Source organism: Ruegeria sp. CF4 (assembly GCF_056537345.1).
Genome location: NZ_JBQFRJ010000018.1, coordinates 1 through 52682, shown reverse-complemented (window position 1 = coordinate 52682; position 52682 = coordinate 1). Strand labels below are relative to the sequence as shown.

The following is a 52682-nucleotide window of genomic DNA, read 5'->3' as shown; positions in this document are numbered from 1 at the left end:
GGTCAGTTCACGCCCGGACTCCGTCCGTTTCGTCAATTCGCAGAACTGGCTGCCTAACTTTGGTATAATCGCCAAGACAATTTGGCGCGTTCAGAACTTTGCAACAGAGCCCCAATCAGGGCTGTCGCAATTGCGATCCAGATCAAAACAGCTGGGTCGAACAGAGTATAGGGCTCGAAAGTTGCGACCTGAGGGCTATTGGGATCAACAAACCATCGGACATGCGCTTGTGCCGCCATCGGGGCCATCAGCAGGCCAATAACCCAACAAAGCCAAATGTTGGGAAATTTGGTTTCTTCCGGTCAGGACAGGTCGGACACTGGTGGGCGGGCCGCTGGATCGTGGCAAAAAGACGATGTTGAACACTTGGCATTTCGCGATCCTTTCGTTTCCCAGGAAAGCAGTTGATTTCGATTGGCTTAACTCGGCGCGGCAGGCCGAATGTCCCGTCTCATATACCCGAACCATCGGGTGAAGTCCGACTGGAGGATGACTGTAGCTGCGATCGCCATCAATATACCAGGCCAGGTTGCCAGGGGTGGCAGGGTATTTCCCGCAAACAATCCGATCACAAGCACCAAAGTCGGATTGAGGAATGTGTAGGACATCACACGGGTTGGGCCGATTTGCGTTGTGCTCCACTGAAATAGGAAAAAAGTTACAATAGTGGTAAAGACGGACAAATAGGTGATACCTGCCAGTGTGCCGATCGGTATCTCTGCCCAGGACACACTGCCAAGACTGGGCAATGACACTAACAAAAGCCAGATCGATCCAGTGGCCAATATCCAGAAGGTCATCCGGGCCATAGGCTCGCCATTGTGCAGGACTTTGACTAGTGTGGTATATCCAGCGAGCGCAATTGTGCCTGCAAGAAACAGGAGATCTCCCGCTCCGGTTTCAAGTGCCATAAATGCGGAGAGATCACCCCGGAAAATCACCCAAATTGCGCCAATCGCGCCGAGGGGAAGCGCAATTCGTGCGCTTCGTGTTATCCGTTCTCGCAACAGGATCGTTGTGATGCCTGCGGTAATGACGGGACTTATCGAAAAGATTGCCGCCGTGTTCAGCGGTGTAGTCATTTTCAGAGATGCAAACATGCACCAAAAGAACGTGACCAGCAGAAGGCTGAGCAGACTGTAGCGCAATAGGTCGCGCAGGCTGGGACGGACGATGCCGAAGCGCCACGCCACCAGCGGAGCGAATAGCAGTGTCGCAAGGGCGAACCGCACAAAGGTCAGCACAACACTATCCAGACTGTCTGTGATGGCGGAAACTACCGGAAACGACGTGGCCACCAAGAACGTCGCTACCAGCATCAAGCCGTGGACATGCAGATCAGCTCTGACTACCGTTGGTTTAACTAATGCGTTTGGGTCGAATGACATAGCAACCTCCTATTCTGCTGCGAATGCGGTAAAGCTGGCGGGGTAGGGGCCAGGGTAGGAGATCTGCTCAAGCGGGTACCGGTTGCTCGGCACCTCGCGCACACGCAGATCGTGCGGAAGGCGACTGGTCTCGGCGGCACGGCCGATAGTGATCCCGACCTCAAGTCGAAACCGGTCTGGCAAACCCAAAACTGTGGTCGCGTGTTCAAAATCGAGGCCCGCCATGGCATGGGCGGCATATCCGAGAGCAGTTGCCTGAAGCGCGATTTGCATCCAGGCGGACCCAGCATCGAAGCTGTGGTATTTCGAGATCATCTCGGGCCGATTTTCTTCGGCGGGCATCACCTTGTCCGAGATCAGAAAGATCAGTGCCGACGCAGATCCGGCCCATTGCCGGTTTTCTGCGTCCAGCACCGACAGGAAATCCGTCCAATGTTTGTCGGTGCGATGGGCATACAGAAATCGCCAGGGCTGGACGTTGAATGCCGAGGGTGCCCAACGGCCTGCTTCAAGGATGGTCAGAAGATCGGCATTGGGCATGGGTTTTGCTTCATATGCGCGTGGGGACCAGCGATCCAGGAAGAGCGGTTCGATTGGATGGTGGGCGGTTCTGAATGTTTGCATTTCGGGACTCCTAGTCATCTACTCGGACGTTCTGTCCTGCCGTGGATGCGTGGCCAAAATCGCCTACGCAGCTTGATGCCCTATGAAATACAGTGATGCATGAAAGTAGAGAATACGGCTATCGATGAACTCTTACTTCACTTACAGTAAATAATCATGGACCGTATGACCGCCCTTACCGTGTTTCGAACCGTGGTCGAGCTTGGCAGTTTCGCAGCTGCGGCGCGCAAGCTGAACTTGTCCCCTGCTTCGATCAGTAAGAATGTCGTTGAGTTGGAGGGGCATCTTTCGGCGCGTCTGATCAATCGCACGACCCGACGCATGAGTCTGACCGAGGCCGGCACGCTGTATTTCGAGCGTGTCGTGCAAGTCCTGGATGATTTGAATGAGGCCGACGCAACACTTCAGGCCATTCAGGATACGCCATCGGGCGTTTTGCGTGTGAGCGCACCAGTTACGGTGACGCTGATCGGCCTGTCGGAAAAAATCCCGAAGTTTCTCAACCGATATCCCGAACTGACGCTGGACCTGAGGTTGGATGACCGGCGGGTCAACCTGGTTGAAGAAGGGTTTGATATTGCCCTGCGCGGGAGTGACGATCTTGAAGATTCGGGACTGATTGCGCGAAAGCTGATGATCATGGATCACGTCGTCTGCGCGGCACCATCTTACTTCGAACAGCACGGTCGTCTAACCCGGCCCGAGGATCTGGCGCTGCACAATTGCGTCCAGTTCACCTTGTCGGACCATGCCGTTCAATGGACTTTCATACAGGGCAGGCGAACTGTCAAAGTCCCCGTTCGGGGCCGCTACAAGGTGTCCTCCAGCCTTGCGGTCCGGGATGCTTTGCGTGCCGGGTTCGGTCTGAGTCTTGTTCCACGTATGTATGTCGCTGAAGATCTGGCCGCAGGAAGGCTGTGCACGGCTCTGGAAGACTGGACGCCGAACGAGACGGGCCTTTACGCTGTCTACCCGTCCCGACGCTACGTGATGTCGAAGGTTCGGGTGTTTCTCGATTTTCTTGTTGAAGAACTTTAGGGATAGATGCGCCCGCATCTGGACGGCCTTCTTTTGGTCGTATCCCAATGGTCTTCGTGATTGCAGCGAATGGCCGCAAAGCGGGCTACAGGCGTTATAGTTGGCGACAGATCGCACCTATCAGTTTTCTAACCGCGTCTCTAATAACCCATAGACTTATGGCTACTTCGACGCTGATGCGAGCGCCGCTCCTATTCCGACAAACGCGCCACCGGTGATCCTGTTGAACCACCGTCCGCTTCGGGCAAGCCAGGGCGCAATGCGCTGCGCAAATCCTGCCAGTAGAAGCTCATAGACAACCTCAACGAGTACGAACGTTCCGCCAAATACAGCGAGCTGTAGCAGGAAGGGCGATCCCGCGACCATGAACTGTGGAAGGAACGCAGCAAAGAACAAGAGGCCCTTTGGGTTAGAAACGGCGACGAGGAATCCCTGCTGGAACATCCTGTAGGTTCCAAGATCATTCGTTCTTGTCAAACTGGTCGCTGCACCAAAATCGGGGGGTGCGGAGCGCCAAACCCGAATACCAAGATAGACGAGATATGCGGCACCGATCCATTTTGCGACGAGAAAAGCGCGCTCCGATGCAGCGAGCAAGGTGCCAAAGCCAGCCAGAGAAATTGCGATCAGAAGGAAGAACCCAAGCGCTCCGCCCAAAACGGTGGAAACAGTCGGGCGGAAGCCATAGCAGGCCCCATGTGTCAGCGACAACAACCCATTTGGACCAGGGGTCAGGGACAATCCAACCGCAGCAGCCAAATAAACCAGCCATAGTTCGTACGTCATTTCATGCCTCCAAATCCGCCAAAGTGTCCTTGTTCTAACCAATCGACTCGCGCAACCGGTGTCCTTGGCGTTTGATTCACCAATACACGCTGGAATGTGCCTGAGTTCATTTTTCGTCCTCTCGCTTGAGCAAGCCCCGCAAAAAAATTCTTGCATGGTCTTGCTTGAATTTTTCCACATTCATGGGATCAATTTCGCTGAAAATCAGGCTCCAGATACCTGCAAATATTGCTGGCGCAATAATGGTTCGCGGATCCAAACCTGAAGCCTGTTGGCTGAGCACGCCACTCTCCACCCCGGCGCTGATCAGGCGGCGCAAGGTCGCTTCACCTTTTGAAAAAATCTCACGATGGTAGAAGGCAACAATGTCTGAGTGATTGTGACCTTCGGCCACCATGACCTTAAAAATGTAGCGCGCGTCACCCGCGACAAGCTGATCGTATAACCGGTCGATGACCTTCTCAAAGAGTTCCTCATAGGGCCCTTCAAACTCGACGATAGCCTGAGCCGCTTCGTCAAGTGCGCGTTCCATGGTGTCGCGCGCCACTGACTCAAAGATGTCCATCTTGGAATTGAAGTATAGATATACCGTTGTCCGGGAAATCCCGGCACGACGCGCAATTCCCTGAAAAGTGCTCCCCGCAAGACCCTTTTCACGAAGTTCTTCCAGTGCAGCCTGGCATATCTCACCGGGTCGGTGCTCTTTCCGACGACGGTGCTTGGTTTTTGCTGTGTGTTCCGAAATCTCAATTACCTCCTATTGCCAACTACAAGTTACTGACGTAAGTGTCATTAAAAATCTGAACAGCGTGTATTGTCGTCAATTTGGGCTAGCTGGAACTTCCAGGATGCCCGGAGTTGCAGCACGCAATCAGTGCAGCAGGGCATGGTGAGGTCTTTGGCTTTGTCATCCCTCTAGGTAGGAAACGAATTATGTCGGTTCTCAACATTCAACGCATGCTTGCGGGTGTTTTTCTGGGACTGGGTGGTTGGGCACTGATCTTCCCCGGTACTGTCGAGCAGCTTGTTTTCAAACCAAATTACTTTGTGGGTAACGAAACGAGCCGACTATTGTTGGCGTGCTTTGGTGCACAAGCTGTTCTGGCAGGCACCATCATGGCCCTTGCGCGGTTTACGCCTACCACCTTCCTGGTATTTGGATTGGTGGGCTCGATCCCGTTCTTCATCTTCAACTATTATTTTGTCTTTGTAGTTGAGATGTTCACCCATTGGATGCTGCTCGACTTTGTTGGCAACGTGTCGACTTTTGCCTTGTGTATGTATGGATACTGGAAGTCGCTACAGGAGGTGCGCCGGTCCCACTCACACTGATCTGACCTAATGGTATCGGGGATTTCGACGAGCCACTTAGGAGACCAAATACCTATCGAGATGTGCTGAAAGCATGAGTGCAATCGAGTGCAGCATGACGATGAGCCTGGAATACTGGTAGTCTGGAGCAGGCGCGCCTGACCGGCCTAAGTACAAATGATCGGAAGAAACATGCCCAGATTGCACAGTAAGACAGCCATTGTGACAGGTGGTGCGCGCGGCATTGGAGCCGCAATTGCTCGTGCTTTTTGTGACGAGGGAGCGAAGGTCATCCTGACCGACAAGGACGTCGATCTTGGTCAAAAGACGGCCGAAGAAATAGGCGCGGAGTTCGCAAAACTGGACGTGTCTTCCGAGATGGACTGGGAGGCTATCGAAGCACAAATTCCAGTTCTGGATGTGCTTGTGAACAACGCGGGTATCACCGGATTTGAAGGATCCTTAGACGGACAACCTCCTGCACATGATCCCGAGAACGCAACACTTTCAGACTGGCGAGCGGTTCATGCGACCAACAGTGACGGGACGTTTCTAGGATGCCGTTACGCTATTCGCGCCATGCGCCCAGCGAAAACCGGATCTATCATCAATATCTCTTCACGCTCTGGCATCATCGGTGTGCCTATGGCGGCAGCATATGCCGCTTCAAAGGCTGCTATCCGAAATCACACGAAATCGGTCGCACTGTATTGTGCAAGTCAGGGCCTTGCCATCCGCTGCAATTCTATCCATCCGGCGGCAATCAAGACGCCAATGTGGGAGCCACTGTTAGGCGAAGGTGCAGACCGCGCAAAACGAGAAGCAGCAATCGTTGCTGATACTCCGATGCGGCGATTTGGAGAAGCGTCAGAAGTAGCTGCACTGGCTGTTATGCTTGCATCCGACGAAGCCCCTTACATGACCGGAGCTGAGCTTAACATTGATGGAGGTATCCTTGCAGGGTCTGTGGCCATTCCTGACGAGTGAAGGCAGGAAGGAGTTAGCGCAATCGAGCGGTAATCTGGACTTTTTTAGCACGGAGGCGCAGGTGGGCTTTGGTATTGCTGCGACGGATAGGCATGCTGGCAGCTAGACCAGTGTCCGGTTCGGATCACCAACAAGCGCTGACCAGCGAAGCAGAGAATGACACCTCTGAACCCATGCTAATCTCTAGACAAGGCAAAGCAACTGACTTCTGTTCCAAAGATTCGTTTACCGATCAACACGGGCCAAAGCGAGACCGATACCCGACCCAACAAAAAGAACACCAGTTAGCCTGTGACGCCATCGTCCGAGCTTAACTATTGCAGGTCGCGCCATCTGCGCAGAAGCGGCCCACACAAGATCACCGAGCATGATGATGGCTACATAGATCACGGCGGTAAAAAGCAAAGCAGAAGAACCTGATCCGATAGCCACAAACTGAGGCAGGAATGCCGCGTTGAATATTAAGGTCTTTGGATTGATCGTGGCGAGTAGGAGACCCTGCCAGAAGAGTGCTGTCAGCGGCTCACGGCTGGCACTTTGTTTATCCAGGTCCGCGACGCCCTGACACCATACGGTCACGCCGAGATAGACCAGATAAGCCACTCCGATCCATTTCAGCCAAAGAAATGCGAAAGCAGCAAACTCAAGGAGCGCGGCCAGTCCAAGGACGACGATTAAAAGCTGCAAAGCCACGCCAATAGTTGTGCCAAACACTGTCATTGCGCCGAAGCGAAATCCGTAAGCCAGTGTGTTTGCAACAATCAATGCTACGTTCGGCCCAGGAATAGCGACCAGGAGAGCGGTAGCTCCAACCAGTGCGAATATCAGACTCGGCTCCATCGAACATTCCTTGTTTGAGAGCAGCTTTAGCGGTCATTATCCAATGGCCAACTTCAACCCGAAAAGCTGGAACTGCAAAGCACGGAATATTAGGCTTGGATCGGGTCGCGAGCAACAAAGAACACAAAAAGCGGCGAAGGGCTGTTGAAGGTTAATCCCACAGAAAGCCAGGCCGCAGTGAATGGGGGCTTTCCATTAGTAGCATGGGTTTCAGAAACACGCGATCACGGCTGTTGACTTGGGTCAAATCGACCGCAGGCCAGTACTGTATTATTTGCGGGGATCATAGGAGCTCACCGCCATGACATGTAACCAGGTCGGCCGATTCGTTTGGCATGATCTCTTCACGGGCGACCGATCACGCTCAATGGACTTCTATCGAGACCTTGCCTCCTGGAGCTTTTTGACCGAGCACGCGATGGATTTTGCCTGGGGCGGCGGAGAGAAGGACTTTGTGCTCGCCTTAGCACAAGAAGAGGTTGGCGCAGGCATTGCCGAGACACCGCAACACTACGACGACGGGTGGATCGCCTATGTAGAGGTCGAAGATGTAGATCAATCCGCGTCGTCAGTTGAGAAACTCGGTGGAACCGTTGAGAGACCGCCATTCGAAGTGCCGGGCGTTGGTCGCAACTGTCTTTTGAGGGACCCTTTAGGAGCCTTGGTTGGTATCTGCCAGTCCCGACACTCCTATCCGGTGCAGGAGCGGCAATTTGGAATAGACGGGTATCTATCGAGTTCCGCAGATTTCCCTGGTGAATTCTATTCGGAGTTGTTCGGATGGGTTTCCGGGTACGACAGCGAACTACAACGAACAACCACCATTTCGCTACTGTCCGGCGATGAAATTGCCGAGCAGTTGCGCGGGTTGCCTCAGGAACAAGAAGATGCCTACTGGATTCCGAGCATCAAAGTTGAAGATGTCACCGCCGCCTGTCGTGACGTGGAACGATTGGGTGGAAAACTGGCCAAGATCGACACGAATGATCCGGATCACACACGCTGTCGGGTCTTTTACGATCCGAATGGTGCGCTATTCTTTCTTGTTAACGCATCACTCCGGACACGGAACGATCATTAAGAGCAAGGGCTGAAAGCTACCCTTGCTTGATCGATTCCTTAAAAAGGGAACCTATGGTGCGAAGGAGGCGGGTGTTCAGCCTCCGGTGGAAGGCCGACGTCCTTCCTCAGGTGAGCCGGCAGCTCGGCTTTTCTGAATAGAACAGGCTGTTCTGCGCTTGGTCGCCGGGCGAAGATAGCCGCTAGCCTTAGTAGGAGGCCACGCGACCGGTTGATTGGAATGTAAAGTGATAAGCTTGGCATTGTTCTCTCCATGAAATGTTGGAAAGCCGCCACATGAGGAAAACACAAAAAAAGGCCGCTCACGAGGCGGCCTTCAGATCGGAAACCTGTCAGACCGCTTTAACGGGCTACTGCGCCTGCCGCGCGAAGCATTGAGGTCTGACAATTCAGCATATCTGATCTCTCCTGTATCAGGGTTTCCGGTTCGTCCAGTTACCAGAGGAGCGGTCTTAATTCAACAACCCATACATGTATTGGTCGAATTCCGCCTGGTTGGGAGAACGTACTTTCGTTCGGAGTAAACCACGCATTGCTCTGTTTGCATCCAGTGGCGACGGCGGCGACATTTGTCATTTTTCAAATTCTGCGTTCGCAGCGAATGGCATGTGTTGATTGCAAGCGCCGCAGTTTGACTAAAAGTAATGGGTTGGTTTGCGCCGACGGACGACATTGGCACTAATTAGGAACGGCCCTCATGGGCCGGCTCTACAGCAACTCGTAACGATCTCTCTATTCGCGGGTGCGCAGTTTCTGTGGATCGTAGATAGGGCTTGCTGCGATGGTTGCTTTTGTGTTCAGGCCGTCGCCTGAGACTGCCAGTGTTGTTCCAACGGCCAGTCCTGGAACAACATGCGCAAGTGCAAGGGATTTTCCCATTCGGTGTGAATAGCAGGGGCTGTTGATCACGCCGACAGGTTCACCATCCAGTGACAGCGTTTCACCACCGGCCACAATGTCGGGGTGATTTATATCCAGGCACACATTGTTTACTTTTTCGGCCCCTTTTGCCGCCACGACGGCCGCTTTTCCGCGATAATCGGCCTTGGTTGTGCTGACGGTGAAGCCGAGGCCGACCTCCCATGGGGTATTCTCTGCGGTCATGTCATAGCCGTAAAACAACAGCCCGGCTTCGATACGTACTTTGTCCAGAGCAGTAAAGGAACATGGCATGACGCCCTCCTGCACGAGCTTGTCCCAGATACCCGTTATCACTGTCCCTTCCGCGAAAATCTCGTAGCCGCGTTCGCCGGAATAGCCCGTGCGTGAGATACGACAGGAATGGCCGAACAGAACCGCAGGCGCGTGTTCGAAATAAGCCAGTTCGGCCAGGTCGATATCCGTGTGGGCGCTCAGAATCTCCAGAGAGGCAGGGCCCTGCACCGACAGGTCATGCAGTTCGTCGGTAAAATCGATCTGAACGTCACGCCCTGCCGCCGAGGCTTCCAGCAGCGCCATGCTGTCGCCAGAGCCATGCACGATCATCCATTCGTTGCCACCATTGTTCGACACGATCGCATCGTCGGCGATCCCGCCGTCATCGGTCAGAACGCAGAGGTAGGCAGCCTTGCCCGGTCCTACTTTGGTCAGATCGCGCGTGGTCAGATGGTCCAGCACTGCCTGAGCTTCGGGGCCTCGCACGAGCACTTTCTTCAGGGGAGACATGTCGAACATACCGGCCCGTTCACGGACCGCATCGTGCTCATCATTGGGATCCGAGTTATAGGTCCAGGCCGTACCCATGCCGTTCCAGTCCTCCAACCCAGAGCCAAGCGCGGTATGGCGCGATGCAAGGGCGGATATGCGGCTAAGTGCTTCGGTCATGGATTTTCCTTTCTAGTACCATTCGTCCGGCATCCGGGATTTGCGTTCAGACACGAAGTCTTCAAGCGTTGCTTTTGTGCTGGGGTTCATGTCGGGCTGTTGATAGTCGTCCAGCATTTGCTGCCACCGCGTCGCAGCGCGTTGGTCTGACGTGAGCGCGCCGTTCTCTGTCCAGGTCTCGAAAGGACCGGCATCCGGGATTTGCGGTTCAAAATTCGCCGATCTGTAGTGGCGCAGCGTGTGGCTGGTGGAGAGGAAATTCTCACCCGGGCCGGTTTCGAGATAGGCATCTCGACCGAAAGCCTCGTCGTCGACGTCAAAACCCTGCAAAAGTTTCAGCATCGCGCCGCAGTGATCTACGTCCATGATGAACTTCTCGTAGGACATGACCAATCCACCTTCGAGCCAGCCCGCCGCATGCCAGACTTGATGCGCGCCGGACAGAAGGGTGGACCACATGGCCCCCGTACTGTCCTGCATCGCTTGCCCGTCCGGAGCGTTGGACGCGGTGATTTGCCCGCCGCCCGAGCGCACCGGAACGCCAAGTCTATGCCCCAGTTGCGACAGCGCCATGGTGACCATGTTGGCTTCCGCCGACCCAAAGGTCAGCGCGCCCGTGCGCAGGTTCATGCTGGAATGAAACGACCCCATGACCACCGGGCACCCGGGCCGGACAAGCTGTGCCAGGGCGATGCCGACCATGGCTTCGGCGAGCGTTTGGGCTGCCACTGCCGCAGGAGAGAGCGGCCCCATGGCCCCAGCGAAAATCGCTGGAGAGACGCACGCGCATTGGTTTGCTTTGGCATAGATGCGGAGCGCGGAGGACATGGTGTCATCGAACACCAGCGGAGAGTTGACGTTGATATTGGCCTGCATCACGGCGTTGCGTTCCATAAAGTCGCGTCCAAAGACCAACCGCGCCATGTCGATGCTGTCTTGTGCGCGTTCTGGCGCAGTGACGGACCCCATAAAAGGTTTGGTCGTCAGGGTGAGGTGCGCCAGCAACATGTCCAAATGCCGCTTATTCACGGGCACATCCGTTGGTTCGACCACCGTGCCGCCGGAATGATGCAGGGCAGGGGAACTGTATGTGAGTTTTACAAAGTTGTGGAAGTCTTCGAGCGTCGCGTATCGCCTTCCATTGCTCAGATCGCTAACAAAGGGAGACCCGTAACCCGGCATCAGAACAATATTGTCGCCACCAAGGGTCACGGTTCTGGCCGGATCCCGGCTGTGCAATTTGAACTCCAACGGGGCCGTTGAGCAAAGTGCGCGCGCATGTCCGGGCTCAAACCTGACTCGCTCACCATCGACTTGGGCACCGGACGCGGCAAACAATTCGAGCGCCACATGATCGCCCCGGAATTCGACGCCTATCTTTGTAAGAATCCAATCCGCCTGGTCTTCGATCCTTGCCAAGGCCGCGTCATTTAGCAATTCGTATGCAGGTATCTTTCGCGTCGAGAACGGAGCGCCTGGAGAAATCGTGTCACCACATGAGGGTCGATCACGACGGAAGCGGCTGCGGCGCACTGCCGGTTTCGAGATGTCCGTGGTGGTGTTCAAAGCACCCAAACGCGAAACTCCGTTTCATTTGTTCCCTGAAATGATTGGCGTTTTTTGCCCAGTTGGAAATCGAAATTTTCTGGCCATCGCGTTCAAAAATTTTGTACTAGTTTGGTATGCGCCGACACTTTCGCCATCATGACCTGCTTAGGTTGTTCGCCGAGATTGCCCGGCATTCCAGTTTCTCAGACGCTGCCGCAGCGCTGAACATGACCAAGGGTGCGATTAGCTATCAGATCAAGACGCTTGAAGCTGATCTGGGGATGGCCCTGTTCCGCCGCACTACACGCGGCGTTACTTTGACGGATGAAGGGGTGAAGCTTCTGGCGGCTTGCCAGACCCGTTATCAGGAAATCGAAGCTGATATTCTGGAGATTAAGGGGCGCGTATCGCGATCCCTGATTGTTGGAGTGTCGACCTATTTCGCGGCGCGGTGGCTGTCCCCACGTCTGATGACCTTTATGCAACGCCACCCGGATGTGCAGCTGCGCATTCAGCCGATGATCGAATTCTCTGATCACGAGATGCCGGATGTTGATCTGGCGATCAGATGGGGAAACGGCGAGTTCAGTCACGGCAGTGTGACGCCCTTCATGCCGATGCCGCCCTATCCCGTAGGAAACGCCTCCACAGCCCAAATGGTTGAGGAATTGGGAATGGACGAGGCCATATCAAGACTCACCTTGCTCAGAGATCGCGATGACAGCAACGCCTGGTCCGATTGGCTGACCGCCGCACATCTGCCCCAGCAATCGCGGCAGGATGTGTTGATCGTTCCTGACCCCAATGTCCGGGTGCAAGCCGTCATCGACGGGCAGGGGATTGCCTTGATGGATGACCTTGTGTCGGCTGATTTGGAGGCCCAACGGCTATTCCGGTTGTCCGAAATTGAGCTGCCCAACTACGGGTACTTTCTGGTTAAGCCGAACGGTACCGTTGCAACGGAGGCCGTGGCTGCATTCTCGGCCTGGCTGAGAGTCCAATCCTGACCACATTCGACTTGAACGTCACTGACTCTATATTTGTACACCAGATAAATTAAGTCTCGCGGAGAAACCGATATGACAACCGGACACATCATGATGGCCATGAGCCTCGACGGTTTCGTTGCAAGAAAAGACCATTCGCTCGATTGGCTGAACAAGCAGCGCGCTGAAAACGAAGACCACGGGTTCATCAAGTTTATGAACAGCGTGGATACTCTTGTTATGGGGACCGGATCACTGCGAACTGTCCTTGGATTTGATGAATGGCCATATGAGAAACCTGTCGTGGTACTCAGCCGGTCCATGACGAAACAGGACATACCTGAGCATCTACACGACAAAATTGAGTTCTCCACTGCTAGCCCCGAAGAGTTATGGGGGATATTTCACCAGCGCGGTTACAAACGCGTATATGTCGATGGCGGTGCGATCATTCGGTCGTTCCTTCAGGCCGGATTTGTACAAGACATGAAGATAACTGTGGTTCCTATACTACTGGGCGATGGCATTCGCACTTTCGGTTAAATGAACGGCGATGTTGATCTTGAACTGATCTCTGCCACTACCTTTCCATCGGGTATGGTCGATCTGGTTTACGAAGTGAAAAGTGCATGACCAAAACACCGACTGTCGGGTGACCAAAAGTCAGAGGAACGTCTGTCGAAACAGCTTATCCTGCAAACTGCCCTGCCCATTGTTCAAAAGCAGGGAGCCGATGCGCTTTCGTTTCGGCTATTGGCGGGTAAGCTAAAGGTCACGCCGATGGCGGTAGCTTACCATTCTTGCAGCAAGCGTAAGCTGCTGGCCGACCTGGTTGAATTAGCCTTTGCGAACACGCTTCAGGGCATCGTTGACGAAGGAGCAAGCGCGAAAGCGCGGAGCATATTAAGTGCCTACTATCTTCGGGCCATGTAGAAAGCGAACCTGCTGGGCGCAGTTCTGGATGATATCACTCTCATCAGCAAAGACCTGATGGACGCCACAGTTAAACTGCGGGCGTGCACGCAGGAAATCGACGATGGTGACGAGAACGATGTACTTTATTTGTGGTTTACAAAACCCATTCCAACTAAAGTTTGGTTTTGCTGGCTCTTGTCCTTCTTCGACACGCGGTATGTGCCCCGCTCTGTGATCAGTTCCCGAAAGTTGTAGCTGTCGGGGTGGTTCGCAGGGTCGGAAACTGAAGGGCTACTACCTTCGCGACAACTTATGACTTCAAGCCAAGCGTCGCGAAAAAATAGGTCAGCGCTATCGTTTCGATACGAAAATGACCAAAAGCATGAAATGCCCCTGGTGCCAACCAAGCCCACAAAGGTTTCACAGATTGCGCCTTCGGGAGCGGCAGCAGTGGTTTCGTAGCTTTCCAGCATAGTAATCCGATCACATTCGTCCGCCAAACCGGGTCTTGAACACAACGCCAGTAAAGCGACCATGGTGATTTGAAAGAACGGCAATCTGAAAATGCCCGTTTTGGACAGAATCTCAAAGTCGAATGACGAGTACTTTCTCAAGGCTGGCAAAGATCGGACATGATGAACTCGAATGTCGTCACCGTACTTAGCTGCTATTCTGCAGCGTCCGGAACCGTCGCCTCTGCGTATATACCTTTCACACGTTCCTTTGTCGGATCAAAATGCGGGAATGGAACGATCTTGGCTTTCAACCGTTTTTGCTGCCCGTCCAACTGCCCAATTTCAATGTCTGACCCAATGGTGGCATGGGTAACCGAAACCCGGCCCAATGCGATTACTTTGCCAAGAACGGGTGATTTCATTGCGCTGGTAATCTCGCCAACCTGCGCTTTTCCAACGCGCACGCAATCGCCCGGCGAGGGAACAGTGCCGCCTTCGATCTCGAAACCAACCAGTTTGCGGTGCGGGTGTGTCTTGCGTTCCTCGATCGCAGCCCGTCCAATGAAATCGTCGGTTTTTGACTTCAGCGGTACAGTAAAGCCAATGCCTGCCTCAAACGGGTCCGTCTGATCGTCGAATTCCGACCCAGCAAAGATCAATCCACCTTCGATCCGCAACATGTCGAGTGCCGCAAGCCCGAGCGGTGCGATGCCATATTTCTCACCGACGTCCCAAACGCGATCAAAGATTTCCGACGCGTCTTTGGGGTGGCAGAAGATTTCGTATCCAAGTTCACCGGAATAACCGGTCCGGGATATAACCACTGACGTCCCCTGCACATCGCCCACACGTGCGACAGTAAACCGGAACCATAGCAGTTCTTCGATCGTTGGTTGCTGAGGTGGCGTCCAGAAGATCTTGGAAAGAATGTCGCGGCCGTGACGCCCCTGCACCGCGATGTTGTGCAACTGGTCCGTCGAGTTACGCACCCAGACATTCATATTGCGTTTGAGCGCCTGTTCCTGCAGCCACAATCCGCTGGTGTCATTCCCGCCAATCCAGCGAAAGTTTGTTTCACCCAAACGATAGACGGTGCCATCGTCAATCATCCCGCCGTGTTCATAGCACATGGCCGTATAGACGACCTGACCAACACTCAGCTTTTTCATGTTGCGAGTCACACAAAGTTGCATCAGCTCTTCTGCGTCAGGCCCGACAACCTCGTATTTCCGCAGGGGGCTTAGGTCCATGACCGCGACCTTGTCCCGACAGGCCCAGTATTCAGCAATGGCACCATGATTGGTCATCGTGTTGGGCAGCCAATAGCCATTGTATTCTATGAAATCACGGGAGTGCCGTGCAAAGCAGTCGTGAAATGCTGTTTTCTTGGTTTCTTCCACATCCGCCTCCGCAGATTTTCTGTAGCCATAGGATCGCTTGAAATCCTCGGTCGCCTTGTAGGTTCGCACCTGAATATCTGTTGGATTCCAACCATTTGCCGGATCAATGTCGCAGGGGCAGCCGGTGCTGACGCAGACCAGATCCGTCAGTGCGCGCAGCAGCACGAAATCACCGGGCCGCGACCACGGGTCATCCATGCCTATTGCGTTGGTCTCGTCCAGCATTGTGTTGAAGAAGAAGTTGATCGCCGGCCAACCTCCGCGCGGCTTGATACCATACTGATCCAGATCCTTGTTGATATTGTCCGAACAATTCACGTGACCGGGATAGCCAAGGTCTTCGTAATACCGCGCGGTACAGGCAAGGCCGAACGTGTCGTGCCGTCCGCATGTATCCTGCACGATCTCAACCAGCGGTTCCTGATCCACTGACCAGTATTTCGAGAATATACCTGGTTGCGGATACAAGCTGCCCATCAGGCTGCGCGTTGTGGTGGGATCAATCTCGCGTTCGATCCCCTGATCTAATGCACGACGGCTGAACGCCTGAAAGTCTGAGCATTCGCGGCCCCTGATATCCACGATCTGGATGAACTCTCCGGCTTTGACCTCATAAGATTTGGCATTGCCAGGCTGAATGTTGATGTCTCTGAGAGGGTCGGCCAACGGATCGGGCGGGCCCACGTCCGGTTTTTCCAAGCCGGGAGCGGCACGCTGAATGTACAGGATAATGTCGGTCGGTGGGTTGTTGTCTTCCGGTCGCATCGCTTCACCGGGGGCAGAGACGATCAGAAGACCGTCGCATTCCGCCACGAAGTGCGCCATGTCACCGGGGCGTGATCCATCCGAGAAAGCCCTGATCGCATCCCCGCGTCCGATGTCGAAACCTGCAACCTCTAAGGCGCGCAACACTTTCTTGCCCGAAGCCGAGCCATTCGCCAGAGTTGCAATCAGCCCTTCTGGTCGACCGTGCCCCTGCACGCCAAGCATGGCAGCGTCCGAGCTTCGATCGGGGGCAAAGAATACCATCTCGGACGGTTGCATCCCATCGCGATCCAGCAAAGTGATCTTGTCGCCCTTCGACACCGGAACCGCACGCGACCCGGCTCCAGGGACGGGATGGCGTTCCGTTCCATGAGGCAGGATCGGAAGGCCGGGGGCCAGAACCCCGCTGCGTTCATACGGTACCTCAAAAACCGGCTTCACATTCATATTACACCTTCCTGAATGGATTCGGTTGCACCGCGGTGCGTCACCACCAAAAGGCATCCCGATTTGGTGTGTGAAAAATGGCTGGAACCTGCGGCAAGACTTACGAAGTCACCGCTGCGATAGCTGAATCCATCGTGATCGGTCAGGTCACCCTCAAGGACAAAGAACTCTTCCGGGCCATGATGGACATGCGGGTTCGAGCGCGTGCCTGGCTCCATTTTCATCAGATAGCTGCCTTGCCCGGTATCCTGGTCAAAGCTGACATTCTTCCACCAAACTTGTTCGTCGGGCAGGTCTGTCATCTGCATCCTGACAAAGCCGTTGTCGTCGAAACGGGCAACACTGCGTCTGTTTTTTAGCTGTGCCATCTCAGTCGAGCCCCAGTCGCTTTTTACGTTTTTCCGCCCAGCTGCTGATGGCCATGTCAAAGGTCAGCGCCATCAGCGACACGTTCAGGCCAAGGACAAAGTTTTTGCCCAACTCGGTACCTGCCAGCGTGCGTTGCAATTCCTGTCCCAGGTCCTGTGTGCCGATGAAGGCCGCGATGATGACCATGAAAAAGGCAAACATGATCGCCTGATTAAATCCGACGGCCATTGTTGGCAGCGCCAGCGGAAATTGAACCGACATCAGCTTTTGGCGCCGCGTGGACCCGGACATGTCCGCCGCTTCTGTCATTTCCGGGGGCACGCTGCTGAGGCCAATAATGGTGTACCGGATCAATGGCACAGCGGCGAAGATCAGGATCGAGAACACGACGGCCACATCATTGACGCCGAACAGCATGATTGCTGGGATCAGATAGATGAAACTGGGGAAAGTCTGAGCGGTGTCGCAGGCTAAAAGGATGCTCTTGGACCAGCGGGTGGATCGGGCCGCGACAACTCCCAGGGGGATACCGATCAGTGTCGCCAGCGCGACCGCCGAAATCACCGTGTAGAGCGTGATAACGGAGCGATCCCACCAGCCCGAGAAAGCCACGATCGTAAAGAAGACTGCAGCATAGATGCCGGGGCGGCGTCCGCCGATCCAATAGGCAAAGGCAACGACCAGCAGGATGAAGGCGGGGGTAGGGATCGCCAGCAACGTGTCTCGGAACGGGATCAGAACCTTGACGTTCAGGAACCAGCGCAACCATTCGGTCGTTCCCTTGATGGCATCAATCGCCAGAATCGACTTTATTACCACGTCAATTTCCTTGCCTTGGCTCAGGTGCTGCTTGCGGCCAACTTCGGCAAGGATCGGGAAGACCTGCGAGAGCAGGATAAACCCGACAAACAGACCCAGCGCGACCAGCGAGATCTGGTGCCGCTTCCACCATGGGGTGCCGCGTTCGAAATGAACGGGCTGTTTGACGACCCAAGCCTTTGACATCCGATCGAGCATGACCGCCAGAAGAACGATGGTCACACCAATCTCAAAAGAACGCCCGAGTTTGAAACTGCCCATCATCGCTAACAGCTTGGCGCCAAGGCCGGGCATGCCGATGAATGCGGTCAGCACCACCATGGCCAGACACAACATGATCACTTGGTTAACTCCAACCAAAATCTCGGTGCGCGCGGCGGGAACATAGACATGTCGCAGCATCTGCCAGCGGGTGCAGCCCGACATCTGACCCGCTTCGATCACTTCGGGACTGACCTTTTTAAGGCCCAGTGTTGTCATCAGGATCATCGGCGGGATGGCGAAGGTAATCGTTGCCACGGCACCGGCTGTTGGCCCGACTTTGAAGAAGATCACCGCAGGCAGCAGGTAAGTAAAGAAGGGCAAGGTTTGCAACACGGACAAGATGGGCTTCAGTATCCGCTCGAACCAGCCGTATTTCCACGCGGCGATACCCAGAACCAGACCCAGCAGGAACGCCAAGGGTGCCGCGACAACAATCACGGACATGGTTTGCATGGCGATTTTCCACTGTCCGATTGCGGCTGTCCAGATGAAGGTGCCCGCACCAAGGGCTGCCAACTTCCATCCCCCGACGGCATAACCGACAACAGCTGCAACAGCTGCAATCGCAGACCATGGGATTGGTCCCAGATTAGGCCAGCGGCGCTTGCCTTCCAAAAGGTTGGCCGATGTGTCCAACAAAAACTCCAGCGGGCCTTCGGCGATGAAGCGAGTCACATAGATCAGGCCAAGGTCGTTCTGGATGAAGTTGAAGATCGCATCCAGAAGCTGTGCTGTGGGTGGGATGGCCGCTTCGGGAATGCGGTTCAGCCATTCGGGCAAAACACCGACGACCTTGACAAGGATCAGTGCAAAGGCCACGGCCAGCAATGCCGTAAGCACGCGGGTACGCCCCCATGGCTTGTGCGAGGCCTCGTGCAGATCAGTGGATAGCGTCGCCATCATTCGGCTCCGAGCAAGACATTCAAAGCGGCGTCGCGTTCCAGAACACCGGTGACAATGCCCTTGTCATCGGCAACCGGCAGAAGGATGCGGTTGTCATTAACGAGAACCCGCGCCAATTCGTGGATGGTCGAGCCGCCATTGACGGGCGCTCCTTCAAGAGCATGTCCATTGATCGGTTTCGCCAGCCCTTTTGCGTGTACGACACGGGCTTTGTCGATGTCTTCGGTAAATTTTGCCACGTATTCGGTGGCCGGGTTCATGACGATCTGATCAGGTGTATCGCATTGTTCAACCGCACCGTTGCGCATGATTGCGATGCGATCTGCGAGGCGTAGCGCTTCGTCGAAATCGTGAGTAATAAAGACGATGGTCTTACCCAGCATCTCTTGCAGCCGCAGGAATTCATCCTGCATTTCGCGGCGGATCAATGGATCAAGGGCCGAGAACGGCTCGTCCAGAAACCAGATATCCGGCTCAATCGCCAAGGACCGGGCGATGCCGACCCGCTGCTGTTGCCCACCGCTAAGCTCGCGTGGGAAGTATTCTTCGCGGCCCTCAAGCCCGACCAGCTTGATGACTTCCAGTGCACGTTCACGGCGGTCATGGCGATCCTGACCGCGCATTTCCAGCGGGAAGGCCACGTTATCCAGGACCGTGCGGTGCGGCAGCAGGCCGAAGGACTGGAATACCATGCCCATCTTGTTGCGTCGCAATTCGATCAGGTCACGCTCGCTCAGGCCCATGATATCCTGACCATCAACCTTGATCGTACCGCCGGTGATGTCGTGCAGGCGCGAGAAGCACCGCACCAGAGTTGATTTGCCTGATCCGGATAGTCCCATGATGACCAGCATTTCGCCCCGGCCAACCTCAATCGAGACGTCCTTGACCCCGGCGATGTAGCCATCTGCGCGAATCTCGTCGAAGCTACGGCCAGCCGGCATGGAATTCAGATAGCTCTCGGGCGAAGGTCCAAATAATTTCCAGACATTTTGGGCTGAGATTACAGGCGCTGTGGCGGACATGGCTGCCTTTCTTTCTTGTTAAGCACGGCCTTGCTCCAATGAGGTCAGTAAGGCCGCGCCAGTTTCGTTGCGTGTGACCGGATTATCCGCTGCAGGCGCTGATCCAGGGATCAACAACAGCGCGGTTCGCATCCAGCCATTCGGCTGCTGCTTCTTCCGGTTCCAGCTCGTCCGTATCGACCAGCTTGGCCATCTCCGCGATCTGCGGATTGGTGAAGGAAATTTCAGTCAATACACAGTAGGCAGCGGGCCATTTGTCTTTCATACCATCCCAAGCGGCCTTTTTCAGGTAACCGGTAGCCGGATTGCCGCAATCATACAGCGCATCCGGGTTCGGACCTTTGGATGGGTCTTTGTCGCATCCATCTTCCCAGGCCGGAAACTCGACAAACTCACCGGGCCAGACGGCTTCGGCGAAGTTGGGTGTCCAGTTGAAGACCAGAACCGGTTTCTTGTCCGCCTCTGCGGCGCCGATCTCGGCCCATAGGGCTGCAGCCGAACCCGCGTTGATCACGGTGAAATTCAGATCGAGCGCTTCGGCACGCTCTTTACCATGTTTCAACCAGTCTACCGGACCGTCCAGATATCGGCCTTTGTCGCCGGTTTCGGCTGTCGCAAACAGATGCGCACAATCGTTCAATGCTTCCCAGTCCGGCAGGCCGGGGCAGGACTCTTTGGTCCACATTGGATACCACCAGTCCTCGCGGGTGACAGCATCGTGGTCGCCCGCATCATGCAGACCGCCCTTTTCCAGAGCCGCGCGGAAGGATGCGCCAAATGCGCCTTCCCAGACTTCCATCTCAAGCGTGACGTCGCCCAGACGCACCGATTCATAGACCGCCTGACTGTCGGTCGTGACGTATTCGACATTATCGCCGATCTCTTCGAGTAGTTGGCCTGTTACGTAAGACATCACGATCTGGCTGGACCAGTTGTGAATTGGGATGACGATCGGGTCGCTGCTGTCTTCTGCGATCGCACCGGTGCCCGCTACCGCTGCCAAGGTTGCAGCAGAAAGTAGGTTTGAAAGTTTCATGATTGCTCCCTGAGTGACGTTCGATTTTTGGATTGTGGGCTCTTCCGGCCCCGAATTTGCGTATTCTGCCTAAATTTGCGCGAAACGCAGAACAGAAATTTGAGAGGCGTTGCCCATAAAATCTTGAGGCTAATCCGGTTTTTTACTATCTTAACAGTCAGTTGCCTAATCGTTTTCAGCCGACGCGGGCAAATGCTCTTTGATTGCAATCAGCTTTAGATTGGGACTCCGCCGTCAGATGCCGAAGAAAGCACCAGTTACCGGGAAGGTTCTTCCGCCGCTCGACTACCTTTTGGCTTTTGAAGCGGCCGCCAAGGCCCAGAGCTTTGCGCAGGCCAGCAAGGTGCTCAACATTTCAGAAACGGCAATCAGTCGCAAAGTGCGTCTATTGGAACAACATTATGACGTGCCCTTGTTTGTCAGAGGCCATCGGTCGGTCTCGTTGACGCAGCAAGGTGCCATATTGTTGGCAACCGTGGAAAAATCACTGGATCTAATGCGGGAGGTCAGCCGGGATATGCTGGCCAAACATCAGGCCAACACGGTTTCGATCTCTGCGACCAACTCCGTTGCCTCGCTCTGGTTGATGCCGCAGCTACGCAAATTCAACAAATCCAATGGCCGCATCCGTATATCGCTGGTGTCTTCGGACAGCGACGCAGAGTGCCTGTCTGATTCTATGGATCTGACGATATTGCGCGGGGAAGGGGATTGGCCCGGATATGAGGCGCAGCTTTTGTTCGGGGAAACCGTTTTCCCGGTATGTAGCCCTGATTATCTCAAAAGTAATCCGAAGGCGGCAGTACTATCCGCGCTGCCGGAATTGGATCTGATTGAGGTGACCAGCAGCCACGCAGAATGGATGACTTGGCATACCTGGCTTGGCAGCAATGAAATTTCTACCTCATTGATGGAACGCGCTGTGGCCTTCAACACCTATCCTCTCTCTATACAAGCAGCTGTTGATGGTTTGGGCGTCGCACTGGGTTGGGCCCATCTTGTTGACCCCCTGCTTGAAAGCGGTGCGTTGGTCAGACCAATCCAGGACATATCGGTGCGAACACAGTCGGGATATTTTCTTCTGAAGAGCCCAACGCAAAAATCATTTCCCGAGCGACGTATCGTCGAGGATTGGTTGTTAGGGCTCAGCGCAGGGCGCAAACGTTACGTGTGATCCGATGGTGCCATCGCGCGATAATTGTTCTTTCCTTCAATGTCTCTGAAATTCAAAGGTTGACCGAAGGGAAAAAATATTTACCGTAATGAAAGTATCTGATTCCGCCCCGGGTCGCATATGCGGACGGGTCTGAATTCGTTCGGCCTACTTTTGCAGGGAGTCCAAAGCCCAATGAGCTACAAATCCGACATTGAGATTGCCCGCGAGGCGAACAAAAAACCGATTCAGGAAATCGGCGCGAAGCTGGGTATCTCCAGCGATGATCTGCTGCCTTACGGCCATGACAAGGCAAAGGTCAGCCAGGACTTCATCAACTCGGTCCAGGGCCGCGAAGACGGCAAGCTGATCCTGGTTACCGCGATCAACCCGACCCCTGCGGGTGAAGGTAAAACCACCACCACCGTGGGTCTGGGCGACGGCCTGAACCGCATCGGCAAGAACGCGATGATCTGTATCCGCGAAGCTTCGCTTGGCCCGAACTTCGGCATGAAGGGCGGCGCTGCAGGTGGCGGTTACGCGCAGGTTGTTCCGATGGAGGAAATGAACCTGCACTTCACAGGTGACTTCCACGCTATCACCTCGGCCCACTCGCTGCTATCGGCGATGATCGACAACCACATCTACTGGGGCAACGAGCAGGAAATCGACACCCGCCGCGTTGCATGGCGCCGCGTGGTCGACATGAATGACCGCGCTCTACGTCAAATCACTGCCAGCTTGGGTGGTGTATCTAACGGCTTCCCGCGTGAGGCAGGTTTTGACATCACTGTGGCGTCCGAAGTCATGGCAATCCTCTGCTTGGCAAACGACTTGAAAGATCTGGAAAAGCGTCTGGGCGATATCATCGTTGCTTACCGCCGCGACAAGACACCGGTTTACTGCCGCGACATCAAGGCCGAAGGCGCAATGACCGTGCTGCTGAAAGATGCTATGCAGCCGAACCTGGTGCAGACACTGGAAAATAACCCAGCCTTCGTGCATGGCGGTCCTTTTGCGAACATCGCGCATGGCTGTAACTCGGTCATCGCGACCAAGACCGCGCTGAAAGTAGCCGACTATGTCGTGACCGAAGCTGGCTTTGGTGCTGATCTCGGTGCTGAGAAGTTCATGAACATCAAGTGCCGCAAGGCAGGCATCGCTCCATCGGCTGTTGTTCTGGTTGCCACTGTGCGTGCGATGAAAATGAATGGCGGCGTGGCCAAGGCTGATCTGGGCGCTGAGAATGTTGATGCGGTCAAATCGGGCTGTGCGAACCTGGGTCGCCACATCGAGAACGTCAAATCCTTCGGTGTTCCGGTTGTCGTTGCGATCAACCACTTCGTCACCGATACCGATGACGAAGTTCAGGCGGTCAAGGACTACTGTGGCGAGCATGGCGTAGAAGCGATCCTGTCGCGTCACTGGGAGCTGGGCTCGGATGGCTCTGCGCCTCTGGCCGAAAAAGTTGTCGAAATCGTCGAAAATGGTGCCGCGAACTTCTCGCCGATCTACCCCGACGAAATGCCGCTGTTCGCGAAGATCGAAACCATCGCCAAGCGTATCTACCGCGCGGATGAGGTTCTGGCCGACAACAAGATCCGCAACCAGCTGCGGGAATGGGAAGAAGCAGGCTATGGCAACCTGCCGGTCTGCATGGCGAAAACGCAGTACTCGTTTTCAACCGACCCGACTCTGCGCGGCGCACCCACCGGTCACTCGGTTCCGGTGCGTGAGGTCCGCCTGAGCGCCGGTGCCGGTTTCATCGTGGTTGTCTGCGGTGAGATCATGACCATGCCCGGACTGCCGCGCAAACCTGCAGCCGAAACCATCTGCCTTAACGACGCAGGTGAGATCGAGGGCTTGTTCTAAGCCCCCAAATAAGACATCTCGTGGTCCGGGGAATTCCCGGGCCATGAGGAGACCACGATACCCACTCTGGCACCTCCAAAAGACTGCAATTCGATGCAGGAGTTGCGGGCTCAGATAGACCAGTTGGACCGCCAACTGATCGAGATGCTGGTGACGCGCGCAGGTTACATCGATCGCGCATCTGAACTGAAGCCGAACGCGGGTCTGCCCGCCCGTATCCCCGAGCGGGTCGAAGAGGTGGTGCGAAAGGTGCGCGCGGCTTCGGATGGGGCGGGAATGGACCCGGATTTGGCCGAACAGCTGTGGCGTATTTTGATTGACTGGTCGATTGCACGGGAAGAGCGTGTGCTTGGCTCAGACTGAATGGCCGGGCGCGATAGTGCCCGATCCGTTTTGAAAGAAGGGATCAAAGGATGGTAGCGCAGGTTATCGACGGAAAGGCCTTTGCCGCCAAAGTGCGCGCGCAGGTGGCCGATCAGGTGGCTAAGCTGAAAGAAGAAAACGGGATCACGCCGGGACTCGCAGTGGTTCTGGTGGGCGAAGACCCGGCCAGTCAGGTCTATGTCCGTTCCAAGGGCAAGATGACCGTTGAGGTCGGCATGAACTCGTACGAGCACAAGCTGGATGCAGACACTTCCGAAGAGGATCTGCTGGCGCTGATCGATAAGCTGAATAATGACCCTGCCGTACACGGCATTCTTGTACAGCTGCCGCTGCCGAAGCATCTGAACGAGGATCTGGTGATCAACTCGATCGACCCGGCCAAGGATGTCGATGGGTTCCACATCTCGAACGTGGGCTTGCTGGGCACTGGCCAGAAGTCGATGGTCCCCTGTACTCCTCTGGGCTGTCTGATGATGCTGCGCGATTACCACGGCTCGCTGTCGGGCATGGATGCGGTTGTCATTGGTCGTTCGAACATCGTGGGCAAACCGATGGCGCAGCTGCTGCTGGGTGACAGCTGCACTGTGACCATCGCGCATAGCCGCACCAAGGACCTGCCGGATGTGGTTCGCCGTGCCGATATCGTCGTGGCGGCTGTCGGACGGCCCGAGATGGTGCCGGGCGACTGGATCAAGGAAGGTGCGACCGTGATTGATGTCGGCATCAACCGCATTGAGCGCGACGGCAAGAACAAGCTGGTCGGCGATGTCGATTATGCCAGCGCCGACGAACGCGCGGGCGCGATCACCCCGGTTCCGGGCGGCGTGGGTCCGATGACGATCGCCTGCCTCCTCGCGAACACACTCACTGCATGCTGTCGCGCTAACAAACTCCCAGAATTTGAAGGCCTAACAGCGTGAGCCTCGCTGCTGGCGCTTCAACCGGCAGAATGTCTGCCTGCGCCAGCGCGCACCAATATTGGTATAATGCGGGCCGTGCCGCGCGCATGGTGATCGTGTCCATTGGTCATTCGGCGTCGAATGCTGCGCGCGTCCGCGCGTTGGTAGCCCGCGCGGCACAAACTGGCATGGCGTTGGATCAGCAATTCTGGGGCAAGGATATGTCGCAGGATAAGTGCCGAACTCAGGTCAAGCAATTGAACGCGGCGGTGGATGTATATGCTGTCTTGTTGCTGCCTGACGCGCCTACACATATTGATATTCTCAACCTGCGAAGTGAATTGCAGGGACACAAAGATCTCAGTCGACCTGGCGCATGGCATCATCCCGGACCAGTTCGCCCGGGCGAAGTTGATTGCGTGTTATACAGCGCGATTGTGGCCCATCAGGCTCATGGTATTGCAATGGGCAAGCGGATGCTCAAATCGCAAGATAGCCAATTCCGAAAAAAGCTATGAGGCAACCAAGCCATTGAGAGATTGACATTTTCTCTCTCAGGATCGCCCAGGCCAGGACAACCGTCAATAACCCGAAGATCGAGGCCGCGACGGATGCATATTGGGCATTGGGCAACCCCCCGGCAGATACGACGCACAAAAGCGCCACCGCGTCGAGCGTGCCCATCAGGCACAACAGGGGAAGGGCCCGCGTGCCCGGCCAAAGCGACTTGCGGGATGCAAGGGCAATTGCGGCCAGGACCGGGATGGCGGTCAAGCGTCCAATCAGCGAAACGGTGAACTCATTACCAAGTTCGGCTGCATATTGTCCCAAAGCGAATGTCGCAGCAAACCCAATTGCAGCAAGAATTGAAAAGGCAATTGTCGGCCTGGCTGCAGGATATTCTGCTCCGTCACCCTTGGATCGTGCTGAGACAATGGACACGCCGACACCAATGGCGATGATTGCCAGCCAATGCCATATGCTGACTTCGGAACCGCGCCATATTGCAAGGGTGACTGACAAAACGGGATAGCTGGCGACAAGCGGGGCGACCAGACGTACAGGCCCGCGCTGAAACGCAGCATACATGCTGAGGCCAGCCAGCAGGTAAAAGCCGCCCGACGCAACTGCATAGGACACTGCCTCGACGGGCATGGGGGCAAACCCGGACCAGATCGCCACAAGTCCGAACTGAAGCACAGCCCCGGCAACCAGCACGGCCATCAACGCGGCGATGACGCTCACGGACTGGCTGACATATCGCACGGCAAGATCGTGAAAGCCCCAACATAATGCGGCCAGCAGACCCAGTACAAGGGCGCTCATCCGGTCGCCTCATGTATCTGGTCATGCCCACACATTACGTGCCCATCTTGCGATATCAACCGCGCCAACATGTCACTGGTGATAAACTTATTTTCCTGTTATGCAATATTTATTGACGGCTACAACTCGGGAAAGAGACGTATGTCATCTGCATTGGATCAAATCGGCGGTGAAGATCGACTTCGGGCTCTGGTCGAACGGTTCTACGACCGCATGGAGACCGATCCGGCCGTACATTCATTGCACAGGTTGCATTTTCGCGGACACGGGTTGTCTCATACGAGACAGGCACAGTTTGAATTTCTGAGCGGGTTCCTGGGCGGTCGGGCCTATTATCGTGAGCGATTTGGTCATATGGACCTGCGTGAAATTCATGCGCATGTGCCGATACGCGAGGCCGATGCCGAGCTTTGGCTGGATACGTTTGACGCCGCGTTGGCGGATTGCGGAATGGACGGTCCGGTGGTGGACAAAATGCGCAAAACTCTGCGCCGTGCCGCGTTGATGCTGGTCAACGATGTCCCAGACTGGAGAGTCGAAGCCGACAGCGGAAAGAACCTTGAGGTTCGTGGCTGATCAGATCTGTCGCAATCTGTCATAGAGGCTGGATGTGATCTTGAATTGTTCCGCAGCAATATTGTCGCTATCAGAGATCATCGTCTGCACCGCGTCTGCGGACCCAAGCCAATTCACAGCGCATTGATGATTTGCCGGATCGGTCATCCACGATTGGATCGTGCCCTGAACAAGTTCGGGGTGAAACTGCACGCCCCAGGCGCTATCTGAGACCCGCAAAGCCTGTACTGCGCAAGCATCAGATTGCGCCAGAACCGATGAGTTGGGCGGTAGGTCAATGGCCTCAACCCCATGCCATTGTAGCACCCGGAATTGATCGGGCAGGGGCTCGAACAGCGGATCACTGCGCGTGTTGTCAGTCAAATTAATAAAAAGCACACCGATCTCAGGCTTCTGCATAGGTACACATTTCCCTCCTAACGCATCAACCAGAAGTTGGTGGCCTAGACATATCCCAAAGTACGGTCGCTTGAGGTCTTGAATCCAGGTCCTGATCGCTTGTTTTTCGGGCACGAGCCACGGGTGCGCCTCGGTTTCCCAGACGTCCATCGGGCCGCCCAGAACCAGAAGCAAATCAAAATCGTCGAGTTGCGGGATTGGTTGGCCATCATACAGATGCACGACTTTGGCCGTATCACCGCATGATGAAATGTGCTCTAGAAACGCTCCGGGGTTTTCGCCCCACGAATGCTGGAAAATCAGGACATTCATTAGGCACGGGCCTCCATCCGAGCGTCTGTATCGGGGCGGCAGTGGTCTGCAGCCCCGAAGTTTCTTAGATATCGAGCGTGTGGTCCTTTTCCCAGCGTGAGAAATGGCTGACGAACGAGTTCCACTCCTGATGCTTCATCTTCAGAAACGCGCTTGAGAATTCCTGACCCATCATGGCTTTCAACTCGGTATCATTGTCGTATTCGCGCAACCCGTCGAGCATGTTCAGCGGTAGTTTGGGGGCGTCGGTCACGGTGTGGCCTTCGGCATACATGTCAATGTCCCAGCGACGTCCCGGATCGGCTTTGGAGCGGATGCCGGACAGACCCGCGGCGATGATAACTGCCTGCAGCAGATAGGGGTTGGTGGCTCCGTCGGCCAGGCGCAGCTCAAACCGGCCCGGACCGGGCACCCGGACCATGTGGGTGCGGTTGTTGCCGGTCCATGTCACGGTATTGGGGGCCCAGGTCGCGCCCGACATGGTACGCGGTGCGTTGATGCGTTTGTAGCTGTTCACCGTCGGGTTGGTGATCGCTGCCAGCGCACTGGCATGTTTCATGATCCCGCCCAGGAAATACTTGCCCTGTTCGCCAAGTCCCACCTCGCCGGTCGGACCGTCGCCTTCGCCGGCGAAGACGTTGGTTTTGGCGTCCGCTCCGGGTGCATCCCAGACCGAGATATGAGCATGGCAGCCATTACCGGTCAGCCCTTCGACAGGCTTGGGCATGAACGTTGCCCGCAGCCCATGCTTTTCGGCCACCGACTTGGTCATGAATTTGAAGAACGAGTGTTTGTCGGCGGTTTTCAAAACGTCGTCAAACTCCCAGTTCATCTCAAACTGGCCATTGGCATCTTCGTGGTCGTTCTGATAGGGCCCCCAGCCCAGTTCCAGCATATAGTCGCAGATCTCACGCACCACATCATAGCGGCGCATCACCGCCTGCTGGTCATAGCAGGGCTTTTCGGCGGTATCGAACGGGTCGCTGATCTGCTCGCCATCTGGGGTCAGCAGGAAGAATTCAGCCTCAATGCCGGTTTTGACATGCATTCCCATCTCGGCGGCCTCGCCGATCAGGCGGCGCAGTACATTGCGCGGGGCCTGGGCGACATCCTTGCCTTCCATCACGCAGTTACCTGCAACCCAGGCGACCTCGGGCTTCCATGGCAGCTGGATCACCGATGACGGGTCCGGGACCGCCAGCATGTCAGGATGTGCTGGGGTCATATCCAGCCAAGTGGCAAACCCGGCAAAACCTGCGCCATCTTCCTGCATCTCGGCAATCGCCTGCGCGGGTACCAGCTTGGCCCGCTGCCCACCGAACAGGTCAGTGAACGAGATCATGAAATACTTGACGTCTTTTTCTTTTGCGAAAGCTGCGAGATCTGTCGTCACGATGGCTTTCCTTTCCCTGTTGAATTTTCGATTTCCAAAGCAAAAGCGCGGCCCCCGTTAAGGAGCCGCGCAGCATCAGTTCAGAACCCTTCCTTGCCCGGGTACCAACTTGTCCCGGCCAATGGGACACGCGCCATTGCGGCGGCCTCCATCGTCAGGGCACACAAATCCTCGGGTTCAAGGTTGTGGAGGTGATTATGACCACAGGCCCGAGCGATGGTCTGCGCCTCAAGCGTCATTACCTTGAGATAGTTGCGCAGACGGCGTCCGGCCTCGATTGGGTTCAGACGGGCGGCCAGATCGGGATCCTGCGTGGTAATACCCGCGGGGTCCTGGCCTTCGTGCCAGTCGTCATAAGCCCCTGTGGTGGTGCCCAGCTTCTGGTACTCGGACTCCCATTTCGGGTCATTGTCACCAAGCGCCACCAGTGCGGCGGTGCCAATGGCCACTGCGTCGGCGCCAAGGGCCATTGCCTTTGCCACATCGGCCCCAGTGCGAATGCCGCCCGAGATCACCAGTTGCACCTCGCGATGCACGCCCAGATCCTGCAGCGCCTGCACGGCAGGGCGAATGCAGGACAGCGTCGGCAAACCTACATGCTCGATGAACACGTCCTGCGTCGCGGCAGTGCCGCCTTGCATACCGTCCATCACCACCACATCGGCACCAGCCTTTACCGCCAGTGCCGTATCATAATAGGGGCGGGTCGCGCCAACCTTTACATAGATGGGCACCTGCCAGCCGGTAATCTCGCGCAGTTCGAGGATCTTGATTTCCAGATCATCCGGGCCGGTCCAGTCGGGATGGCGACAGGCCGAGCGCTGGTCGATGCCTTTGGGTAGGGTTCGCATTTCCGCGACACGGTCGCTGATCTTTTGACCCAGCAACATGCCACCACCGCCGGGTTTTGCGCCCTGACCAACAACGACCTCAATCGCGTCGGCCTTGCGCAGATCATCGGGATTCATCCCATAGCGCGAGGGCAGATACTGATAGACCAATTTGCTGGAATGGCCGCGTTCCTCGGGCGTCATGCCGCCGTCGCCGGTAGTGGTCGACGTGCCCGCCGCTGATGCGCCGCGGCCAAGGGCCTCTTTCGCAGGGCCGGACAGGGCGCCAAAGCTCATACCCGCAATGGTGATCGGAATGTCCAGTTCAATCGGCTTTTTTGCAAAGCGCGTGCCCAACGTTACCGAGGTGTCGCAGCGCTCGCGGTAACCTTCGAGCGGATAGCGACTGATGCTGGCGCCCAGAAACAACAGATCGTCGAAATGCGGTACCTTGCGTTTGGCGCCGCCACCGCGGATATCATAAATACCGGTGGCCGCAGCGCGGCGGATTTCCGCATTGATCGGATTGGTGAATGTCGCCGACTGAATCGGCAGGGTGCGGGGGATCTGATCGTCCATGTCTTTCATACCCTTGTTCCTCAGTAAGCAGCGGCGTTGTCGACGTCGAAGTTATAAAGCTGACGGGCGGAACCGTAGCGTTTGAATTCTTCGGGGCTGGCATTCGCGCCCGCGCGGTCCAGCAGGTCCTTCAGGATATCCAGATGCTCGGGGCGCATCTCTTTCTCGATGCAATCGGCGCCCAGGCTCTTGACCGAGCCGCGCACGAACAGCTGCGCCTCATAAAGCGAGTCTCCTAGCGCATCACCCGCATCACCGCAGACCACAAGATTACCGGCCTGCGCCATGAAGGCCGACATATGACCGATATTACCATGCACCACGATGTCGATGCCTTTCATCGAGATGCCGCAACGCGAGCTGGCATTGCCCTTGATGACCAGCAAACCGCCATGGCCGGTGGCGCCAGCATATTGGCTGGCGTCGCCTTCGACAACGACCTGACCGGACATCATATTCTCGGCTACGCCGGGCCCGACCGAGCCTTCGACCTTGACCGTCGCCTGTTGGTTCATTCCCGCGCAGTAATAACCAGTTGAGCCCTTGACCGTCACTTCGATAGGCGCATCCAGCCCGACGGCAATCGCGTGGCTGCCTTTGGGGTTCACGACTTCCCAATGGGTCTGGTTGGTCTCGGTGGATTGCGACTGCAAGGTGGCGTTCAACCGACGAAGGCCGTCTGCTTCAAGATCATAAGTTTGCATGTTATGCGGCCTTTTCGTTGGTCGAGGGGCTGTCATTGTGGGACCAGAAGTAAACCGTCGCTGGCTCCGGCTCCCAGACGCGGGCCTCTTCGATACCCGGCAGGTTCACCAGCGCCCGGTATTCGCTGCCAAAGGCCACGTATTGATCGGTTTCGGCCATCACCGCAGGCTTACAGGCGATCGGATCGCGGACCACGCCGAACCCATCCTTGGTGCCGACGACAAAGGTGAAGAAGCCATCCAGATCCTCAAGGCTGCTTTCCAGCGCCTCACCCAAGGTGGCCCCGTTCATCATCTTCCAGGTCAGATAGGCGGCTCCAACCTCGGTATCATTCTCAGTTTGGATCACTACACCTTCACGGCGCAGTTTGCGGCGCAATGAATTGTGGTTCGACAGCGAGCCGTTATGAACCAGACACTGATCTGGCCCAGTGTTGAACGGGTGCGCGCCCATCGTCGTCACGGCAGACTCTGTAGCCATGCGAGTGTGGCCAATGCCATGTGTGCCGCTCATACTGCTGATGTCAAAGCGCGCGGCCACGTCTTTGGGGAGGCCTACTTCCTTGTAGATCTCCAGCATCTCACCCCGGCTCATGATCCGGACTGAAGGCCGGATTTCTGCCAACGCGACCCGTGCCGCTTCAAACTGCCCGGCCGGAACGTCCAGCACAGTGTGCGTGTCATTATCAGTCTGGCTTACCACCACGCCCAAGTGCTGCCCCAGCTCTTCGGCTAGACCGGCAAAGTCGTCCTTGGGATTGGGCGACTGCAGTGTCACCTTGGTCTTACCACCTGATTCCTCGCCATAAATCGCTATACCCGCGCTGTCGGGGCCGCGATCCGTCATCGTGATCAGCATGTCTGTCAGCATATTGCCCAGTTGGGGCGCAAGAGACTGGTCTTTGAGGAATAATCCAACAATTCCGCACATGGCTGGCAGATCTCCTTGTGTGTTTCGCTATGATTCTACGGTACCAACAATTCAAACGGACATCAATAATCACAGGAAATAAATTTTCCTGAGAGGCAATGGACAAGAAATTAGATTTATGCCCATTGCCAGCTTTCAAAGCCGGATCAGTATCGTTCCAGCTGTGCTTTCACTTTTTCTTCGTCGCCAGTGTGGCGGGCCTTCTCGAGGTGTTCACCTTCTCGGACAAATTGGATGCGATGCCAGCCGATCCAGAATACGACGCCCACGATGACCATAAGGACTTCGTAACCTTGGAAGGGATAGATCGGTCCGACTTCGGCCAGATCAACAGCCCAGCTTGTATATCCATTAGTAGACATTCTTTTTCTCCCTTACTCAGCGGCTACGCCACGGGCAGCCAATTCTTCTTTGTCGGCTGCAATGATCGCGGCTTTGGCGTCTTCATAGGCATGGTGTTCAGCGTAATCGAGGCCCTGAAGTTCGACTTCTTCCGGAATTCGAAGCACACCTGCGGCCGACTGGATTTTTGCAAGAATCCAACCTGGCAAGAAGCCAAGAACAAAGAACATGATGACAGCACCTGTGATCTGACCGACCGGGTTAATCGTCGCGTAACCTTCATATGGCGAAGAAGGCACGCCCCACAGGACAAAGCCAGAAATCACCAGGCCAACGAATCCTGCATAACCATGCACGGCAACGGCACCAACGGCATCATCCAGCTTGAACCGACGCTCGACCCAATAGTGCAACTTGTACACGATCACGACACCGATCGCGGCGATGATCATTGCCTGCACCGGGTGATAAAGATCGTTACCCGCAGATGCAGTGATAATACCGGCCAGTCCGCCCGAGAACGTCCAAAACGCGTCACCTTTGGAAACAACATACGCTGCCATCAACCCGCCAGACAGAGACATCAGGAAGTTGAAGGTAATCGCGGACAGCGTGGTCGGCGCCAGATAGATGTTGGTCGCGGTCCACGTAACACCCGTTATCTGACCGTCGATTGCCTCCGGAGATATCGCCGGAACATTGCATGCGGCATAGAAGCCCCAGAAACCAGTGTAGATCAGGAATATCCCGATGGTCAGCAGCCATGGGTTATGCGGCGGAATGTCCCGCGGCGTACCGTCTTTGGCAAATTTGCCTAGGCGGGGACCCAGAACCATGATCACCCCTAATGCGTAACCACCTGCGATAGCATGAATAACCCCGGAAGCATAAGCATCGTGGTACCCAAGAACGCGCACCATCCAACCGCCGTAGTGCCAACCCCACGCAGCGTCGATGATCCACCAGACTGAACCAATCATCACGGCATGGACCCACAAGGCCGAAGATCTAATCCGCTCGATCACAGAGCCAGATACAATCGAGGCTGCCGTCCACGAGAACAGCAGGAATGCCGCCCAGAAGACGCCGGTGATTCTGTCACCCAGATTGGTCGCCATGGTGTCGGCCCATGGCAGATTTGCAGCGCCCGCTTCGGTATCCAAACCACCCCAGAACGGAAAGTTTGGAAAGGCCCAGTAAATCCACCATCCAAAGAAGAAGAACGTGACCGTCACCAGTGGGATGATCATGATGTTTTTCATCAATGTGTGCATATGGTTACGAGCCCGGCTGGCGCCGACCTCGTACATGCAAAAGCCCACATGGATGAGGAACATGAAAACGACCGTTACCCAGTAGTAGAACTCGGTAAAGACCGTCGTGAGTGCATTTAGATTACCATCCACTTCGTAGTCTCCCTGTTGTTGCAGCAGGAGGTCTTTCTGCGAAGAATTTCCTGCTGGGAATAATTGTGCACTCAGGGGACAATTTCATTCGCGACCTGTCAATAGATATGTGGGGCAAACATCTTTGAGGCCAGTAATTCGCGCATGTTTCTTAATGCCAAATAAGTGGCTATGGCATTGATAAATAATCACTTATGAAACACTCGCGCACCCTACCCAGGGTGCAAAAATTGCAGGCAAATATTCCCAACAGGAAAAAAATCTGCACAGAGGTGTTGATTTTCGATCCGACTTCGGCCTCAATATGGTCAACAAAAAGCAATCAACGGGAGAGCTGAACAATGGCCATTCTTTGGAGGACGTCCGCCCTTGCGCAGCGCCATGCCGAGATCGGCGGCGAGCTGGAAGACTGGAACGGTATGGGAACCGCGTGGTTCTATGACCACAGCCCGGAACGCGCCAAAGCAGATTACGAAGCGATCCGCACCAAGGCAGGGCTGATGGATGTGTCAGGTCTGAAGAAGGTTCATGTGGTCGGCGAAGATGCGGCTTATGTCATTGACCGAGTCACTACGCGGAATGTGGAAAAAATCATGCCGGGCCGGTCGACTTATGCTTCGATCCTGAATTCCGAAGGTAAGTTTGTCGACGATTGCATCATCTACCGCCTGTCGGTGAACACCTGGCTTGTCGTACACGGCACCGGAACGGGGATGGAACAGCTGACATCGGTAGCCGCCGGTAAGAATTGTTCCGTCATTTTTGACGATGACTTGCACGACATGTCGTTGCAGGGACCGGTGGCAGTGGATTTCCTGGCCAAACACATTCCCGGCATCCGTGATCTGGCCTATTTCGGCATCATGCAGACCAAACTCTTTGGCTGCCCGGTGATGATTTCGCGGACCGGTTATACCGGTGAGCGCGGGTATGAAATCTTCTGTCAGGCAAAGCACGCCGTACATCTTTGGGACAGCATCCTGGCCGAGGGCAAGAACATGGGCATTGTTCCGGTCCAGTTCTCGACACTCGATTTGCTGCGCACCGAAAGTTACCTGCTGTTCTATCCCGGCGACAACTCGGAAACCTATCCGTTCGACGACGAAACCTGCGGCGATACCCTGTGGGAACTGGGGCTGGAGTTCACAGTTTCACCAGGCAAGACCGGATTTATCGGTGCCGAGAACCACTATGCCTCGCAAGGCAAAGAGCGGTTCAAGATTTATGGTGTCAAACTGGATGGCACCACCCCGGCGGATGAGGGTGCTGACTTGCTGCAGAACGGTGAAAAGGTCGGTGTTGTCACCTTTGGCATGTATTCCGAAATCAATGGGCACAATGTGGGTATCGCACGGATGCCGGTCGCCTGTGCCTCACCCGGCACCCAGCTGACAGTGCGCAACGGCGATGGGGCAGAAATAGCGGCGACTGCGGAAGAGATGCCGTTCTACGATCAGGACAAATCGATCAGAACCGCAAAGGGCTGAGTTTCAGGGGGCGCGACGGACACACCGTGGCGCCCTTTTCCTATTTGAGGGCACAATGTCAAAGTTCGAATTTCCCAAGTCAATCGCAAGCCGCCCGGTCTGGGGCACGCTAGAGGTTCGCTCAGGTGAACATCATCTCATGATCGCCGAGGCCGAAGGGGCCGAAGCGGTTCTTGACATAGCGAAACCCGACCTGATGGCCAAAACCCACCTGATCTACATCCCTAAAGGCACGGATTACTCGGAAAAGCTGCAGGCGCTGAACCCTGCACAATTCTACGAAGGTCCGTCTTATGCAGCCGCGCTGCATCGTATTCGCCGCGTGTTGGAGGACGCGCATATGGGGTTGCAGGTCTATCTGACCGGTACCGAGGGCATGATGGGGCAGGCCATGAACGAGGTGATGGCTGTCGGTCTTCCGCATACTGCGATTCAGACCGAACATCGCGGCTCGGTCGCGCGCCGGATGCAATGCGTGCATTGCAAAGGCGTCACAGAAGATGTCGAGGTCGATCCGTTTATCTGCGCGCACTGTGGGCTAAATCTGTTTGTACGCGACCACTATTCCCGCCGTCTTGCCGCTTATCAGGGTGTCCGCGTTGATGCCGAGGACCATGGTAATGTGCCTGAGCCGAAGGGGATTTACGAATGAGTGGTGCCGAGAAAATTCAGGTCAAAGTGACCGAAATCACCCCATTGAACGAATTGGTGACGCGATTCCGGTTCGAACGCGTTGATGGTGGTCAGTTGCCGACCTTTTCGGGCGGAGCGCATACGGTTGTCGAAATGCAGGACGGTGGTATCACGCGGCTTAACCCGTATTCCCTGATGTCCGACCCGTTTGATCAGTCGTCTTATACCGTCTCGGTCCGGCGCGACGATCAGGGCAGGGGTGGCTCGTTGTTCATGCACCGCCAGGTCAAACTGGGCGATGAAATGACCATTAGCTATCCGGTCAACCTGTTCTCGCTTGATCTGCGGGCCCGCAAGCACCTGTTTCTGGCCGGTGGCATCGGTATCACCCCGTTTCTGGCGCAGATCAAACAGCTAGAACTTCTGCACGGTCATTGGGAACTGCATTATGCGTGCCGTAACAATGCGTTGGCATCTTATGCCGATCAACTGACAGACAGGCATCCAAACGAAACACATCTGTACTATGACGACCAAAATCAACAAATCGATCTGAAAAACCTGCTGAGCGGGCAGCCTTTGGGCACGCATGTCTATGTCTGCGGCCCCAAAGGCATGATCGATTGGGTGCGCGAAACTGCTGCCGCCGAAGGCTGGCCCGAGGATTGCGTGCATTATGAAGAGTTTCTGGCCCCGCAGCCCGGCAAACCGTTCGAAGCGCGCTTGGCGACATCGGACAAGGTCATTCATGTGGGTGAGAACGAAAGCCTGCTGGAAGCCATAGAACGCGAAGGCGTGGATGCACCCTATCTGTGCCGCGGCGGGGCCTGTGGCCAATGCGAAACCGTTGTGCTGGATCACGACGGCAATTTCGTTCATCGCGATCATTGGCTGACTGACGAAGAAAAAGCCGCAGGCAAGAAGATCATGCCCTGCGTATCGCGCTTCGAGGGCAAGTCCCTCGTGCTGGACCGCTGAGAGGAGGCCCACATGACCATTCAATTCAACGACGAGTCCTTCCGTGACGACTATACGTTCCACAACTCGGAATGGGCGATCAAACGCTTTCCTTTCCCGTTTCACGAAGACAGTTACATGTATTCCGTCAACATGGAACAGCACCGGGGCGGACCCGAGGGCTCGGTTTATGAAATGCGGTTCGATGTAGACGAACACTATGTATCCGAGATGAAAGACCGGGCCATCGTTCTGGATCAGGACCCTCTGCGCTGTCAGTCCCTGCCACACATGACATTGGCGGGTTGGGACCTGCTCGAGCTGATCATGGTCAGCAAGTCAGAGGATTATCCCGACCTGTTCGAATTGCACCGCAACGGCAATCAGTGGCGTTGGATCAACAAGCCACTGGGCATTGATCACAGTTTCACCTTCATGGATGAAACCACGCTGCCGTACGGGCCGATGGAATATATCACGCGTCAGGCACAGGGTGATTTCGCGGTGCTGGATCAGCGGGACGAGATGCTGTGGATGGACGCCGGGATGGTAACGACCCAAGCCGATTGGAGCCTGGATTTCGACATCGGCATGAACTTTTTCGAATGGCATGCGCCAGTTCCGAAAGCCCATGAGATGGGAATTTTCAAGCGCGCACTGAAATTCCTGCTGAACATTCAGCAAGGGGCTCCGGCGCGTCGTCTGAACTGGACGATGACGGTGAATCCATTGCTGGATACCAGCCCGGAGAACTATCACAAATGGGGTATTCAGAAGACAACGTTGACGCCTGAGAACATCGCTCACAAGCAGCATCTTCGGGTTGAGCTACAGACCTTCTTCCGGTTGCCACGGTCAAACGCGCTGGTATTTCCGATTCGCTGTTATCTGTGCAGTTTTCAGGATCTGATGACGGTACCGAAATGGGGTCGCCGCCTGCATCGTGTTATCCGCGATCTTCCGGTTGAGTTGGCCACCTACAAAGGGTTTATCGACAACCGTCCAATGATGCTGGACTACCTCAGCCAGTTTGACGACGGTCTTCCAACCTCACCGGGTGTATGGCCGGATCTGGAAACGGAACCGCCTTTGTCAAAGTAACGGGTATCGCGGCGGTCATGACTGGTCCGGACAAGACAATTTGGCAGGTACTCGGCAACGACTCAGCTTTGTATGACGTATTAGCCTTACTGCGTTCTTCGTTCCGATACATGGATGGCCGGATCGACCCGCCGTCCTCCGTTCATCGGCTGACCGTGGAGGGTATGCAGGCACATTGTCATGCCGGAGGTGAGATTTGGGCTATTGGCCGTCCGCTAACTGGCTGCATGTTCCTTATGCCAAAGTCTGGCAGGCTGTATATGGGAAAACTGGCGGTGCACGAGGGGATGCGCGGGCAGGGCCTGTGTTCGGTGATGGTAGACCACGCCGTACGTCGGGCCGCGGCCCTTGAATTGTCCGAGCTGGAGCTGGAAACCCGTGTCGAACTTACTGAAAATCATCGCGTGTTTTCACGCCTTGGTTTCACGATCGTAAGTATGGGAACGCACGAAGGTTACGACAAACCCACTGATTTCCTGATGCGCAAGCCAGTCAATTTGTCTGCGGATAGCTAATCACAGAAATGTATCTTGCCGGCAGGCTGACCAGTTTCTCTGGTCCATGCGGGGCATCCGCGTCAAAGAATAGGGTATCGCCGGGCTTCAATGGATAATTCTTATCTCCGTGGCGATAATCGACTTCGCCCTCCAACATGTAAATTGTTTCAATCCCACCGTGCTGGAACGTCGGAAAGACATCGGATTCTGCGGTAAGCGTGATCAAATACGGCTCGACAATCACACCGGACCCGTTAGCGCCGATATGACCCAAAAGATTGTATTGATGATTGGCGCGGGTTCCTTCGCGCTCAAGCTCTACACCCTCGCCCGCTTTTGTGTGAACGGCTTCCCGGCGTTCCTCGAACTGGCGGAAGAAGCTGGTCAGGGGAACCGAAAGTGCGTCGGCGAGTAATTGCAGCGTCGTCAGAGAGGGCGACGTGTTGCCGTTCTCTATCTTCGACAACATGCCAATTGATAATCCTGTCAGTTGGGCCAGTTCAGCGACGGTGATGTTTTGCTGTTTACGAAAGGCTCGGACCTCGCGGCCGATTGCTACTTCGAGCACCTTTTCACGTTCACTCGTTCGAACGGAATGCGGATCCTGAGTCAGATTTCCCACCATTTCTGTGTCGCGTTTTTTCAATGTTTCGCCTTCAATGTCTTGCTACACTTGTCCGAACCAACGGTGCAAGCAGCTGCGCCGTTTCAGCCAATCCAATTCGGGCTATCATAGCACCTATTTTTCCTGATAGTAAAATAATCATGCTGGTAGAAAAATGTAACGAGATTGGATTCTTGTTGTTCGACGGATTTCCGATGGCCTGCTTGACTTCGGTCATTGAACCTTTGAGAGCGGCAAATGAGATAGCGGGACAAGAGGCATTTTGCTGGTCATTGGTGACAGAAGACGGGGGCAAAGTCAGATCTAGCGCCAATGTCCGGTTCGAGGCCGAGCGCGACCTGTCCGACTGCCAGTCGATTGATATTCTATTCCTGCTCAGCAGCCCGACTTCAAAGTTTCAGAACCCGACTCAGGGTGATGGAGCATTACGCATGTTTGCGCGTCACGGAACCATTCTGGGCGGGATCAGCGCGGGCGTGTTTCCGCTGGTCCGCTCAGGCGTCATGAATGGTCATCCGGTGTCGGTTCACTGGTGCTACGAGGCGGCCTTTGAGGCCGAGTTTCCGGACATGGACGCCCGGCGCGAGGTTATTGTAACGGATAACTCACGCTACACCGCGGCGGGGGCCGCGGCCGCGTTCGATCTGGCGCTGCACCTGATCGAGGATCGTCTGGGTGGTGATGTCGCGCATGAGGTGGCCTGCTGGTTCCAGCACCCATTGATGCGGGGCGAAGGCGTGCGCCAACAGGTTCCAGACACCAGCAGGCCCGACACAGGTGAAAAGCTGCCGCCACTTGTGGCAAAATGCGTTGAGCTATACGCCAGCCGGATTGGCGATCCGTTGTCGATTGCCGAACTGTCAAAGCAGGCCGGTGTCACGCCGCGCCAAATCGAACGCGCCTTCAAACAGGCGACAGGTCAAAGCCCCAGCCACTATTTCCGCGCCATGCGCATGAAAGCGGCACGTCAGATGGTTGTCTATACCAAAGACCCCATTGCCGACATCGCAGCCGCTATCGGCTTTAGCTCGGTCACACCATTGGTGACACATTACCGATCTGCCTTCGGGCTAAGCCCCAGCGAAGACCGCCGCCGCATCAACCGCTTCCGGGTCGAAGACAACGCACCGCTGCCTTCAAGCTGAGCGAGACGCTCAAAGAGCGGATTTCATCGCTACCACAATCGCATGATGCATAGACCCTGCCGAAGAACGGGGACCATAAAGGCTGAACAATGCGGTGGACCTGCACAGAACGAAGCACCCGAGATGATGGATCGAAGTACGGGCCGTCTCGCCCGCACCCATCTTGCGGCAATCCAGATTACATAGCAGCTCCAGAACCGCCAGAATGTCTGCGCCCTCCAGATCGAACCGGGTCCAGGCATCGGTCTGTTCTGAAACGGACGCGGTGTCGCCGACACAGTCTTTCGTCTGATGCGCCAGTTCTTCATGAGTATCGAACGGGGCCTCGACCATCCACTGATCCGGTCCGGTCCAGAATGCCGAGACAACGTCGCCGCCGAACTGACCAACATCGGGTGCTGATGCACCGATTAGTTTTTCAAGCGCCTTGCGGGTTTCTGCTTCGCGGCCAGCGCGTGCGGCGACCGAGGCCAGTGCAACGTCAGGCACCTCGGTACATGTGACGGTTCCAACCGTATCGACATGAGGCTCAGATCCGCCCAGGGCGGTTATTGCAACAAGATCATGCACGAAGCCGTTCTCCCTCAGGGTCGACAAAATGAGCCGAGACAATCTCGACCTCGACGGTCAGATCGGTCAGTGGCGACACAAGGCGCATCTTTTCGCCCTGACGGTCACCGCCGTTTTTCAGAAAACCCAGGCCGATGTGACTATCCAGCGAAGGCGAGAACGCAGCCGACGTAACATAGCCCTGGTCAAGCGCGGCATCGACCGGGCCGGATGCATCCATGAGATGCGCGCCAGCGGTGATTTTGTCCGCGCTGTTCACGGGTTTGACGCCGACCATGTTCAACGCATCAGCCTCGTTCAGCCCCTCACGTTCGGACAGGGTCGAACCGATACTATCTTTCTTCTTGGACACCATCCGGCCCATGCCAAGGTTCAGCGCCGTGGTGGTCCCGTTGAGTTCATTCCCTGCGGCGTGTCCCTTTTCGATCCGCATGACGCCGAGAGCCTCGGTACCGTATGGAACTACATCGAACTCTTCACCTTCCTGCATCAGACGCCGCATCAACGCATCGCCATAGCGCGAGGGAACCGCAATTTCGAACGCCAGCTCGCCCGAGAACGAAATCCGGAACAGACGCGCCCGCAGGCCACCGCAAACGGTGATATTCGCGCAGGCCATGAACGGAAAACCTTCGTTCGAAACGTCAAATTCCGGGTCCACGATCTTCTGCAGCAGTTTGCGCGAGTTGGGACCAGCAACGGCATATTGCGCCCAGGCTTCGGTGGTCGAGATCAGTTGGACGTCCGTGTCCGGGAACAGGCATTGCCGGACGAACTCCATATGCTGATAGACTTTGACCGCATTGGCCGTGGTAGTTGTTACCACAAAATGATCCTCGGCCAGACGTCCGGCGGTGCCATCATCCATGGCAATCCCGTCCTCGCGCAGCATCAGGCCATAGCGGGTTTTTCCCACCGCCAGTTTGGCAAAGCCATTGCAGTAGATGCGGTTCAGGAAGTCCGCAGCATCGGTGCCTTGCACGTCGATTTTTCCAAGCGTCGTACAGTCACACACGCCGACCGAGGCGCGGGTCTGCCGTACTTCGCGGTCGACGGATTCACGCCAATGCGTCTCGCCGGGCAGGGGGAACCACTGCGCGCGCAACCAGTTGCCAACCTCTACAAATACCGCGCCCCGTTCCTTGGCCCAATAATGCGAGGGCGTGAGGCGGGTTGGATGGAATTCCTGCCCTTTCATGCGCCCGGCAAGCGTGCCGATAGACACCGGTGTATAGGGTGGGCGGAATATCGTCGTTCCCGTCTCGGGGATGGATTTACCGGCCAGTTCCGCCATGATCGCCAGACCGCCCATATTCGAAGTCTTGCCCTGATCGGTTGCCATGCCCAGCGTGGTATAGCGTTTCAGGTGTTCGACCGATCGGAACCCTTCCTGATGGCTGAGCTTCACATCCTTGACCGTCACATCGTTCTGTTGATCCAGCCATGCGCGCGCGCAGCCCGGAACATACCAATACGGCGTTTGCGAGACTGGAGCATCCTCGGCCTTGGGTAAGTTGGGCAGCGCGCCGCTGAGTTCCAGCGCTTCAGCCGCCGCCTGGGCACCGGATTGCAACGCGCCATGGGTCGACATCGTTCCGTTTGCAGCACCCGCGACCGCAAGGCCAGGCGGTAGGTCTGCGCCGGGAACGAAGGCCGCTAGATCCTCGTTCCAGATCGGGCGTCCCCGCTGATGGCAGGTCAGATGCACGTTCGGGTTCCAGCCGCCGGACACGCCAAGCGCACCGCAGTCCAATGTGCGCTTAGACCCGTCGGCCAGTTTGACCTCGACAAAGCTCAGACCCAGACGGCCCTTGGTATCAACGACCTGAGCACCTGCGAGCACTTCGTATTCGTAGTTGATCGGCGCATCCGGTCGAACATCCACCACAGCCGCGATCTTGACGCCCTTGGAATGCAGATCGGCGGCGGTCCGATGGCCGTCGTCATTGTTGGTAAAGATCGCAACACGCTGCGCTGCCGTGGATGCGAACCGGTTGGCATAAGTCCGCAACGCGCTGGCCAGTATGACACCGGGGCGGTCGTTGTTTTCGAATGCGATGGGTCGTTCGGTCGCGCCTGCACACAGTAGGGCGCGTTTGGAATAGATACGCCACAGGATTTGCCGGGGCTTGCCCGAAGGCAAGTTGGCTAGGTGGTCGCCAGTACGTTCAACCGCGCCATAAATGCCGTGATCAAAGGCCCCGATGACAGTTGTACGCGGCATCAGGCGGACGTTCGGCATTGCGGACAATTCAGCTACCGTCTGCGCAACCCATTCATCCGCAGGGCCGTCGTTCAGCGAGAAGGTCTCACTGTTCAACCGCCCGCCAAGCGCGAAATCCTCGTCAGCCAGGATAACGTCCGACCCGGCCCGGCCAGCGGTCAAGGCGGCAGCCAAACCGGACGGACCGGCGCCAATGATCAGCAGGTCACAATGCCTGAACCCCTTGTCGTATTCGTCCGGGTCCTCTTGCATCGAAAGCGAGCCCAGACCGGCGGCGCGGCGGATCATCGGCTCGTACAACTTTTCCCAGAACGCAGCCGGCCACATAAAGGTCTTGTAATAAAAACCAGCCGACAGGAAATTCGAAAACCTGTCATTGATTGCCAGCGCGTCGAACTTCAGGCTGGGCCAACGGTTTTGCGATCGGGCCTCAAGCCCGTCAAACATCTCGATCGTTGTGGCGCGGGTGTTGGGCTCCTGACGGTTGCCCGAGCGCAGTTCGACGATCGCATTGGGTTCTTCCGATCCGGCGGTCAGCACACCGCGGGGGCGGTGATACTTGAACGACCGCCCCATCAGGCGTACGCCATTGGCCAGCAGGGCCGAGGCCAGTGTATCGCCAGGATGAGCAGCGTAGCTGCGGTTGTCGAACTTGAAATTCAGGGTTTTGGTGCGGTCGATCTGACCGCCGCTCAGCCGGTTGTCTTGAGTCATTTTGAACGTCCCTTTGCCCGGGCCACGTCTCGGGCCAATTCCACGCCTGTGATCTCATGCGTCACGGTATTGCGTGTCACGACCAGCCAAGACCGGTCACCGCCTTCGTGAAACCACAGCTCGCGATGCAGACCGGCGGGATTGTCGCGCAGATAGGCATAATCGTGAAACGCCGTCACCGCATCGTCGCCCTGCCAGTCGGGGCGGTCAATCAGCGACGCGTCGCCCAGATAGACAAATTCGGAACTGTCACGCGGGCCCAGCAAGGGATGATGGATGATCATGGTGCTGGTCCTCTCAGTGCAGGTTGGGCTGATTGCCCATGCCTTTTTCGTCAATCATGTGCCCGGTGCGGAACCGGTCAAAGCGATAGGCGGTTGCGGTCGGGTGTGGCGCATCACGCGCTAGAAGATGCGCAAAGCAATAGCCTGAGGCCGGGGTTGCCTTGAACCCGCCATAGCACCAGCCGCCGTTGAAATAGAGCCCGTCAATTCCGGTCCGGTCGATTATGGGCGAACCATCCATCGACATGTCCATAATGCCGCCCCACATCCGCAGCAGACGCGCCCGGCCGATCATCGGCATCAGCGCCATGCCGCCTTCGCAGACATCCTCGACCACTGGCAGATTGCCGCGCTGTGCGTAGGAGTTATACCCGTCCAGATCGCCGCCAAAGACCAGTCCGCCTTTGTCGGACTGGCTGACATAGAAATGCCCCGCGCCAAAGGTGATGACACCGGGTAGAACCGGTTTCAGACCTTCCGAGACAAAGGCCTGCAAGACATGGCTTTCGATCGGCAGGCGCATCCCCGCCATGCCCATCAACCGCCCCGAATTGCCTGCAACGGCACAGCCGACCTTGCCCGCGCCGATAAACCCTTTCGAGGTCTCGACACCCAGACATGTGCCGTCTTCGATCCGAAACCCGGTCACTTCGCAGTTCTGGATGATATCGACGCCGAAACTGTTGGCTGAGCGCGCATATCCCCAGGCCACGGCATCGTGACGCACGGTGCCGCCGCGCCGCTGCGCCAGACCACCTTTGATCGGGAACCGCGCATCGTTGAAATTCAGAAACGGATATTCCCGGCGTACCTGATCGGCATCCAGCAATTCGGCATCCGCGCCGTTCAAGATCATCGCATTGCCCCGCCGGGTAAAGGCGTCACGCTGTGCATCCGAATGGATCAGGTTGATGATTCCACGCTGGCTAACCATCGCGTTGTAGTTAACGTCCTGTTCCAGACCTTCCCACAGTTTCAGCGAAAACTCGTAGAACGGTTCATTCCCATCCAGCAGATAGTTTGAGCGGATGATCGTCGTGTTGCGCCCCACATTGCCACCACCGATCCAGCCCTTTTCGATCACCGCGACCTTTCGGTGCCCATAAATCTTGGCAAGATAATGCGCCGTCGCCAAACCATGACCACCGCCGCCTATAATCACTATGTCATAATGCGGCTTGGGTTCTGGGTCGCGCCACGCCGGTTTCCAGCCTTTGTGGCCGGTAAGCGCCTCTTTGATGACTTTGAAGCCAGAATATCGCATGGATCGGACCTTTTTCGCCAGATTCCACGCAAATCATCTGAATTGATACTCTCAAATCCGACATCGATAGCTTTAAATCAGACCTGAAGGCCGGCGAATTCACAACGCCTTACGTGTCAGTACCAAGCAGCAAGACCTGGATGTCCGCAACATTGGTCCCGGTCGCGCCGGTTATCAGAAGGTCACCTGACAACGTCAGCGCCTTGTGACTGTCGTTGTTTGCCAAAAGGGCGGCAGGGTCATGCCCCGAAGCGCGGATTCGGCCGAACGTCCCAGCATCCACAATCGCACCAGCCGCCGGGGTGGGGCCATCGCGCCCATCCGTGCCGCCGCTGAGGAATACCCAGTTGCCGGGTATTGATCGTCCCTCCGCCAGTTGGGCCACCCGCAGTGCCAATTCCTGATTGCGCCCTCCGTGCCCGGAGCCTTGCAAACGCACAGTAGTCTCACCACCAAACAGCAGAGCGACTGGACGCTCAACAGTTGCGGACGGGATTGCTTGCAAAATCTTGTCTGCGGCATCTGACACGTCACCGATCAACGCGTCAGACGCAATTTCGGCGCGGCAGGTCTGCGATGCACATGCATGTGCCGCTTCAAGGCTGATCGTGTTCGATCCGATCAGGTGATTGGTTGCCTCAGGCGCTATGGCCTGTTTAGGAGTGCTTTGTTCCAGATGGGCGCGGGCAGATTTTGGTAACCGATGCCAGATACCGGCCTCGATGCAGGTTCTGCGGGCGTCGGCGCGGCTTCCGATTGGAAGGGCGGTCGGTCCGCTGGCAACAGCGCGCAGATCATCTCCGATCACATCCGACAGGATATAGGCCGTGACCGGGGCAGGCGAGCCGTGTCGCAAGAACCCTCCGCCCTTAACTCGGCTCAGGTGCTGACGCACAAGATTCATCCGCACGATGTCGAGCCCGGAGGACAGCAAAACCTCGTTGACCGTGATTTTGTCTGACAGGGTCAACCCTTTGACAGGCGCGGGAACCAAGGCCGATCCCCCGCCCGAGATCAGCGCAATGATCTGATCTTCCTCACGTGCTGCCTTGAGCAGTGCGATGATCTGTCTCCCGGCTTTCAGTCCTCGTTCGTCCGGGACGGGGTGCGCGCAATTCAATACGGTCGCTCCGTCCACATCGGTCTGGTTTTCGGCATGTGTCACGGCTAGGGCGATGTGGTCGCCCTGAACATGTAGCAATGCCTCTGCCATCATGGCAGGCGCAGCTTTTCCAACAGCGATAAGGATGCTGCGCCCGCCCTGTTTTGGTGCGGGAAGCGGTGCCGTTCGCAATTGTCTGCGCAGCGAATCTGCCGGATCTGCGGCGGTGACCGCCGCAGCGAAGATGGCTGCGGCGCTATCCCACAGATTTATTGAGGATTGCCCGGTCATAGTTCGCTCATGCGGCAGCGATCTGACCCGCCTTTTCGACCAATACTTCCGCCTGACGGATCGAGGCATAGTCAATCAGGCGACCATCCAAAGACACGGCGCCTTTGCCGGACGCTTCGGCCTCGGCCATTGCTACAAGAATGCGCTGAGCCTTGTTCACTTCGGCATCCGAAGGAGACATAACCTCGTTCGCCAACGCAATCTGGCTGGGGTGAATTGCCCATTTGCCTTCACATCCCAGAACAGCCGCCCGCTTGGCCGCCGCGCGATAGCCGTCGGGGTCCTGAAAATCACCAAAGGGGCCATCAATCGGGCGAAGGCCATTGGCACGGGCTGCAACAACCATTCGGGCCAGCGCATAGTGCCACATGTCGCCCCAATGGGACAGGCGGCCACCGTCCGCATCTGCGTCGGTCAGAACGGAATAGTCAGGGTTCACGCCACCGATGATGGTCGTCCGCGCCCGGGTCGAGGCTGCATAATCCGCAACACCAAAATGCAGACTTTCATTTCGTTTCGAGGCCGCAGCGATTTCGCTGACATTCTGCATCCCCAGCGCGGTTTCGATGATGTGTTCGAACCCGATACGCTTCTTGTAGCCCTTGGCGTCCTCGATCTGGGTCACCAGCATGTCTACCGCATAAACATCAGCTGCAGTGCCGACCTTGGGAATCATGATGAGGTCCAGCCGCTCTCCGGCCTGTTCGACCACTTCCACCACATCGCGATACATGTAATGGGTATCAAGCCCGTTGATCCGCACCGACATGGTCTTGTTGCACCAGTCAATATCGTTCAGTGCCTGAATGATGTTCTTACGGGCCTGTTCCTTTTCGTCAGGTGCGACGGCATCTTCGAGATCAAGGAAGATGACATCCACGTCCGATTGTGCGGCCTTTTCGAACATGCCGGGCTGGCTGCCCGGTACGGCCAATTCGCTGCGGTTCAGGCGGGCAGGGGCTTGGTCAATGGAATGAAAGCTCATGGGTTAGGGTCCTTCGTCTTACAGGTTCGGGTAGATTGGGAATCTGGCGCAGAGGTCGGCGACCTCGGCTTTGACCTTTGCCTCGACGGCGGCGTTGCCGTCTTCACCATTGGCGGCCAGACCGTCGACAACTTCGATGATCCAGTCAGCGATCTGGCGGAACTCGGTCTCGCCAAAGCCGCGGGTGGTCCCGGCGGGGGAGCCCAGGCGGATGCCCGAGGTGATGGTCGGCTTCTCGGGATCAAACGGCACGCCATTCTTGTTGCAGGTGATATGCGCCCGGCCCAAAGCCTTTTCGGTCGCGTTGCCCTTGACGCCTTTGGGGCGCAGGTCGACCAGCACCACATGGGTGTCGGTGCCGTGGGTCACAGTGTCCAGTCCGCCCTTGATCAGCTGATCCGACAGCGCCTGTGCGTTGGTCACGACCTGCTTGATATAGTCCTTGAACTCGGGGCGCAGCGCCTCGCCAAAGGCCACTGCCTTGCCGGCGATCACATGCATCAGCGGGCCGCCCTGAATGCCGGGGAAGATCGCCGAGTTCACTTTCTTAGCGATATCTTCATCATTGGTCAGGATCATACCCCCACGCGGACCGCGCAGGGTCTTGTGGGTGGTGGTCGTCGCCACATGCGCATGCGGGAAGGGCGAGGGGTGTTCGCCCGCCGCCACCAGACCGGCGAAATGCGCCATGTCCACGTGCAGATAGGCACCGACCATATCGGCAATCTCGCGCATGCGGGCAAAGTCGATCTGGCGCGGGATGGCCGAGCCGCCCGCGATGATCAGCTTGGGGTTACGTTCCTTCGCCAGCGCCTCGACCTGATCATAATCCAGCATGTTGTCCTGCTTGCGGACGCCGTACTGTACCGCGTGGAACCACTTGCCCGACTGGTTGGGCTTTGCGCCGTGGGTCAGGTGGCCACCTGCGTCAAGCGACATGCCCAGAATGGTGTCGCCGGGCTGGATCAGCGCCTGAAACACACCCTGGTTGGCCTGGCTCCCTGAGTTGGGCTGAACGTTGGCGAACTCACAGCCGAACAGCTGCTTGGCGCGGTCAATCGCCAGATCCTCGGCGATATCGACGAACTGGCAACCGCCATAGTAGCGGCGACCGGGATAGCCCTCGGCGTATTTGTTGGTCATCACCGAGCCCTGCGCCTCCATCACGGCGGCAGAGACGATGTTTTCCGAGGCGATCAGCTCGATCTCGTCGCGCTGACGGCCCAGCTCGGACGTGATCGAACCAAACAGCTCGGGGTCACGATCCGCTAGGGACTGGGTGAAGAAACCTTGGGTGCGTTGCGGGGCGTTCACGTTGAAACCTCCTGAAAAGGGTTAGCCGGTCCAGCCGAGGCCAGCGGAAATGGCATTCATGGATTGCAGCAAAGGCACAGGAACCGATCCTGCCTGCGGCTCGCTTCGGGCCTTTCGCAGCAGCTCGACTTGCAGCGCGTGAATGCGGGCCAGTTCGGCCCGTTTACGATCAAACCGCTCGCACAGACGAGGAAAACGGTGACCGATGGCCTGACCGCCGGTCAGAAACTGCACTGCGCTGCAGGCACTGTCGTATTCCACTTTGATAGCTCGCGAGATGCGTTGGCGAGTCTCCGCATCGGGGACCAATTCGCCGTATTGTGCGGCGATATCCATATCCGCCTGATAGAGCGATTTTTCCATCTCATCGACGGCGAGGCGGAACAGGCGAGAGTCATTAAACATGTCCTGCAGCACTTCATCACCGCGCGCGCCACGGAATTTACGAAAGCTGGTCATAGCGGCGCCAAACCCGTACCAACCGGTGATCAGGTGACGGTTCTGCGACCATGCAAAAACCCATGGTATGGCCCGTAGGTCATCCAGACTGGCAGCACCGAACCGGCGGGTCGGGCGGGAGCCGATTTTCAGGCGGGCAAGTTCTTCGACTGGGCTGGCTTGCTGGAAATAGTCCAGAAAGCCCGGCATCTGAAGAAGCGAGACATAGGCCATCTGAGACAGTTCCGACAGGGCATCCAGCGCATCGTCGAACTCGGGCCGGGCAGGGGTTTGGCCGGGGTTGGCTGTATGGCGCAGCGTGCTTGAAAGCAGCAATTCCAGATGCGCCGCAGCCGTACCGCGGTTGGCATATTTGGTCGAAACAACCTCGCCCTGTTCGGTCACGCGCAACCGCCCAGCAATTGTTCCACTGGGTTGCGCGGCGATGGCGCGTCCGGTAGGTGCGCCACCCCGGCTGACCGAGCCGCCGCGACCATGGAAAAATGTGGCCTTGAAGCCTTGAGAGGCCAGTGCCGACACGATCCGGCGTTGGGCACGCTCAAGTTCCCATGTTGAGCAGAAATAGCCGCCATCCTTACCGCTGTCCGAATATCCCAGCATAACCTCGATCACGTTACCGTCGGTTTTGAGGCTGCGGCGGGCAAGCGGAACGCCCAGAACACCCAGCAGGATCGCCGGGGCGTTGCGCAGATCGGCAATCGTCTCAAACAGCGGAACCACCGAAATATCCAGTGTTTCGGACCCGAACCCGGCATAACGGGCCAGCAGGTAAACGCCGAGAATATCATCGGCAGAACGGGTCATGGACAGGATGAACGGGCCGATTGCCTTGGGATCTGGCCCTGATCGCACGCTGTGGACCAGCGCCAGAAGGGCGAGCAATTCCTGTGCCTGATCGCTCAGTGCGTCGCGGCTTTGATAAGGCAGGTTCTGATCCGCCAGTTCAGTTCGCAAACGGGTAGACCATTCGGCCGTGCCATAGTCTGGAGCCCGGCTGGATTGTGACCAGATTTCGGCCAGAACATCGGTTGTGACGGTCGAATTCTGACGGATATCCAACGTTGTGGTTCGGAACCCAAAAACCGTCGCAGCTCGGCGCAGGGGGCGGATATGTTGTCGCGCCAGAATATCGGCATTGACCGCGCATAATGCGTTATCAAGCGCATCAAGATCGCTCACGAATTGTGAGATGTGATCATAGCCGCCATCTGTTAACCGATGGCGAATGGCATTGAGAGCTTGCCGAAACGGTTCGTTCCGATTGCGGCCAGCGTCCGGAAACCGGTCGATTATTTCTTGTATTCGCGCCCTGTTGAGCTCGGGCAGCGGCAATATGAGTGCACTTATACTCAGCCTGCTTGCAGCCCGATCAAGGGCCTGACGGTAAAGGTCAAGAACGGTTTCACGCCCGCGTTGCAAGGCCAGCGCGGTCATCTCGGTCGTGACATTCGGATTGCCGTCCCGATCACCGCCGATCCAGCTGTGAAAGCGGATATCGGGTGTTTCGTTCAGTGTCTGGCCCAGCACATGCAGGCAGGCCTGATCAAATCGATCCATTACCTGCGGGACGGCGTCAAAGATTGCATCCCGGAAAAATTGCAACCCCCATTCGATTTCATCGTGCAGGCTTGGGCGCGACAGTCGAAGTTCACCCGTCAGCCACAAAAGATCGATCTCACCCTCCAGACCATTCAGCAATTCGGCGCGTTCGGTTGGGGTCCAGCGTTGGGTTTCAAGACCGACGAGGTTGCGGTAAATCCGACGGTGAATTTCCAGAACAGTGACCCGTTTGGCCTCGGTCGGATGCGCGGTCAGGGTGGGACCTGCACACAGATCAGCGGTCAGCTTTTCCGTCTGGCGATCCGTCAGGGACAGGTCAGACAATACCTCGGCGAATCCGCCTTCGACCGCTTCGGCCCCGCTTTGGGTCTCGGTCAGGCGACGGTCCCGGACTTCTGCGTTTTCGTCAATGATGCGCAACAGTTGGAACCAGATCGACAGGGCCTGTAGGTAGGGCGTTGCTTCAGGCCCGGTGGGGATGGGTTGCAACGGCGTGGCCTCGGCCCAGGTCGCTACATGGGGCGCCCGTTTCAGCAAAATGTTGCGCCACAGCACTCGCAGTTCCGAGCGCAACCCTTCGGCATAATTCGAAGGTTCCGGGGTGGGCTGAATATTCCGCGCCAGTGCTTGCATCAGATCACCTGATCCCGCGGAGTGCGGCCCGCAAAAAAATCGCCGAGATTGTCGAGTACACGAAACCCCATGGCTTCGCGGGATTCGAGCGTGGCGCTGCCCAGATGGGGCAACATCACCAGATTGTCGCACTGCAGGAGGTCTGGGCTGATCCGGGGTTCGCCGTCAAAGACATCCAGTGCCGCGCCGCCGATCGTGTCGAACATCAGCGACTGTACCAGAGCGTGCTCGTCCACAACTTCGCCGCGTGCGGTGTTTATAAGGAATGCGTCAGGCTTCATCAGGTCGAGCCTGCGCCCATTGATCAGGTGCCGGTTCGTCGATCCACCGGGGCAATGCAGCGAGACGAAATCGCATTGTGGCAGCAAATCATCGACCGTTTCGACCTGCGTAGCGTTAAACTGCTTCAGTACTTCGGCTGACACTGCGCTGCGGTTTTGAACCAGAATTTTCATGCCAAAGCCGTGATGCGCGCGCCGCGCCAATTCCTGCCCGATCCGTCCAAAGCCGATAATGCCAAGCGTCTTGCCGCTGACCTTCGTACCAACAAGGTGGGTCGGGCGCCAACCGGACCAGTTTCCAGCGCGCAGTTCGCGCTCGCCTTCGCCAGCGCGACGGGCAACCATCAGCAGCAGGGTCATGGCCAGATCGGCGGTGCATTCGGACAGGACATCCGGTGTATTGGTCACGGTCATCCCAAGATTGCGCGCCGATGGTTCGCAGATATGGCTGTATCCTACGCCATAATTGGCGAGGATTTTGGTCTGTGCTGCGGGAACGTCCAGCGCCTCGGCGCTGAGCGTATCCGTGACCGTGGGCAGAACAGCGTCATAGAGTTTCAGAGCATCGCGGATTTCGGCCGGGGACATTGGTTTGTCCCCGGTATTGAGCACGGCGTTGTAGTTCTCGGTCAACTGCGCT

General features: G+C 56.5%; 49 protein-coding genes. 18 read left to right on the top strand and 31 right to left on the bottom strand.

The genetic code is table 11. The features are described 5' to 3' along the window. Positions 1–419: 419 nt before the first annotated feature. The gene (locus tag ACR0NF_RS21420) at positions 420–1388 is read right to left on the bottom strand and encodes a DMT family transporter (protein ID WP_480473055.1); all 969 of its coding nucleotides are present in this window, start codon (positions 1386–1388) and stop codon (positions 420–422) included. 9 nt (positions 1389–1397) lie between these two features. Continuing rightward, entirely contained in the window at positions 1398–2012 is a 615-nt protein-coding gene (locus ACR0NF_RS21415) for a nitroreductase family protein (RefSeq protein ID WP_480473057.1), read from the bottom strand. A 156-nt stretch (positions 2013–2168) separates the two neighbouring features. Here ACR0NF_RS21415 and ACR0NF_RS21410 point away from each other — a divergent pair, with 156 nt between their 5' ends. Beyond that, on the top strand, positions 2169–3050 hold the full coding sequence (locus tag ACR0NF_RS21410) for a LysR family transcriptional regulator (protein ID WP_480473059.1): 882 nt from the start codon (positions 2169–2171) through the stop codon (positions 3048–3050). A gap of 162 nt (positions 3051–3212) precedes the next feature. On the opposite strand, the gene ACR0NF_RS21405 is transcribed toward ACR0NF_RS21410, so the two are convergent. Together ACR0NF_RS21405 and ACR0NF_RS21400 are read right to left on the bottom strand one after the other, a co-directional pair. Continuing rightward, complete coding sequence (locus tag ACR0NF_RS21405) at positions 3213–3836, bottom strand: LysE family translocator (RefSeq protein ID WP_480473061.1); 624 nt, start codon at positions 3834–3836, stop codon at positions 3213–3215. Between the two features lie 106 nt (positions 3837–3942). Further along, complete coding sequence (locus ACR0NF_RS21400; RefSeq protein WP_480667944.1) at positions 3943–4521, bottom strand: TetR/AcrR family transcriptional regulator; 579 nt, start codon at positions 4519–4521, stop codon at positions 3943–3945. A gap of 248 nt (positions 4522–4769) precedes the next feature. On the opposite strand from ACR0NF_RS21400, the gene ACR0NF_RS21395 reads away from it, so the two are divergent. Both ACR0NF_RS21395 and ACR0NF_RS21390 read left to right on the top strand, forming a co-directional pair. Further along, complete coding sequence (locus ACR0NF_RS21395; RefSeq protein WP_480778921.1) at positions 4770–5168, top strand: hypothetical protein; 399 nt, start codon at positions 4770–4772, stop codon at positions 5166–5168. Positions 5169–5369: 201 nt separating this feature from the next. Then, on the top strand, positions 5370–6134 hold the full coding sequence (locus ACR0NF_RS21390) for an SDR family oxidoreductase (RefSeq protein ID WP_480473067.1): 765 nt from the start codon (positions 5370–5372) through the stop codon (positions 6132–6134). Between the two features lie 225 nt (positions 6135–6359). Here ACR0NF_RS21390 and ACR0NF_RS21385 read toward each other — a convergent pair whose 3' ends face one another. Then, a complete protein-coding gene (locus tag ACR0NF_RS21385; RefSeq protein ID WP_480473069.1) occupies positions 6360–6974 on the bottom strand; it encodes a LysE family translocator in 615 nt (204 codons plus the stop codon). Positions 6975–7275: 301 nt separating this feature from the next. Between ACR0NF_RS21385 and ACR0NF_RS21380 the strand changes: the two genes are divergently transcribed. Then, on the top strand, positions 7276–8055 hold the full coding sequence (locus ACR0NF_RS21380) for a VOC family protein (RefSeq protein ID WP_480473071.1): 780 nt from the start codon (positions 7276–7278) through the stop codon (positions 8053–8055). Positions 8056–8786: 731 nt separating this feature from the next. Here the strand turns inward: ACR0NF_RS21380 and ACR0NF_RS21375 are convergent. Next, entirely contained in the window at positions 8787–9878 is a 1092-nt protein-coding gene (locus tag ACR0NF_RS21375; RefSeq protein ID WP_480778920.1) for an aminomethyl transferase family protein, read from the bottom strand. Positions 9879–9890: 12 nt separating this feature from the next. Continuing rightward, positions 9891–11411 carry a trimethylamine methyltransferase family protein gene (locus tag ACR0NF_RS21370; protein WP_480778922.1) on the bottom strand — a complete coding sequence of 507 codons (1521 nt, stop codon included), beginning with the start codon at positions 11409–11411 and terminating at the stop codon, positions 9891–9893. A gap of 149 nt (positions 11412–11560) precedes the next feature. On the opposite strand from ACR0NF_RS21370, the gene ACR0NF_RS21365 reads away from it, so the two are divergent. Together ACR0NF_RS21365 and ACR0NF_RS21360 are read left to right on the top strand one after the other, a co-directional pair. Beyond that, positions 11561–12433, top strand: a complete 873-nt coding sequence (locus ACR0NF_RS21365; RefSeq protein ID WP_480473077.1) for a LysR substrate-binding domain-containing protein — start codon at positions 11561–11563, stop codon at positions 12431–12433. 72 nt (positions 12434–12505) lie between these two features. Then, complete coding sequence (locus ACR0NF_RS21360) at positions 12506–12955, top strand: dihydrofolate reductase family protein (RefSeq protein ID WP_480778919.1); 450 nt, start codon at positions 12506–12508, stop codon at positions 12953–12955. A gap of 1039 nt (positions 12956–13994) precedes the next feature. Here the strand turns inward: ACR0NF_RS21360 and ACR0NF_RS21355 are convergent. The 5 genes from ACR0NF_RS21355 to ACR0NF_RS21335 form a co-directional block, all read right to left on the bottom strand. Beyond that, positions 13995–16394: a trimethylamine N-oxide demethylase gene (locus ACR0NF_RS21355; RefSeq protein ID WP_480473083.1), complete on the bottom strand. Its 2400-nt coding sequence runs from the start codon at positions 16392–16394 to the stop codon at positions 13995–13997. Further along, positions 16391–16762, bottom strand: coding sequence for a cupin domain-containing protein (locus ACR0NF_RS21350; protein WP_480473085.1), 372 nt, complete (start codon positions 16760–16762; stop codon positions 16391–16393). Before ACR0NF_RS21350 ends, ACR0NF_RS21355 begins: the two co-directional genes overlap by 4 nt. A 1-nt stretch (position 16763) precedes the next feature. Then, on the bottom strand, positions 16764–18746 hold the full coding sequence (locus ACR0NF_RS21345; RefSeq protein WP_480473087.1) for an ABC transporter permease: 1983 nt from the start codon (positions 18744–18746) through the stop codon (positions 16764–16766). Next, positions 18746–19774: a quaternary amine ABC transporter ATP-binding protein gene (locus ACR0NF_RS21340; protein ID WP_480473089.1), complete on the bottom strand. Its 1029-nt coding sequence runs from the start codon at positions 19772–19774 to the stop codon at positions 18746–18748. Before ACR0NF_RS21340 ends, ACR0NF_RS21345 begins: the two co-directional genes overlap by 1 nt. A gap of 82 nt (positions 19775–19856) precedes the next feature. Continuing rightward, complete coding sequence (locus ACR0NF_RS21335) at positions 19857–20810, bottom strand: ABC transporter substrate-binding protein (protein ID WP_480473091.1); 954 nt, start codon at positions 20808–20810, stop codon at positions 19857–19859. A 238-nt stretch (positions 20811–21048) separates the two neighbouring features. On the opposite strand from ACR0NF_RS21335, the gene ACR0NF_RS21330 reads away from it, so the two are divergent. The 5 genes from ACR0NF_RS21330 to ACR0NF_RS21310 all read left to right on the top strand — a co-directional run bounded on the left by ACR0NF_RS21330 (position 21049) and on the right by ACR0NF_RS21310 (position 25636). Further along, a complete protein-coding gene (locus ACR0NF_RS21330; RefSeq protein ID WP_480778918.1) occupies positions 21049–21984 on the top strand; it encodes a LysR substrate-binding domain-containing protein in 936 nt (311 codons plus the stop codon). A gap of 174 nt (positions 21985–22158) precedes the next feature. Next, positions 22159–23835, top strand: coding sequence for a formate--tetrahydrofolate ligase (locus ACR0NF_RS21325; RefSeq protein ID WP_480473095.1), 1677 nt, complete (start codon positions 22159–22161; stop codon positions 23833–23835). A 93-nt stretch (positions 23836–23928) separates the two neighbouring features. Beyond that, a complete protein-coding gene (locus ACR0NF_RS21320) occupies positions 23929–24198 on the top strand; it encodes a chorismate mutase (protein ID WP_480667901.1) in 270 nt (89 codons plus the stop codon). Between the two features lie 50 nt (positions 24199–24248). After that, positions 24249–25139, top strand: coding sequence for a bifunctional methylenetetrahydrofolate dehydrogenase/methenyltetrahydrofolate cyclohydrolase FolD (gene folD, locus ACR0NF_RS21315; protein WP_480473099.1), 891 nt, complete (start codon positions 24249–24251; stop codon positions 25137–25139). Beyond that, positions 25136–25636, top strand: coding sequence for a hypothetical protein (locus ACR0NF_RS21310; protein ID WP_480473101.1), 501 nt, complete (start codon positions 25136–25138; stop codon positions 25634–25636). Before folD ends, ACR0NF_RS21310 begins: the two co-directional genes overlap by 4 nt. Here the strand turns inward: ACR0NF_RS21310 and ACR0NF_RS21305 are convergent. After that, a complete protein-coding gene (locus tag ACR0NF_RS21305; protein ID WP_480473103.1) occupies positions 25599–26444 on the bottom strand; it encodes an EamA family transporter in 846 nt (281 codons plus the stop codon). The two genes, ACR0NF_RS21310 and ACR0NF_RS21305, sit on opposite strands and share 38 nt — an antisense overlap. Before the next feature lie 141 nt (positions 26445–26585). On the opposite strand from ACR0NF_RS21305, the gene ACR0NF_RS21300 reads away from it, so the two are divergent. Beyond that, complete coding sequence (locus ACR0NF_RS21300) at positions 26586–27020, top strand: group II truncated hemoglobin (protein WP_480473105.1); 435 nt, start codon at positions 26586–26588, stop codon at positions 27018–27020. Here ACR0NF_RS21300 and ACR0NF_RS21295 read toward each other — a convergent pair whose 3' ends face one another. From ACR0NF_RS21295 to ACR0NF_RS21265, 7 genes are all read right to left on the bottom strand, one after another. Continuing rightward, positions 27021–27731: a type 1 glutamine amidotransferase gene (locus ACR0NF_RS21295; protein WP_480667900.1), complete on the bottom strand. Its 711-nt coding sequence runs from the start codon at positions 27729–27731 to the stop codon at positions 27021–27023. Positions 27732–27795: 64 nt separating this feature from the next. Next, the gene (gene glnT, locus ACR0NF_RS21290) at positions 27796–29124 is read right to left on the bottom strand and encodes a type III glutamate--ammonia ligase (RefSeq protein WP_480667899.1); all 1329 of its coding nucleotides are present in this window, start codon (positions 29122–29124) and stop codon (positions 27796–27798) included. 80 nt (positions 29125–29204) lie between these two features. After that, on the bottom strand, positions 29205–30533 hold the full coding sequence (locus tag ACR0NF_RS21285) for an FMN-binding glutamate synthase family protein (RefSeq protein WP_480667942.1): 1329 nt from the start codon (positions 30531–30533) through the stop codon (positions 29205–29207). A 20-nt stretch (positions 30534–30553) separates the two neighbouring features. Next, the gene (locus ACR0NF_RS21280; RefSeq protein ID WP_480473111.1) at positions 30554–31237 is read right to left on the bottom strand and encodes a protein GlxC; all 684 of its coding nucleotides are present in this window, start codon (positions 31235–31237) and stop codon (positions 30554–30556) included. 1 nt (position 31238) lies between these two features. Beyond that, the gene (locus ACR0NF_RS21275) at positions 31239–32168 is read right to left on the bottom strand and encodes a class II glutamine amidotransferase (RefSeq protein WP_170694317.1); all 930 of its coding nucleotides are present in this window, start codon (positions 32166–32168) and stop codon (positions 31239–31241) included. A gap of 146 nt (positions 32169–32314) precedes the next feature. After that, the gene (locus ACR0NF_RS21270) at positions 32315–32530 is read right to left on the bottom strand and encodes a hypothetical protein (RefSeq protein ID WP_010437786.1); all 216 of its coding nucleotides are present in this window, start codon (positions 32528–32530) and stop codon (positions 32315–32317) included. Positions 32531–32542: 12 nt separating this feature from the next. Beyond that, positions 32543–33916: an ammonium transporter gene (locus ACR0NF_RS21265; protein WP_480473113.1), complete on the bottom strand. Its 1374-nt coding sequence runs from the start codon at positions 33914–33916 to the stop codon at positions 32543–32545. Positions 33917–34257: 341 nt separating this feature from the next. Between ACR0NF_RS21265 and ACR0NF_RS21260 the strand changes: the two genes are divergently transcribed. The 5 genes from ACR0NF_RS21260 to ACR0NF_RS21240 are packed head-to-tail and all read left to right on the top strand — an operon-like array spanning position 34258 to position 38609. Next, complete coding sequence (locus ACR0NF_RS21260; protein WP_480778917.1) at positions 34258–35403, top strand: aminomethyl transferase family protein; 1146 nt, start codon at positions 34258–34260, stop codon at positions 35401–35403. 55 nt (positions 35404–35458) lie between these two features. Continuing rightward, on the top strand, positions 35459–36055 hold the full coding sequence (locus ACR0NF_RS21255; protein WP_480778916.1) for a dimethylamine monooxygenase subunit DmmA family protein: 597 nt from the start codon (positions 35459–35461) through the stop codon (positions 36053–36055). After that, positions 36052–37014, top strand: a complete 963-nt coding sequence (locus ACR0NF_RS21250; protein ID WP_480667898.1) for a PDR/VanB family oxidoreductase — start codon at positions 36052–36054, stop codon at positions 37012–37014. Before ACR0NF_RS21255 ends, ACR0NF_RS21250 begins: the two co-directional genes overlap by 4 nt. Before the next feature lie 12 nt (positions 37015–37026). Further along, positions 37027–38094: a heme-dependent oxidative N-demethylase family protein gene (locus ACR0NF_RS21245; protein WP_353013980.1), complete on the top strand. Its 1068-nt coding sequence runs from the start codon at positions 37027–37029 to the stop codon at positions 38092–38094. A 17-nt stretch (positions 38095–38111) separates the two neighbouring features. Next, positions 38112–38609 (top strand): GNAT family N-acetyltransferase, encoded by a 498-nt coding sequence (locus ACR0NF_RS21240; protein ID WP_480778915.1) that lies wholly within the window; start codon positions 38112–38114, stop codon positions 38607–38609. Here the strand turns inward: ACR0NF_RS21240 and ACR0NF_RS21235 are convergent. Both ACR0NF_RS21235 and ACR0NF_RS21230 read right to left on the bottom strand, forming a co-directional pair. Beyond that, positions 38587–39216, bottom strand: a complete 630-nt coding sequence (locus ACR0NF_RS21235) for a helix-turn-helix domain-containing protein (RefSeq protein WP_480473340.1) — start codon at positions 39214–39216, stop codon at positions 38587–38589. The genes ACR0NF_RS21240 and ACR0NF_RS21235 overlap by 23 nt on opposite strands. A gap of 31 nt (positions 39217–39247) precedes the next feature. Continuing rightward, positions 39248–39433 (bottom strand): hypothetical protein, encoded by a 186-nt coding sequence (locus ACR0NF_RS21230; protein ID WP_170712893.1) that lies wholly within the window; start codon positions 39431–39433, stop codon positions 39248–39250. 58 nt (positions 39434–39491) lie between these two features. Between ACR0NF_RS21230 and ACR0NF_RS21225 the strand changes: the two genes are divergently transcribed. Next, positions 39492–40361 (top strand): GlxA family transcriptional regulator, encoded by an 870-nt coding sequence (locus tag ACR0NF_RS21225; RefSeq protein WP_480778914.1) that lies wholly within the window; start codon positions 39492–39494, stop codon positions 40359–40361. A gap of 9 nt (positions 40362–40370) precedes the next feature. Here ACR0NF_RS21225 and ACR0NF_RS21220 read toward each other — a convergent pair whose 3' ends face one another. From ACR0NF_RS21220 to ACR0NF_RS21180, 9 genes are all read right to left on the bottom strand, one after another. Continuing rightward, positions 40371–40931, bottom strand: a complete 561-nt coding sequence (locus tag ACR0NF_RS21220; RefSeq protein ID WP_480778913.1) for a sarcosine oxidase subunit gamma — start codon at positions 40929–40931, stop codon at positions 40371–40373. Continuing rightward, positions 40924–43869, bottom strand: coding sequence for a sarcosine oxidase subunit alpha family protein (locus ACR0NF_RS21215; RefSeq protein ID WP_480778912.1), 2946 nt, complete (start codon positions 43867–43869; stop codon positions 40924–40926). The genes ACR0NF_RS21220 and ACR0NF_RS21215 overlap by 8 nt, the downstream gene beginning before the upstream one ends. After that, positions 43866–44153: a sarcosine oxidase subunit delta gene (locus ACR0NF_RS21210; RefSeq protein ID WP_480473127.1), complete on the bottom strand. Its 288-nt coding sequence runs from the start codon at positions 44151–44153 to the stop codon at positions 43866–43868. Before ACR0NF_RS21210 ends, ACR0NF_RS21215 begins: the two co-directional genes overlap by 4 nt. A gap of 13 nt (positions 44154–44166) precedes the next feature. Further along, a complete protein-coding gene (locus ACR0NF_RS21205) occupies positions 44167–45417 on the bottom strand; it encodes a sarcosine oxidase subunit beta family protein (RefSeq protein WP_480473129.1) in 1251 nt (416 codons plus the stop codon). Positions 45418–45526: 109 nt separating this feature from the next. Next, on the bottom strand, positions 45527–46810 hold the full coding sequence (locus tag ACR0NF_RS21200; protein WP_480667896.1) for a glycerate kinase type-2 family protein: 1284 nt from the start codon (positions 46808–46810) through the stop codon (positions 45527–45529). 7 nt (positions 46811–46817) lie between these two features. After that, positions 46818–47795 carry an HpcH/HpaI aldolase/citrate lyase family protein gene (locus tag ACR0NF_RS21195; protein ID WP_480473133.1) on the bottom strand — a complete coding sequence of 326 codons (978 nt, stop codon included), beginning with the start codon at positions 47793–47795 and terminating at the stop codon, positions 46818–46820. A gap of 18 nt (positions 47796–47813) precedes the next feature. Further along, positions 47814–49109: a serine hydroxymethyltransferase gene (gene glyA, locus ACR0NF_RS21190; RefSeq protein WP_480778911.1), complete on the bottom strand. Its 1296-nt coding sequence runs from the start codon at positions 49107–49109 to the stop codon at positions 47814–47816. A gap of 21 nt (positions 49110–49130) precedes the next feature. After that, positions 49131–51761, bottom strand: coding sequence for a phosphoenolpyruvate carboxylase (locus ACR0NF_RS21185; RefSeq protein ID WP_480778910.1), 2631 nt, complete (start codon positions 51759–51761; stop codon positions 49131–49133). Beyond that, a partial coding sequence (locus tag ACR0NF_RS21180; protein WP_480778909.1) for a 2-hydroxyacid dehydrogenase occupies positions 51761–52682 on the bottom strand: 922 nt, incomplete at its 5' end. The genes ACR0NF_RS21185 and ACR0NF_RS21180, both read right to left, overlap by 1 nt.

What these genes read in the sequence shown, in the direction of transcription:
- ACR0NF_RS21420 (WP_480473055.1), bottom strand. Translation starts at nt 1,388, where the DNA reads ATGTCATTCGACCCAAACGCATTAGTTAAACCAACGGTAGTCAGAGCT.
- ACR0NF_RS21415 (WP_480473057.1), bottom strand. Translation starts at nt 2,012, where the DNA reads ATGCAAACATTCAGAACCGCCCACCATCCAATCGAACCGCTCTTCCTG.
- ACR0NF_RS21410 (WP_480473059.1), top strand. Translation starts at nt 2,169, where the DNA reads ATGGACCGTATGACCGCCCTTACCGTGTTTCGAACCGTGGTCGAGCTT.
- ACR0NF_RS21405 (WP_480473061.1), bottom strand. Translation starts at nt 3,836, where the DNA reads ATGACGTACGAACTATGGCTGGTTTATTTGGCTGCTGCGGTTGGATTG.
- ACR0NF_RS21395 (WP_480778921.1), top strand. Translation starts at nt 4,770, where the DNA reads ATGTCGGTTCTCAACATTCAACGCATGCTTGCGGGTGTTTTTCTGGGA.
- ACR0NF_RS21385 (WP_480473069.1), bottom strand. Translation starts at nt 6,974, where the DNA reads ATGGAGCCGAGTCTGATATTCGCACTGGTTGGAGCTACCGCTCTCCTG.
- ACR0NF_RS21380 (WP_480473071.1), top strand. Translation starts at nt 7,276, where the DNA reads ATGACATGTAACCAGGTCGGCCGATTCGTTTGGCATGATCTCTTCACG.
- ACR0NF_RS21375 (WP_480778920.1), bottom strand. Translation starts at nt 9,878, where the DNA reads ATGACCGAAGCACTTAGCCGCATATCCGCCCTTGCATCGCGCCATACC.
- ACR0NF_RS21365 (WP_480473077.1), top strand. Translation starts at nt 11,561, where the DNA reads ATGCGCCGACACTTTCGCCATCATGACCTGCTTAGGTTGTTCGCCGAG.
- ACR0NF_RS21360 (WP_480778919.1), top strand. Translation starts at nt 12,506, where the DNA reads ATGACAACCGGACACATCATGATGGCCATGAGCCTCGACGGTTTCGTT.
- ACR0NF_RS21355 (WP_480473083.1), bottom strand. Translation starts at nt 16,394, where the DNA reads ATGAATGTGAAGCCGGTTTTTGAGGTACCGTATGAACGCAGCGGGGTT.
- ACR0NF_RS21350 (WP_480473085.1), bottom strand. Translation starts at nt 16,762, where the DNA reads ATGGCACAGCTAAAAAACAGACGCAGTGTTGCCCGTTTCGACGACAAC.
- ACR0NF_RS21345 (WP_480473087.1), bottom strand. Translation starts at nt 18,746, where the DNA reads ATGGCGACGCTATCCACTGATCTGCACGAGGCCTCGCACAAGCCATGG.
- ACR0NF_RS21340 (WP_480473089.1), bottom strand. Translation starts at nt 19,774, where the DNA reads ATGTCCGCCACAGCGCCTGTAATCTCAGCCCAAAATGTCTGGAAATTA.
- ACR0NF_RS21335 (WP_480473091.1), bottom strand. Translation starts at nt 20,810, where the DNA reads ATGAAACTTTCAAACCTACTTTCTGCTGCAACCTTGGCAGCGGTAGCG.
- ACR0NF_RS21330 (WP_480778918.1), top strand. Translation starts at nt 21,049, where the DNA reads ATGCCGAAGAAAGCACCAGTTACCGGGAAGGTTCTTCCGCCGCTCGAC.
- ACR0NF_RS21325 (WP_480473095.1), top strand. Translation starts at nt 22,159, where the DNA reads ATGAGCTACAAATCCGACATTGAGATTGCCCGCGAGGCGAACAAAAAA.
- ACR0NF_RS21320 (WP_480667901.1), top strand. Translation starts at nt 23,929, where the DNA reads ATGCAGGAGTTGCGGGCTCAGATAGACCAGTTGGACCGCCAACTGATC.
- folD (WP_480473099.1), top strand. Translation starts at nt 24,249, where the DNA reads ATGGTAGCGCAGGTTATCGACGGAAAGGCCTTTGCCGCCAAAGTGCGC.
- ACR0NF_RS21305 (WP_480473103.1), bottom strand. Translation starts at nt 26,444, where the DNA reads ATGAGCGCCCTTGTACTGGGTCTGCTGGCCGCATTATGTTGGGGCTTT.
- ACR0NF_RS21300 (WP_480473105.1), top strand. Translation starts at nt 26,586, where the DNA reads ATGTCATCTGCATTGGATCAAATCGGCGGTGAAGATCGACTTCGGGCT.
- ACR0NF_RS21295 (WP_480667900.1), bottom strand. Translation starts at nt 27,731, where the DNA reads ATGAATGTCCTGATTTTCCAGCATTCGTGGGGCGAAAACCCCGGAGCG.
- ACR0NF_RS21285 (WP_480667942.1), bottom strand. Translation starts at nt 30,533, where the DNA reads ATGGACGATCAGATCCCCCGCACCCTGCCGATTCAGTCGGCGACATTC.
- ACR0NF_RS21280 (WP_480473111.1), bottom strand. Translation starts at nt 31,237, where the DNA reads ATGCAAACTTATGATCTTGAAGCAGACGGCCTTCGTCGGTTGAACGCC.
- ACR0NF_RS21275 (WP_170694317.1), bottom strand. Translation starts at nt 32,168, where the DNA reads ATGTGCGGAATTGTTGGATTATTCCTCAAAGACCAGTCTCTTGCGCCC.
- ACR0NF_RS21270 (WP_010437786.1), bottom strand. Translation starts at nt 32,530, where the DNA reads ATGTCTACTAATGGATATACAAGCTGGGCTGTTGATCTGGCCGAAGTC.
- ACR0NF_RS21260 (WP_480778917.1), top strand. Translation starts at nt 34,258, where the DNA reads ATGGCCATTCTTTGGAGGACGTCCGCCCTTGCGCAGCGCCATGCCGAG.
- ACR0NF_RS21255 (WP_480778916.1), top strand. Translation starts at nt 35,459, where the DNA reads ATGTCAAAGTTCGAATTTCCCAAGTCAATCGCAAGCCGCCCGGTCTGG.
- ACR0NF_RS21250 (WP_480667898.1), top strand. Translation starts at nt 36,052, where the DNA reads ATGAGTGGTGCCGAGAAAATTCAGGTCAAAGTGACCGAAATCACCCCA.
- ACR0NF_RS21245 (WP_353013980.1), top strand. Translation starts at nt 37,027, where the DNA reads ATGACCATTCAATTCAACGACGAGTCCTTCCGTGACGACTATACGTTC.
- ACR0NF_RS21240 (WP_480778915.1), top strand. Translation starts at nt 38,112, where the DNA reads ATGACTGGTCCGGACAAGACAATTTGGCAGGTACTCGGCAACGACTCA.
- ACR0NF_RS21235 (WP_480473340.1), bottom strand. Translation starts at nt 39,216, where the DNA reads ATGGTGGGAAATCTGACTCAGGATCCGCATTCCGTTCGAACGAGTGAA.
- ACR0NF_RS21230 (WP_170712893.1), bottom strand. Translation starts at nt 39,433, where the DNA reads ATGACCGAAGTCAAGCAGGCCATCGGAAATCCGTCGAACAACAAGAAT.
- ACR0NF_RS21215 (WP_480778912.1), bottom strand. Translation starts at nt 43,869, where the DNA reads ATGACTCAAGACAACCGGCTGAGCGGCGGTCAGATCGACCGCACCAAA.
- ACR0NF_RS21210 (WP_480473127.1), bottom strand. Translation starts at nt 44,153, where the DNA reads ATGATCATCCATCATCCCTTGCTGGGCCCGCGTGACAGTTCCGAATTT.
- ACR0NF_RS21205 (WP_480473129.1), bottom strand. Translation starts at nt 45,417, where the DNA reads ATGCGATATTCTGGCTTCAAAGTCATCAAAGAGGCGCTTACCGGCCAC.
- ACR0NF_RS21200 (WP_480667896.1), bottom strand. Translation starts at nt 46,810, where the DNA reads ATGACCGGGCAATCCTCAATAAATCTGTGGGATAGCGCCGCAGCCATC.
- ACR0NF_RS21195 (WP_480473133.1), bottom strand. Translation starts at nt 47,795, where the DNA reads ATGAGCTTTCATTCCATTGACCAAGCCCCTGCCCGCCTGAACCGCAGC.
- ACR0NF_RS21185 (WP_480778910.1), bottom strand. Translation starts at nt 51,761, where the DNA reads ATGCAAGCACTGGCGCGGAATATTCAGCCCACCCCGGAACCTTCGAAT.